The organism is Streptomyces sp. NPDC048424 (assembly GCF_040651555.1).
Taxonomy (GTDB): Bacteria; Actinomycetota; Actinomycetes; order Streptomycetales; family Streptomycetaceae; genus Streptomyces.
In genome coordinates this window covers 1-55,517 of the sequence record NZ_JBEZKE010000031.1, presented here as the reverse complement: position 1 = coordinate 55,517, position 55,517 = coordinate 1, and the positions used below count along the sequence as shown (strand labels likewise).

Sequence of the window (55,517 nt, the reverse complement as noted above, 5' to 3'; positions counted from 1 at the left end):
TGTCGATGATCCGCAGGCTTTCCATGCCGTTGACGGCCTCCATGCTCTCCATGCGGCCGAGCCTACTTGCTTGGAGTGCACTCCAGGGTTTTAGCGTGGAGCCATGAGCCAGAGCCTGATGCAGACGCGGTACACGATCAGCGAGGTCGAGGCCCGGACCGGTCTGACCCAGCACACCCTGCGCTGGTACGAGCGGATCGGCCTGATGCCGCACGTGGACCGCTCCCACTCGGGACAGCGGCGCTTCACCGACAAGGACCTGGACTGGCTGGCCTTCGTGGGCAAGCTGCGCGCCACGGGGATGTCGGTGGCGGACATGGTCCGGTACGCCGAACTGGTCCGCGAGGGCGGGCACACCGTCGGGGAGCGCCGCGAGCTGCTGGAGCGGACGCGGCACGAGGTGCGGGCACGCATCTCGGAACTCACGGACGCACTGGCCGTACTGGACTACAAGATCGGCATCTACTCGGGGAAGGCACAGCCATGACGGAAGCCACGAAGATCGACCAGGTCGAGCTCGGCAAGGGCGGCCCGCTGGTCGGCGTCCAGGGCCTCGGCTGCATGGGCATGAGCGAGTTCTACGGGTCCACGGACGAGGTCGCCGCCCGCGAGACCCTGGACGCGGCGCTGGCCGCCGGGGTCACCCTCTTCGACACCGCGGACGTGTACGGGCGGGGGAAGAACGAGGAGTTCCTCGCCCCGTTCGTGGCCGCGCACCGCGACGAGATCACCCTGGCGACGAAGTTCGCCATAGAGCGCACCGACGACCCCGCCTACCGGGGCGTGCGCAACGACCGCCCGTACCTGCGCCGGGCCGTCGAGGACAGCCTGCGCCGCCTCGGCACGGACGTCATCGACCTCTACTACATGCACCGGCGCGATCCCGCCGTGCCGTTCGCCGAGTCGGTCGGCGCCATGGCGGAGCTGGTGCGGGAGGGGAAGGTGCGCCACCTCGGGCTCAGCGAGGTCACCGGCGCCGAACTGCGCGAGGCGCACGCCGTGCACCCGATCACGGCCCTCCAGTCGGAGTGGTCGCTCTTCAGCCGGAGCGTGGAGCGCAGCGCGATGGGCGCCGCGGCGGAGCTGGGTGTGGCGCTGGTGCCGTACTCCCCGCTCGGCCGGGGCTTCCTGACCGGGTCCTTCGCGGACGCCACCGCGGAGCTGTCGCAGGACGACTTCCGCCGCCACCAGCCGCGGTTCAGCGGCGAGAACGCGAAGACGAACGCGGCGCTGCTGGCCCCGGTCCGGGAGATCGCCGAGGAGCTGGGGGCGACCCCGGCGCAGATCGCCCTGGCCTGGGTGCAGCAGCGGGCGACGGTGCACGGGCTGACCGTGGTCCCCATCCCGGGCACCCGCAAGCCGGGCCGGCTGCGCGAGAACACCGCCGCGACCCGGATCACGCTCACGCCGGCGCAGCTGGCCCGCCTGGAGCCCATCGCCACCCAGGTCGCGGGCGACCGCTACCCGGACATGAGCGCGACCTCGGAAGCCCGCGAGGGCTGACGGCTCAGCGGTGGCGGGCGCGCAGGACCGCGAAGGCGGCCCAGAGGGCGAGCGCGGCCAGGGCCAGGACCACCGCCGTTTCGATGGACTGGGTCGGCCAGTAGTGCGTGGCCGGGTGGTAATCGACGTACCACCCGGTCACGTTCAGGTCTTCGGGGCACACGTCGAGGCGGCCGGAGCGTGCGAAGCAGGTCCACTCGGGCAGGCGCCCGCCCGCGGCCGTGGTGAGTCCGGAGTCCATCATGAACGCGTCCCCCGGCGGCATCGGTACCCCGTGCCCGACCACCGACGTGGTGAGGGTGCGTACGGGCAGGAAGGACCACCGCAGTGCGCCCAGCAGCGCCATCACCAGGCCGGTGACGAGCCCGGTGACCGCCATGGCGGCGAGCGTGCGCGGTACGAGCTGGCCGACGAGGGCCCCGACGGCCACGCCCAGCAGGCAGTACGCGACGAGCACGGTGCCGAGCGCTTCGTACGGTCCCCGGTCCGCCCAGGCGAACTGGTGCGTGCCGTCGAGCGGGGCCCAGCCGATGCGGTAGACCCCGGCCAGCGCGGCCGAGCCGGCCACCGCGGCCACGGCGGCCACCGTGATCTTCGAGGCGAGCCAGGACCTCGGTGTCGTCGACTGGGTCAGGGCGAGGCGGTAGGTGCCGCTCTCCAGCTCGCGGGCGATCATCGGCCCGGCGACGAAGGCCCCCAGCAGCAGGGGCAGGAACAGCATCGCCGTGCCGGCGTACTCCATCCCCACCCGCAGCGGGCCGTCCGGGACGTTCCAGAGCAGGCCGGCCGGGTTGCCCGCCCACCAGCGCAGCGCGACGACGACGGCGAGGCTCACGGCGACGGCGGCGGGCAGCGCCCACAGGGCGCGCCGGTGCTGGCGGACCGTGACCCAGCGCGGGCCCTTCAGGGTCAGGACGCTCATGCTTCCACTCCTTCGGTGGCGAAGGGACGGATGGCGAGGTCCGGGGCGTCGGGAGAGCGCAGGTGGGCGAGCAGGACCTCCTCCAGGGACGGGTGGGCCGTCTGCCAGGTGTCCGTGTCGAGCGGACCGCGCGGCCTCGCGAGCGCCGTGAGCCGGCGGCCCACCGTGCGGGACTCGACGACGGTGTGCGCGGCGAGGTCGGTGAGGGCCGTGGCGGGCCCGGTGAGCAGGCGGTGGGCCGCGACGATCTCGTCCGCCGGGCCGGAGAGGCGGATCCGACCGCCGTCGACGAGCAGGAGGTGGTCGCAGGCGCCCTCCAGCTCGGTCAGGATGTGCGAGGACATCACGACGGAGGTGCCGTTCTCGGCGGCGTCGGCCATCAGCGTCCCCATGAGCCGGTGCCGGGCGAGCGGGTCGAGATCGGCCATCGGCTCGTCCAGCAGGAGCAGGCCGGGGCGCTTTCCGAGGGCGAGGGCCAGGGCGAGCCGGGTGCGCTGGCCGCCCGAGAGGGTGCGGACCCGGGCGGCGCGGTCGAGTCCGCCCTCCTCGACGATCCGCTCCGCGCACCGCGCGTCCCAGCGGGCGGGGTTGAGCTCGCGGCCCATGCGCAGGGTCTCGTCGACGGTCAGCTGCGGGTAGAGGGGTTTGTCCTGGCCCACGTAGGCCGTCTCCTCGCGCGGCGGCGCGGCGATGCTTCCCTCGGTCGGCCGCAGCAGTCCCGCCGCGAGCGCCAGCAGGGTGGACTTGCCCGCTCCGTTGTGGCCCACGAGCGCGCAGACCCGCCGGGCGGGTAACCGGAAGGAGCAGTCGCGCAGGGCCCACCCGCGCCGCCGTCCGTAGCGCACGCCGAGCCCCGAGGCCTCGATCACCGGATCGTCCGTCACGCGTCTTCCCCCTTGAAGTGTTGGTCCAGTACGGATGTGAAGAGCGCGGCCACGTCGTCCCGTTCCAGCCCGGCGGCGTGCGCGCGCCGCGCCCAGTCGGCCAGTTCCTCCCGCAGCGGGGAGTCGGCCGGTGCGCTGCCCAGGGACCTCCGCACGAAGGTGCCCATGCCCCGCCGGGCCTCCACGAGGCCCTCGCGCTCCAGCTCCCGGTAGGCCTTGAGCACCGTGTTCGGGTTGATGGCCGTCGCCTCGACGACCTCGCGCGCGGTGGGCAGCTTGTCGCCCGGTTCGAGCAGCCCCAGGCGGAGGGCCTGCTTCGTCTGGTGGACGATCTGCAGGTAGGTGGCCATGCCGCTGCGCCGGTCGATGCGGTACTCCAGCACGTGCAGCACCCTTTCACTAGTCAAGTAGTGAAAGGGTGCTGCACGCGGCGGACCATGTCAACGTCCGCCGCTGACCGGCGTGTTGGAGCAGCCGGTCGCCCGGACGGGCCCCGGGGGCATTTCCCCCGACCTAGGCCCGGAAGCGGTCCAGCAGGGCCACGTACTCGGCGTCCGTGAGGAGTCCGGCGCTGTGCAGTTCGTCCAGGTGCCGCAGGCGGTCGCCGCCGGTGCGCGCCGCCGGGACGGAGCTCACGGCGGCGACCCGGGCGCGGCCGCGCACCGCGGCCAGGACGGCGGCCGCGAACGGCAGCGACTCGTGGACCGCCCCGTAGCCCACGCCGAAGACGGCCGCCGCCAGGTCGTGGTCCGGGCGCGGATCGGAGGGCGTGTCCCGTACGAGGAGCCGCAGGTGGCCGCCCGGGCCCTCCGGGGAGCACCACTCGACGCCGGTGAGCGAGGCCAGCGGGACGTGCTGGTCGCCCGCCTTCCACTTGGTGCTGGTGGCGCCGGTGCGGGACCAGTGGAAGGTGACCGCCGAGCCGTCGAAGCCCACCCGGGCGTCGAACGCCTTCAGCTGGACCGGCGGCGGCGGTACGTCGACCAGGAAGTGGTCGGCCGGCTCGCCGGCGTCCGGCCCCAGCCGCGAGCGCAGGGCGTCCGCGAACGCGGCCGCCTGCGGCGCCCGGTCGCCCGGCAGCACCAGCCGGTACGGATCGCAGTTCTCCTTCAGCTGCCCGGCGGCGGCCTCCATCAGCGGATCCGCGCCCGGCCGCGGCACGGCGCGCAGCACCACCGTGTCCCGCTTCCCGGCGCTCACGGTCACCTCGGAGACCGCTTCGAGGGGGATCCGGCGCGAGCCGAGGGCGTGCAGGAGTCTCGGCAGTCTCGGCGTTCTGATCCCCCGTGCGAAGCGGATGAGCACCGAGTCCGAGTCGAACTCCCAGGCGGCATGATTTCCGGCCAGTACGTCACCCATGCGGCACATCGTAAAGGGCGGCGCCCCCGCGCGTCCCCCCTCGGTGCGGAGCCCGTTTTCCGCCCCTCTACGCGCGTCAGTCCGCGTCTGTCCCGGAAATTCCGCGCCGGCAGGCGTCGTCCCCGCTCGCGCAGACAACGGAACCGAACGCGCCGGTTCCGATCTTGGCGAAGTTCTCCACCGAGTCCGTTCCTGGCGCGAAATAGCCGGTGTGGCTCTTGGCCCGGGCCGAGGACAGCAGCCGCGCCCCGAACTCCGGGGACACCGGATCGGCGCCGTGGCCCACCCCGCCGACCTCCAGGTGCGGTACGTCCGCGATCCAGTCGCCCTCGTCACGCGTCGCCCAGACCCGCGCCGAGGTGTGCAGCCCCTCGACGTTCTCCACGCGCATCCCGGGGCTGCCCGCCACCACCACGTCCGTCACCCGCTCCGGCAGCTCGTGCGCGGCGACCCCGCACACCACCGATCCGTAGCTGTGACAGAACAGCGCCACGCCCGAGTTCCCGGGCAGGGAGGTGGTCAGCGCCTTCAGCCGGACCGCGCCGTCGACGGCCATGCGGCCCGTGGCGGCGTCCACGCCGACCCCGGCGGGCGCGGTGTAGCCGGCCCAGGCGATGACCGCCGTCCGGCCGCCCGGCGCGGCCGCGCGCTGGCTCTCGTACAAGGACTCGGCCATGCCGACGGGGGAGGTCAGGCGGCGCTGGGTGCGCTCGAAGGTGAGGGCGTCGGTGTCCACACCGGGCACGATCACCGAGACCCGGCGGGCCCGGTCGAGGTCACCGAAGACCTCGGCCACGCGGCCGCCGCCGCTGGGATCGAAGGTGAGGATCTGCCGGCCGGGGTCGGCGAGCGAGGCGAAGCGGTGGGAGCGGCGGCCGGCCTCCGCCCGGTCGGCCGGGGTCAGGGCCACGTCGCGGCTGCGGGCCTCCTCGACCCGGCGGGCCTGCTCCAGGCCGTGCTGGTTCGCCCGGTAGCGGGTGGCGGCGGGGGCCCCGTCGAGATTGCCCACGACGAAGGGGTAGCCGTCGGCGAGCCGGGCCCGCTGGGCCCCGTCCAGGCCCGCGAAGAAGCGGGCCACCGTCCGCACGGGGGCGTCGGCGGACGGCACCGGACGGCCGTCGATCCGCGCCTTGGCCCAGGCCTGGAGCGCGGCGGCCCGCAGCGGGGTGCCCCCCTCCGGCCGGTGCACGGCCGTCCAGCCGGTGGTCGCCAGCATGATGAAGACCACCGCCAGCGCGAGCAGGGCGCGCAGGGCGGCAGGGCGCGGGTCGGCGCCGGGAACGGGGGAGTGGGCGAGGCCGGACAGATTCACTGGGACCAGCGTAGGAGACCTCCACCGGCCGTGGCGCCCCGGGTGACAGGACTCACGGCCAAGCGTGGGACCCCTTACGGAACGCGGGTGATCCGCTACAACTCCCCGGAGTGTCCTGCCGATCAGGCCCCCGCCGCCTGCATGCGCCAGCTCGCGGCCAGGGACGGGCCGATGCGGTCGAGGTAGGTCTCCGTCAGCCGCCGGATCGCGTCCACGCTGGTGTCCTCGCCCTGCCCCCAGAGCCGCCCGGTGAGCCGCATCACGCCACAGAACGCGGCGACGGCCACCCGCGGCCGCGGATCGGCGTCCACGTCCAGGCCCTCGCGGGCGGCGATCAGCCGGGAGATCCGTTCCTCCAGCTCGGTGGAGCGCCGCAGGTGCACCGCCAGCAGGGCCGGGGTGCACTCGATCAGCCGGTAGCTGCGCATGTAGAGGTCGACGGGGACCACGTCGGCGAGGGCCTCCTCGACGGTGTCCCAGGCGGCGAGCACCGCGCCCCGCATGGCCTCGAGGGGGCCCTCGCCGGCCGGCCGGGCGTGCAGGGAGGCGACGAAGTGCGCCTCCGTCAGGTCCTGGACGGCGAAGACGACCTCTTCCTTGTTGGCGAAGTAGCGGAAGAAGGTGCGCTGGGACACGTCCACGGCGTCGGTGATCTCGTCGACGGTGGTCCGCTCGTACCCCTGGGAGAGGAAGAGCAGGAGCGCGGCGCGCAGCAGGGCGTCCCTGGTGCGGCGCTTCTTGCGCTCGCGCAGTCCGGGCACCGGCGCGGCCGGCGCCGACCGCTCGTCGATCGTCACTCCGGGGCTCCTTTCCGACGCCGAGTGGGCGGTCAGAGTACCTGTGACGGGCGGGGCGGCGGCCGTCACGTTAAGCCGTTTGCGAAGGGCCCGCCGAAGGGTCCGCCGGCCTCCCGGGCCCGGTGCGCGAGCGGCCGCGCATGACACGTTCGGGTCGGCCGCCGCCGGGGCGTCCGGCCCCGCCGGGGCGGGCGCGGGCCCGCGCCGACGGCTCCCGGAAGCGTCAACTCCGTACGTACGAAGGCCCCGCCGGACGGTTCCGGCGGGGCCGTCGCCTATCCGGGTGGACCCGCCCGCCGCCCCTTCCGCCCGCCCGTCACCGCAGGTCAGCGTGGTGTCACCGAGGCCCCGGAAACGGTCCGGGCGCCCGCCGTCCACAAGGAGTTGACCCGTCATGCGTACGTGTGGAACCACGCGCGTCACCACCGTCCTGGCCGCGACCGTCCTGGCCCTGACCGCCCTCATCCCGAGTACGGCCACCACGGCCCAGGCCGCGGGCCCGCCGGCCCTCGGGGCCTGCGCGACGGGCCAGCTGTGCCTGTGGGCGAAACCGGAGTTCAAGGGCACCAAGCGGACCCACGAGCTGAGCACCCTGGACGTCAACAGCTGCACCGCGCTGCCCGCCGGGACCAGCGCCCAGTCGCTCACCAACCGCACCGGGCGGCCGGTGACCACCTACCAGTCGGCGGAGTGCGCGGAGACCGGCGAGTTCCAGACCTACCCGGGCGACGGGGTCTGGCTGCCCCAGTCGCCCTACCAGGTGCGGGCGTTCAAGGTGTGGGAGAGGTAGCTTCCCGCTGCGCCGGGGCGTTCGGCCGGCCGGGTGCGGCCGTGGCTGCGCCCTCGGGTGCGGGTGCGGGTGCGGTCGCGGGCGCCTCCTCGGGTGCGGCCGCGTGCGCGGGCAGGGCCGTGGCCCCGCTCGTGGCCGCCGCGCCGCCCAGCCGGGCGACCTCGCCGCGCAGCGCCCGCACCTCCTCCCGCAGTTCCCGCAGGGCCGCCAGCTGCAGCCGCTCCGCCTGGTCGTCGCGCTCGAAACGGGAGATGAACCAGGCGGCGATGTTGGCGGTCACCACACCGAGCAGGGCGATCCCCGACAGCATCAGGCCCACGGCCAGGACCCGGCCGAGGCCGGTGGTGGGCGAGTGGTCCCCGTACCCGACCGTCGTCATCGTGGTGAAGGACCACCACACGGCGTCGCCCAGGTTCTTGATGTTGCCGTCGGGGGCGTCCCGCTCCACGCTCAGCACCGCGAGCGAGCCGAACATCAGCAGCCCCACGACCGCCCCGGCCACGTACGTCGTCAGCTGGATCTGCGGGGCCATCCGGGCCCGCCGGCCCACCAGCATCAACGTGGCGACCAGCCGCAGCAGCCGCAGCGGCTGCACGAGCGGCAGCACCACGGCGGCCAGGTCCAGCCAGTGGGTCCGGACGAAGTGCCGGCGGTCCCGCGAGAGCCCGAGCCTGACCACGTAGTCGAGGGCGAAGGCCCCCCACACCAGCCACTCCACGTGGGTGCAGGCCCGGTGCACGTCCGCGGTCGCGTCGGGGGCCACGATCGGCACGGCGTACGCCACGGCGAAGGCCAGGGCGAGCACGAGCAGCGGGGTCTGGCTCCGCCGCTCCCACACCTGCTGACGGGAGGGTTCCTTCATACGGAGCATCGTAAAGAACGCGTAAGGGGCGCTGGGACAGGTGTCCCGGCGCCCCTTACGCAAGAGTGACGGCCGTGACGGCTAGGCGTCCCCGCCCGCCGCGCCCGGGTCGGCCGCCGCCACGTCCAGCAGCTGGTAGCGGTCCACGGCCTGCTTCAGCACCGAACGGTCGACCTGACCGGTCTTCGCGAGCTCGGTGAGCGTCGCCAGGACCACCGACTGCGCGTCGATGTGGAAGAAGCGCCGGGCCGCACCGCGCGTGTCCGCGAAGCCGAAACCGTCCGCGCCCAGCGAGGTGTACGGGCCGGGCACCCACCGCGAGATCTGGTCCGGAACCGACCGCATCCAGTCCGAGACCGCCACGAACGGCCCCTCCGCACCCGCCAGCTTCCGCGTCACGTACGGAACGCGCTGCTCCTCCTCCGGGTGGAGCAGGTTGTGCTCCTCCACCTCGACGGCCTCGCGCCGCAGCTCGTTCCAGGAGGTCGCCGACCAGACGTCCGCCCGCACGTTCCACTCCGCGGCCAGGATCCGCTGCGCCTCCAGCGCCCACGGCACCGCCACGCCCGAGGCCATGAGCTGCGCCCCGACGATGCCGGAGGTGCCCCGGGACACCCGGTGGATGCCCTTGAGGATGCCGTCCACGTCGACGTCCGCCGGCTCGGCCGGGTGCTGGATCGGCTCGTTGTAGACGGTCAGGTAGTAGAAGACGTCCTCCGCCTCCGGCCCGTACATGCGCCGCAGACCGTCCTTGACGATGTGCGCGATCTCGTAGCCGTAGGCCGGGTCGTACGCCACGCAGCCCGGGTTCGTCGAGGCCAGCAGCTGGGAGTGGCCGTCGGCGTGCTGGAGGCCCTCACCCGTCAGGGTGGTCCGCCCGGCGGTCGCGCCGAGGACGAAACCGCGCGCCAGCTGGTCGGCCATCTGCCAGAACTGGTCACCCGTGCGCTGGAAACCGAACATCGAGTAGAAGACGTAGACCGGGATCAGCGGCTCGCCGTGCGTCGCGTAGGCCGAACCCGCGGCGATCAGCGAGGCCGTGCAGCCCGCCTCCGAGATGCCGTCGTGCAGCATCTGCCCGGTCGGCGACTCCTTGTACGCGAGCAGCAGGTCGCGGTCGACCGCCTCGTACTGCTGGCCCAGCGGGTTGTAGATCTTGGCGCTCGGGAAGAAGGCGTCCATGCCGAAGGTGCGGTACTCGTCGGGCGCGATCAGCACGAACCGCTTGCCGATCTCCTTGTCCCGCATCAGGTCCTTCAGGATGCGGACGAAGGCCATCGTGGTCGCGATCGACTGCTGGCCCGAGCCCTTCCTGGCGGCCGCGTACGTCGCGTCGCCCGGCAGCTGCAGCGGCTTGGCGCGCACCACACGGGTCGGCACGTAGCCACCCAGCGAGCTGCGCTGGTCGTGCATGTACTGGATCTCGGGAGAGTTGCGTCCCGGGTGGTAGTACGGCGGCGCCCCGCCCTCCAGCTGCTGGTCGGTGATCGGGATGCGCAGGCGGTCGCGGAAGCGCTTGAGGTCGTCGACCGTCAGCTTCTTCATCTGGTGCGTCGCGTTGCGGCCCTCGAAGTTCGGACCGAGCGTCCAGCCCTTGACCGTCTGCGCCAGGATCACCGTCGGCTGGCCCTTGTGCGCCTTGGCCGCCGCGTACGCCGCGTACACCTTCTTGTGGTCGTGCCCGCCGCGGCCCAGGTGCTGGATCTGGTAGTCGGTCATGTTCTCGACCATCGCGCGCAGCCGCTGGTCACCACCGAAGAAGTGCTCGCGGATGTACGCGCCCGACTCCGTGGCGTACGTCTGGAACTGCCCGTCCGGCGTCGAGTTCATCTTGTTGACCAGGATGCCGTCGCGGTCCTGGGCCAGCAGCGGGTCCCAGGACCGGTCCCAGATCAGCTTGATGACGTTCCAGCCGGCCCCGCGGAACTGCGACTCCAGCTCCTGGATGATCTTGCCGTTGCCGCGCACCGGGCCGTCGAGCCGCTGCAGGTTGCAGTTGACCACGAAGGTCAGGTTGTCCAGGCCCTCGCGGGCGGCGATCGACAGCTGGCCGAGCGACTCCGGCTCGTCCATCTCACCGTCGCCGAGATACGCCCAAACGTGGGACTTGGAGGTGTCCGCGATCCCGCGCGCCTCCATGTACCGGTTCATCCGGGCCTGGTAGATCGCCCCGAGCGGGCCGAGGCCCATCGAGACGGTCGGGAACTCCCAGAAGTCCGGCATCAGCCGCGGGTGCGGGTAGCTGGACAGGCCGTACGGGGCCTTCGACTTCTCCTGGCGGAACGCGTCGAGCTGCTGCTCGGAGAGCCGGTCCAGGAGGTAGGCACGGGCGTAGATGCCGGGGGAGGCGTGCCCCTGGAAGAAGATCTGGTCGCCGCCGTCACCCTCGTCCTTGCCCCGGAAGAAGTGGTTGAAGCCCACGTCGTAGAGGGAGGCGGAGGAGGCGAAGGTGGCGATGTGACCGCCCACACCGATCCCGGGACGCTGGGCGCGCGAGACCATCACGGCCGCGTTCCACCGGGTGGCGTTGAGGACCTTGCGCTCGATCTCCTCGTTGCCGGGGAAGAACGGCTCGTCCTTGGTGGCGATCGTGTTGACGTAGTCCGTGCTGCGCATCTCGGGCACGGCCACGCGCTTCTCGCGGGCCCGCTCGATCAGCCGCAGCATCAGGTAGCGGGCGCGCTCACGGCCCCGCTCGTCGACCGCTGCGTCCAGGGAGTCGAGCCACTCCTGCGTCTCCTCCGGATCGAAGTCCGGGACCTGACTCGGCAGGCCGCCAATGATGATCGGATTGCGATCGGATGCGGAAGCCACGCTGTTCCTTCGCTGTCGGGGGAGTCGTGCTGAAGCCGTATCTGGGGGGCACCGCCTCCCATGCTCTTACGCTCGACCGAAATCGTCATCTTTACCACCGGGTAATGGCCGGAAGATCGGTGGCGGGTCCGGACAAACCGCGATCTTACGCCCGAGCCGGGCACGCGCTTCGTGCGGCCGTTCGTCGCTCAAACAGGTAGGAAAGCAGTCGAGGGTCGCCGATGATGTCGAATGAGCTGGAATGGTGTGTGATGAATCACCAGAGGTGCACACGGGAAGGCTGAAAGTTGCGGCGAGACGGCCGCAATCGTCACCGTTTCGACGGTCTCGGCGGCCGGGTACTTGCGCGATCCGCCGCGCCCGTGTGGACTACGCCCAATGCTGCGCGTACGCGCGCCGCCGAGAGACATTCACCGAACATGAGCAGGAGGCACCCCGTGAGCGCGACCGCGGACCACGCGGAGAACCTGGCCGCCCGGCTGGGTTTCCAGTCCGAACAGGTGGTCCAGGAGATCGGCTACGACGACGACGTCGATCAGGATTTCCGTGATGCCGTCGAGCAGTTCGTCGAGGAGTTCGTCGACGAGGACTACGACGACGTCGCCGACGCGGTGCTGCTGTGGTTCCGGGAGGACGACGGCGATCTGACGGACACCTTGGTCGATGCCACCGAGCTCGTCGAGGACGACGCCCTGATCCTGCTGGTCACCCCGAAGACCGGCAAGCCCGGCTTCGTCGAGGCCAGCGACATCAGCGAGGCGGCCGAGACCGCGGGCCTCTCGCTGGCCAAGGGTCTCCCCATCGGCAAGGAGTGGACGGCGACCAAGCTGGCCACGCCCAAGGTGGCCAAGTCCAAGCGCTGAGCCGCGCCCCGCAGCCAAGCGGACACGCACCCTGCCGACCGGAATCCCTTCTGGTCGGCAGGGTGCGTGCGTTCCGGGGGCCCGGTCCCCCTAGGGTGGACCCACCCGAACAGCCCAATGCAGGGATGCGGGAACGAAGGGATGCGAGAGATGGCGATCGAGGTCGGCGACAAGGCCCCGGACTTCGAGCTCAAGGACAACCACGGCGCCACCGTGCGGCTCTCCGACTTCCGCGGGGAGAAGGCCGTGGTGCTGCTCTTCTACCCGTTCGCCTTCACCGGCGTCTGCACCGGCGAGCTCTGCGAGCTGCGCGACCAGCTGCCGCGCTTCCAGAACGACGACGTCCAGCTCCTCGCCGTCTCCAACGACTCCGTGCCGACCCTGCGGGTCTTCGGGGAGCAGGAGGGCCTGGAGTACCCGCTGCTGTCGGACTTCTGGCCGCACGGGGAGACCTCCCGCGCGTACGGCGTCTTCGACGAGGCGAAGGGCTGCGCGGTCCGCGGCACCTTCGTCATCGACAAGGACGGCGTGGTGCGCTGGAGCGTGGTCAACGGACTGCCCGACGCGCGTGACCTGAACGAGTACATCAAGGCGCTCGACAGCCTCTGAGCGGGTCCGCCAGGACCGTATGCGCAGTTCCCTGCGAAAACCGCTTACGGGCGGGAACCCGTCACTAGGATCGAAACGTTGATCCGGTAGCAACCGCAAGACGGGGCACCGCCCCACACAGAACCCAATGGAGGACCCGTGGGAGTCAGCCTCAGCAAGGGCGGCAACGTCTCGCTGACCAAGGCCGCGCCTAACCTGACGGCGGTCATCGTCGGTCTGGGCTGGGATGCTCGCACCACCACCGGTGTCGACTTCGACCTCGACGCCAGCGCGATCCTGACCAGCGACCAGGGCAAGGTCACCAGCGACGCGAACTTCGTCTTCTTCAACAACCTGAAGAGCCCCGACGGCTCGGTGGAGCACACCGGTGACAACACCACCGGTGAGGGCGAGGGCGACGACGAGGCGATCAAGGTCAACCTCGCCGGCGTCCCGGCCGACGTGGCCAAGATCGTCTTCCCGGTCTCGATCTACGAGGCCGAGAGCCGCCAGCAGAGCTTCGGCCAGGTCCGCAACGCGTACATCCGCGTCGTGAACCAGGCCGACAACACCGAGCTCGCCCGCTACGACCTCTCCGAGGACGCCTCGACCGAGACCGCCATGGTCTTCGGCGAGCTCTACCGCAACGGCGCGGAGTGGAAGTTCCGTGCCATCGGCCAGGGCTACGCCTCCGGCCTGCGCGGCATCGCGCAGGACTTCGGCGTCAACGTCTGAGCCCGAGCAGTTCGTCCGTCCGGCGCCGTGCACTGTGTGTACGGCGCCGGACGCGGTTCACCGCACCACCGCTTCACCGCCGCACCGCACCACGGCCGCATCGCTTCACCGCCGTTTCACCGCAGCACCGCTTGACCGCCGCATCGCACGGCCGCTTCGCCACACCGGCACACCGCCACACCGTCGTCCGGGGAGGACCACAACATGGGCGTCACACTCGCCAAGGGGGGCAATGTCTCCCTGTCCAAGGCCGCACCGAACCTCACCAGGGTGCTGATCGGTCTCGGATGGGACGCGCGCTCGACCACGGGAGCCGACTTCGACCTCGACGCCAGCGCGCTGCTGTGCAACAGCGGCCGGGTGCTGGGGGACGAGTACTTCGTCTTCTACAACAACCTGAAGAGCCCCGACGGCTCCGTCGAACACACGGGCGACAATCTCACCGGCGAGGGTGAAGGCGACGACGAGTCGATCCTCATCGACCTCACCAAGGTGCCGGCCCAGGTGGACAAGATCGTCTTCCCGGTCTCCATCCACGAGGCGGACAGCCGCCGACAGAGCTTCGGCCAGGTCAGCAATGCCTTCATCCGCGTGGTGAACCAGGCCGACGGACAGGAACTGGCCCGCTACGACCTCTCCGAGGACGCCTCCAGCGAGACCGCGATGATCTTCGGCGAGGTCTACCGGTACGGGGGCGAATGGAAGTTCCGTGCGGTGGGGCAGGGGTACGCGTCGGGGCTCAGGGGCATCGCTCTAGACTTCGGGGTCAACGTTTCGTAAAGCCGTACAAGACGATGGGGTGCCAGTGGTTCTCAAAACCTTCGGCTGGTCGTTCGCAATCACTGCGCTCGGTCTGGTCGCAGCGGTGTTCTACGGGGGGTGGCAAGCCTTCGGGATCGTGGCGATCCTGTCGGTCCTCGAGATCTCGCTGTCTTTCGACAACGCGGTGGTCAACGCCGGAATCCTGAAGAAGATGAATGCCTTCTGGCAGAAGATCTTCCTCACCATCGGCGTACTCATCGCGGTCTTCGGTATGCGACTGGTCTTCCCCGTTGTGATCGTCGCGATCAGCGCCAAGATCGGGCCCATCGAGGCCGTGGACCTGGCGCTCAACGACAAGGAGATGTACGAGCAGCTGGTCACGGACGCTCACCCGTCCATCGCCGCCTTCGGCGGCATGTTCCTCCTGATGATCTTCCTCGACTTCATCTTCGAGGACCGTGACATCAAGTGGCTCGCCTGGCTGGAGCGCCCGCTCGCGAAGCTCGGCAAGATCGACATGCTGTCCGCCTGCATCGCGCTGATCGTCCTGGTCGTCGCCGCGATGACCGTCGGTGCCAACGCCCACCAGCACGGCGGCGTCCACGTGGACAAGGCGCAGACCGTCCTGATCTCCGGCATCCTCGGCCTGATCACCTACATGATCGTCGGCGGTCTCTCCGGCTACTTCGAGAACAAACTCGAGGAAGAGGAGGAGGCCGAGCACGAGGCGGAGGAAGAGGCCAAGAAGGCCGGCAAGCCCGTCACGGCCGTCGCCATGGCCGGCAAGGCCGCCTTCTTCATGTTCCTCTACCTCGAAGTCCTCGACGCCTCCTTCTCCTTCGACGGGGTCATCGGCGCCTTCGCCATCACCAACGACATCGTGCTCATGGCCCTCGGCCTCGGCATCGGTGCCATGTACGTCCGTTCGCTGACGGTCTACCTGGTCCGCCAGGGCACCCTCGACGACTACGTCTACCTGGAGCACGGCGCGCACTACGCCATCGGCGCCCTCGCCGTGATCCTGCTCGTCACCATCCAGTACGAGATCAACGAGATCATCACCGGTCTCGTCGGCGTGCTGCTCATCGGATGGTCCTTCTGGTCCTCGGTGCGCCGCAACAAGCGCCTGGAACTGGAGGGTTCCACCGCCGAGGCATGACCGCGGCGGTAATGCGGAACGCTCAACTGCGGGGCGGTCCACCGGGTCCACGGACCCGGAGGGCCGCCCCGCTTCCGCACGCTCCACACGGATCAGGGATCAGGGGACCAGGGGATCAGGGGGGTAAGGGGATGGGCTTCTTCGACGGCATCCTGGGCAGCCGCGCCGTGCAGTTCCAGTCGGGCAGCGCCTCGTCGAACGCGATCGAGCTGACCAAGCGGCATTCGACGGTGTCGCTCACCAAGCAGGGGGCCGTCCACGGCAACCTGCGCGTCAATCTGTCCTGGCGCATGCGCACCTCGGACATCGGCGGCCGCTCCGGCCAGAGCGGCCAGCTCTTCCGGCACCCGTTCAAGCTGTTCAAGCCGGACATGGTGCAGGCGCACACCCAGGGCATGGTCAACGTCGACCTCGACATGGGCTGCCTGTACGAGCTGACCGACGGCACCCGCGGCGCCGTACAGCCGCTGGGGAACCTGCTGGGCGACCTCAACGACCCGCCGTACGTCAAGCTCAGCGGGGACGACCGGTTCGGTTCGGCCTCCGGGGAGACCCTGTACGTCAATCTCGACCACGCCGACGAGATCAAGCGGCTGCTGGTCTTCGTCTACATCTACGACCAGACACCGGCCTTCGACCGGACGCACGCCATGGTGACGCTCTTTCCCGTGACGGGGCCGCGGATCGAGATCCCGCTGGACGAGCGGCAGCCGCAGGCCCGCTCCTGTGCGGTGGTCTCCCTGGAGAAGGTCAAGGGCGAGCTGGTCGTGCGGCGCGAGGTGAAGTTCGTGTACGGGTTCCAGGCCGAGCTGGACCGGCTGTACGGCTGGGGGCTCCAGTGGGGGCGGGGCTACAAGAGCACCAAGAGCTGACCGGAACCCCCTGCGGCGTCAGCGGCGGATGAACTGCGGGCCCTGCACCGGCAGCCGGAAGGACGGATCGCCGCCCGGACCCGGCACCGGCGCCGGGGACACCGGCTGCGGGTACCCGTAGGCGGGCTGGGCGGCCGGCGGGGCCTGGGTGAGCGGGGCCGGCGGGGCCATCGCCGTCGTCTGCTCGGAGGTGGGTCCCGCCGTCGGGCTCGCGGCGGGCTCGGCGGCGTTCTCGTCGACCGAGATCCCGTGGTCGGTGGCCAGGCCCACCAACCCGTCGGAGTAGCCCTCGCCCAGCGCGCGGAACTTCCACCCCTCGCCCCGGCGGTACAGCTCCCCGCAGATCAGCGCCGTCTCGGCGCCGGTCTCGGGCCGTACGTCGAAGTAGGCCAGCGGTTCGGAGCCGCCGGTCGCGGTGGCGTCGTAGAGGAGGATCCGCAGGTCGTGGACCCGTTCGAAGGGGACGTCCTCGGCGGAGGCGACCACCAGGATCCGGTCCACCGCCGGCGTCACCGTCCGCAGGTCCGCCTGGACGGCGTCGGTGATCGCGTCGCCGAGCTGCTTCTTGCCCAGCCGCCACACGGCCCCCGAGGGGTGGCGGGGCTGGTTGTAGAAGACGAAGTCCTCATCCGAACGCACCCGGCCGTCCGGGCCCACGAGCAGCGCGGAGGCGTCCACGTCCGGCACCTCGGGGCCGCTGGTCCAGCGCAGCACCGCCCGGACCGCCACGGCGGCCACCGGGATGTTCGAGCCCTTCTGCATCGCGTGCGTCATGCACGTCATCCTGCCCTCCCGGGGTGGAGCGGGACAATGCGGCCCCCCGTAGGGCCTTGTCTCGAACGCGAGAGCTGGGCATGGTGCAAGAGGGTTACCTGAACTTCATGTGCTTGAGGAACTCTTGACTCATGTTCGTACGTACTATTACCGGCCATGCCAGTTGGGCCGCCGAGGCAGTACGGGGGAAGCACATGCGTCACTTTGGGCACATATCGCCCACCGTCCGTAAGGACCTCTTCCACCAGGAACCGGCGGAATTCACCGGAGCCTCACCCTCCCGCGTCCTCGCCGCCGCGCTCGGAGCCACGCTCTACAGCCCGGCCACCCGCCCCGCACTGGCCGCGGACATCCGCAAGCAGGCCGGCCGCGGAGTCGTCTCCATGGTCCTCTGCCTGGAGGATTCCATCAGCGACACCGATGTCTCCGATGCCGAGGAAAACCTCGTCCGGCAGTTCGCCGAGCTCGACGCCGACGAAGCGGAGCTCCCGCTCCTCTTCATTCGCGTCCGCACGCCCGAGCAGATACCCGACCTGGTGCGCCGCCTGGGCGGCTCCGTACGGCGCCTGGCCGGATTCGTACTCCCCAAGTTCGACGAGAGCCGGGGCATCGCCTTCCTCGAAGCCGTCGCCCAGGCGGAGGCGGCCGGCGGACTGCCCCGCCTGTATGCCATGCCCGTCCTGGAGACCCCGGACCTCCTGCACCTGGAAACCCGCGTCGAAGCCCTCGCCGGCATCTCCCGCACGGTCAACAGCCACCGCGAGCGGGTCCTGGCGCTGCGGCTCGGCGTGACCGACTTCTGCTCCGCCTACGGCCTGCGCCGCACCCCCGACATGACCGCCTACGACGTCCAGATCGTCGCCGGCGTGATCGCGGACGTCGTGAACGTCCTCAGCCGCGCCGACGGCACCGGCTTCACCGTCACCGGCCCCGTCTGGGAGTACTTCCGCAGCCAGCAGCGCCTCTTCAAGCCCCAGCTGCGCCGCAGCCCCTTCCTGGAGGAGGGCGTGGAGGAACTGCGCACCGCCCTCATCGAACACGACCTGGACGGGCTGCTGCGCGAGATCGAACTCGACAGGGCCAACGGACTGCTCGGCAAGACCTGCATCCACCCCGCCCACGTCACCCCCGTGCACGCGCTGTCCGTGGTCTCGCACGAGGAGTTCTGCGACGCCCAGGACATCCTGCGCCCGGAGCGCGGCGGCGGCGGAGTCATGCGTTCCACCTACACGAACAAGATGAACGAGGTGAAGCCCCACCGGGCCTGGGCCGAGCGCACCATGCTGCGCGCCGAGGTCTTCGGCGTGGCGAAGGAGGAGGTCGGCTTCGTCGACCTCCTCACGGCCGGGCTCCAGGTGTGAGCAGGCCCTTGGCGAGGGACGCGCGGCCGCCGGCGGACGCGCGGACGACGAGGAAAGGCAAGACGATAGAAGCAGTGTGGTCAGGTACCTGGGTCGCGGAGCGGCTGGGCGTCAGCCTGGAGGACTCCGAAGGCGGTCCGCGGCTGACGGAGCTGCTCGGACTGGCCCTGCGCCGCAACCCCAAGCGGGCGCACCTGCTGGTCTCGCAGGTGCTGGGCAAGCACGTCCCGCAGTCCCCGCGGACGGTGTACGCCGCCGGGTACGGGCTCGGCGAACGCGTCCGGGCCCTGCTCGGCGAGGACGGGGCCGCCGCGGCCGTGGTCCTCGGCTACGCCGAGACCGCCACCGGGCTCGGCCACTGCGTGGCCGACGGCCTGGGCGGCGCCCCCTACCTGCACTCCACCCGCCGGCCCGTACCGGGCGTCGAGCCCGCGGGCGGCTTCGAGGAGGCGCACTCGCACGCCACCTCGCACCTGCTGCTGCCCGAGGATCCGCAGCTGCTCGCGGGCAGCGGTCCCCTCGTCCTCGTCGACGACGAGTTCTCCACCGGCAACACGGTCCTGAACACCATCCGCGACCTGCACGCCCGCCATCCCCGCCGGCACTACGTGGTCGTCGCCCTCGTCGACATGCGCTCCCCGGCCGACCGCGACAGGCTCACCGCCTTCGCCGCCGAGCTGGGCGCGCGGGTGGACCTCATCGCCCTCGCCTCGGGCACCGTCTCCCTCCCGGACGACGTCCTGACCAAGGGCCAGGCCCTGGTCGAGGAGTACGAGGCACACATCCAGCCCGCAGCCGGGCCAATTCAGCCCCTCCGGCGTTTGAGGAGCGGGGTCCGGGGCGAGGACGTCCCGGCAGCCGGGCAAATCCAGCCCCTCCGGCGTTTGAGGAGCGGGGTCCGGGGCGGAGCCCCGGCAGACGGCCCGCAGCCGGTCACCCGCGTCGAGCTGAACTGGCCCTCCGGGGTCCCCGACGGCGGCCGCCACGGCTTCACCCCCGCCCACCGCACCCGCCTGGAAGCGGCCCTGCCGGAACTCGCCGACCGGCTCAAGGCCACGCTCGGCACCGCACCCGGCACCGCCGCGCCCGGCACGGAACCCGGCACCGCACCCGCCCGCATCCTCGTCCTCGGCAACGAAGAGCTGATGTACGCGCCCCTGCGCCTCGCCAAGGCCCTGGAGGAGGCGGGCGCGGCCCGCGAGGTCCGCTTCTCCACCACCACCCGCTCGCCGGTGCTCGCCGTGGACGACCCCGGCTACGCCATCCGCACCCGGCTGGTCTTCCCGGCCCACGACGCTCCCGCCGACGGCCCCGGCGACCGCTACGCCTACAACGTCGCCGGCGCCGGCTTCGACGCCGTCATCGCCGTCGTCGACTCGGCCGGCGACACCCCCGAACTCCACGCCGGGCTGCTCGCGGCCCTCGCCCCGCACACCGGCCGCGTCGTGCTGGCCGTCGTCCCGTCGTACGTACCCGACCCGCCAGAAACAACCCACCGGCAGGAGCCGATCATGCCCGAGCCCCTGCGCGGCCCCGCCTTCTCCTCGTACGCCCCCGAGGACGTCGGCTGGCTGCTCCAGGACTTCTCCGACGTCGAGCTGGAGGCCCCGACCGAGGAGCGCGAGGAGGCCATCCAGGCCGGCGGCGCCCACTACGCCGAATCCCTGCCCGTCGAGTACCAGCCGTCCCCCCAGTACCAGGAGCTCTACCAGAGCGCCCTCACGGCCTCCGCCGCCCGCATCGCCCGCGCCGTCGGCACCGTCACCGAGACCGTCCTCGCCGAGCGCTCCCCCTCCCCGGTCCTGGTCTCCCTGGCCCGCGCCGGCACCCCCGTGGGCGTCCTGATGCGCCGCTGGGCCCAGACCCGGCACGGCCTCGACCTGCCGCACTACGCCGTCTCCATCGTGCGCGGCCGCGGCATCGACGCCAACGCCCTGCGCTGGCTCGCCGCCCACCACGACCCCGCCGACATCGTCTTCGTCGACGGCTGGACGGGCAAGGGCGCCATCACCCGCGAGCTGCGCGACGCCCTCGCCGAGTTCGAGGGCTTCAACCCGGAGATCGTCGTCCTCGCCGACCCGGGCTCGTGCGTGGACACGTACGGCACCCGCGAGGACTTCCTGATCCCCTCCGCCTGTCTCAATTCCACCGTCTCCGGTCTCATATCGCGTACGGTTCTGAGGTCCGACCTGGTCGGTCCCGCGGACTTCCACGGCGCGAAGTACTACCGCGAGCTCGCCGGAGCCGACGTCTCCGTCGCCTTCGTCGACACCGTCGCCGCCCACTTCGACGAGGTGGCCGACGCCGTCGACGCAGAGGTCAAGGAGCTGCTCGCGGCCGACCGCACCCCCACCTGGGAGGGCTGGGCGGCGGTCGAGCGGATCAGCGAGGAGTACGGCATCCACGACGTGAACCTCGTCAAACCCGGCGTCGGCGAGACCACCCGCGTGCTCCTGCGCCGGGTGCCGTGGAAGATCCTGGCGCAGCGCGGCGCCGGGCCCGACCTGGACCACGTACGGCTGCTCGCCGAGCAGCGCGGGGTCCCGGTGGAAGAGGTCGACGGGCTGCCCTACACGTGCGTAGGACTCATCCACCCCCGATTCACGCGCGGCGCCACCGGCGCCGACGGAAAGGCTGTGGCCTCGAAGTGACTGTCCTCGTAGCCAGTGATCTCGACCGTACGCTCATCTACTCGACGGCCGCCCTCGGCCTGACCATGCCCGACCCGGTGGCCCCGCGGCTGCTGTGCGTCGAGGTCCACGAGAGCAAGCCGCTGTCCTACATGACGGAGACGGCGGCGGGACTGCTGACGGAGCTGACGGCCGACCCTTCGGTGGTCTTCGTCCCGACGACGACGCGCACCCGCAAGCAGTACCAGCGCATCCGCTTCCCCGGCCGCCCGGCCGCCTACGCGATCTGCGCCAACGGCGGACAGCTGCTCGTCGACGGAGTGCCGGACCGCGACTGGCGCCGACAGGTCGCGGCGCGCCTCGCGCGCGAGTGCGCCCCGCTGGAGGAGGTCCACCAGCACCTGCTGGCCACGGCCGACCCGGCGTGGCTGCGCAAGACGCGGGTGGCGGAGGACCTCTTCGCGTACCTCGTCGTCGAGCGGGCCCTGGTCCCCGACGAATGGCTCAAGTCCCTCACGGAGTGGTCCGAGAGCCGCGGCTGGACGGTCTCGCTCCAGGGCCGGAAGATCTACGCCGTCCCGCGCCCGCTCACGAAGAGCGCCGCGATGCACGAGGTCGCCCGCCGCACGGGAGCCACCACGACCCTCGCCGCCGGCGACTCGCTGCTCGACGCGGACCTGCTGCTGGCGGCGGACGCGGCCTGGCGCCCCGGCCACGGCGAACTGGCCGACGCGGCCTGGACGGCGCCGTCGGTGACGGCCCTGACCACGGCGGGCGTCCTGGCCGGTGAGGAAATACTCCGCGCGTTCACCCGTGAGGCGGGCCGGCTCGGCAGACTGGGCGCATGACCAAGGGCAACAGCACAAAGATCACGGACGAGCTCTACCGGTACGTGCTCGGCCACAACCCCCCGCTGGACGCCGTCCAGCGGGGGCTGGTGGCGACGACCTACGCGAAGTTCCCCGACGTCGCCGGCATGCAGTCGGCGGAGGAGCAGGGGCCGCTGCTGGCCTTCCTGGTCCGGCTGACGGGCGCCCGCCACATCGTCGAGGTCGGCACCTTCACGGGCTTCTCGGCCCTGTCGATGGCCCAGGCACTGCCCGCCGACGGCCGCCTCATCGCCTGCGACGTCTCCGAGGAGTGGACGGCGTACGGCAGGGAGGCCTGGGAGGAGGCGGGCGTCGCGGACCGCATCGAGCTGCGGATCGCACCCGCACTGCAGACCCTGCGGGCCATGCCGACCGAACCCCACATCGACATGGCCTACGTGGACGCGGACAAGCAGAGCCAGATCGACTACTGGGAGGAGCTGGTGCCGCGGCTGCGCCCGGGCGGCCTGATCGTCACGGACAACACGCTCTACCACGGCACGGTCCTCGACGAGTCGGCCACCGGCGCGGCCGCGGGCGTCCGCGCCTACAACGAGCACGTCGCGGCCGACCCGCGCATGGAGTCCGTCCTGCTCGCGATCTCGGACGGCCTCACCCTCTCGCGCAAGCGCTGAGGCTCCCGTCCTGTGCGGGCTGCGGGCTCAGCCGCAGCCGCCGCCACCGCAGCAGCCTCCGCCGCCCGCCGCCCGGGCGGGCGCGGGGGCACTGCTCGTCCCGCCGACGGCGACGGCCGACAGCAGCTTGACGGTGTCGGCGTGCCCGGCCGGGCAGTCGGCGGGCGCGGAGGACTCCGCCATGGGCCGGCTGACCTCAAAGGTGTCGTCGCAGGTCCGGCAGCGGTATTCGTATCGAGGCATGCGCACAGGCTAAGCGCGCCCGGCGCCCGGGCGCTACGTACGGCGCGGCTGGGCACCGCGCCGCCGCGGCCGCTACGGCCACGGCTACGGCTACGGCACGGGCACGGCTACGGCACGGGCACGGCTACGGCACGGCTACGGGCAGCGGCCGTGCACCACGGGGGTCCGCCCCCGCCCCTGAACGTGCCGCGCCCGGTCCTCCCGCGCCGCCTGCTCGGGGTGGCGGGCACGCCAGTACGGATTGTCGTGCGGCAGCGCGCTGCCCACCCGCCCGTACATCCCGAACCACATCAGCATCACGCCGACGACGAAGCTGAACAGCACGTTCTGGATCCGGAAGGCCAGGAAGTTCAGCCCCGTGTCCAGCAGCGCCAGATTCACGAACCCGCTCGCGATGAACAGCACGCCCAGCACGATGTTCACGGTCGAGGCGAAGGTGCCGCCCACCACCATCCCGAAGAACAGCAGAGCACCGATGCAGATCGACAGGACGCTCAGCGCCCCGTTGGTGTTCAGCGCGAGCACCGTGTCCCCGCCGGTGTCGAAGAACCCGATCTGATCGACCAGCCCCAGGATCCCGAACACCACGAGGAGCAGCCCCGTCAGCCCCGCACCGACCCGGTACACCTGGCTCAGCTTGTGGTCCGTGGGCAGATGATCGTCGAGCCGCGCGTTGACCGGATGCAGCGCGCGCCCCATGCGCCGGGACACCGTCTCGGCGAAGCGCGGCGGAGCGGGGGCATCAGGGTCGGGCTCGTGGGCGACGTAGGGCGCGTAGTTCTCATGCGGCTCGGTGCACCCGTACGCCGCGTGAGCCACGTACGGCCCCGGCTCCTCGGTCACCGTCGCAGGAGGCTTGTGAAAGGTGCGGGCAGCCATGGTGCCCTCCTCTGGTCCATTCCGGCACCTCCCAGCATCCGTCGCCGAACGCCACGAAACAAACGGGACCGGCTCCGGCAGCCCGGACCCGGGGCCTATCCCTGCCCGCGCTCGGCCCGGATCCCGCTCACCACCCGGTTCACGGCGGCCCGAACGTCCTCCATCTCGTGGAGGAACGCCCAGTAGTCGGGATGCCGGCCCTCCAGCCCCTCCACCGCCCGGCCGACCCGCGCCACCGCAGCGTCCAGCGGCCCCGCATGCCGGGGATCCGGCACACTGCGGCCCGCCATCGCCAGCCGCTGCGCGTCCCGGATCGCGAACCGCGTCCGATCCACCTCCGCCTGCGGATCCCGCGCCACCGCCTCCAACCGCGTCAACCGGTCCTGCGCCGCCGACACCGCCTCGTCCGTCGCGTCCAGCGAGCCGCGGACCGCCTCGATCAGTGCTCCCACGTCCGCCCAGCGCTGCTCGTCCCGCGCCCGGCCGGCCTCCTTCAGCCGGTCCTCCGCCTCCGCGACGTCCCGTACCGCCTGATCCGGCACGTGCTGCAGGTCCTGCCAGCACGCGGCACTGAACCGCCGTCGCAACTCGCTCAGCACCGGATCCACCCGGTCCGCCCGGTTGCGCAGGGCCTGCGCCCGCGTCCGCAGGCTCACCAGCCGCCGGTCGATCTCCGCCGCCCGCTCCGGCAGCCGCGCCACCTCGGCCCGTATCGCCTCCGCGTCACGCAGGATCCGGTCCGCGCGCTGCACCGTCTCCTGCACCCCGTGCTGCGCCGCGCCCTGGTTCAGCTTGGTCAGCTCCGGGCCGAGCGCCGCCAGCCGCGCCGCCAGATCATCGGCCCGCATGCCCTTGGCCCGTACGGCGTCCAGCGCCTCGCTCGCCCCGATCAGCGCGGCCCGCGCCCGCTCCCGGGCCGGCGCGACCCGCGCGAGCTGCGTCTCGGCCTTGTCCAGCAGCGGCTGCAACCCCTGAGCGAACCGGTCCAGCTCGCCCTTGACCCGTACCAGCTCGTCGCGCGCCCGCGTCAGCTCCTCCCGGGCCCGCGTCGCCACGGAACCCTCCAGCTCGGGCCGGTCCAGGTCGTGCGCGTCGACCGCCTCGATGTAGACATGGCTGACCTGGTCGATCCGCTGCCCGAGCGCGGCGAAGCCCTCGGTCGCCTGCCGCGCGGCGGGCGACCCGTCCGCCGCGGCGATCGTCTCGATCGAGATCCGCAGATCCCGCTGTGCCGTATCCAGCTCGTAGAACGCGGCGGCGGCGGCATCCTTCGCCGCCTGCGCATCCGCCCGCCGACTCTCGTCCCGCCCACCGAACCACCGCCGGGATGCCGTCGTCACAATCCCTCTCCCGTACCGCGTCCGCCATGCCCCGATCCATTCTCCCCCACGGCAACGGGTTTGCGTGGGGGGCGTGCACGCCATGTAGGCTGTCCACTCATCCACGGGTGCGTAGCTCAGGGGTAGAGCGCTGCTCTTACAAAGCAGATGTCGGCGGTTCGAAACCGTCCGCGCCCACCAGCAAAAAGGCCCCCGACCACTCACGGTCGGGGGCCTTTCGCATCCCCTGCAGAGTCGACTTCCGTGCCGCGTGCGGTGCAGTCGAACCGTCCCACCGCAGGGCGACGAGTTCCCCTCGCCGAACCATCCAGGTCGTTCGTACAGTGGCGGGCTCCACCGGGACGCCTGAAACCGCGCCCGCTCCACGAAGGTGTGCGTCGACGGCGGACGGGACGGGAGGCAGGGCTGTGGTGGGTACAAGTAGGGGCCAGGCGGCCGATGACGGCTCGCGCCCACGGCTGCTCCACCAACCTCGAAGCCCTGAATCCGCCAGGCTTCGCCAGGTTCGCCACGGCCCCACATCTTGATTCGCCAGGCCGCGCCATGCCGCGCCCACTGGTTCGCTTCTCCCCGGCAACCCCATCCTGAAAGGGAAAGAGCCCGTCAGCTCCGCTGTGGCTGGAGACCAAGCGCGGTGCTGACGGGCACACGACGTTCGCAAAGGAACATCCATATGAGTGTGACCCAACCCCAGCGGCGCCTGTCAAGCTTCCCGAAGGGTTCTTGGACTCTGGTGGTCATCATCCTGGTGGTGATCTGCCGAGTCCCTGCCGATGTGTTGGTGCCGGCGCTGCCTGCTCTGGGCGGCTTCGTCGTGGTGCTCCAGGGTGCGCAGAGCTTGCGCGGCGGGCAGCGGGCAAGCGCAAGGGCGTAACACCCGCAGGAAGAACGTGGGCGCCCGCCCCGACCCTCGTGGGGCCGCGGGAGGGCGCTCAGCGGCCAGGTCAGCCGGGCGTTCAGACGCGGCAACCGTCACATTGCATGCGTGGCCGGGAGCGCTGCCGACTGGGCCGGGACGGGGTGTCAAACGGCTGGCCGTTTCCTGCGCATCACCGTCGCCATGCTGGTGGGGGCCTGAATACGGTGATGGCATGGCGACGATCCTGCGGCACCCTCGACCTGGATTCGCGTGGGATTGGTGGGCCGTAGACGCCGGGGGATTCCTCGTGCAGTTCTGCGACGGGCCCGCGCCCGAGCACCTGCTGGCGCATGTGGACCGTGTCGACGCCGCATCCGCTTGGGCGGAGGAACACCTACCCACGTGGTTCACCTGTGGTCCTCTGCCGCTCCATGCCTTCGGCTGTAACGGTGAGTTGCCGACCTACACCCGACAGGGTGTCCCGGACTCCCCATTGCGGCTGTCCGACGCTCCGGCATTGATCGCGGCCGTTGCGGCTTTGGTCGAACTGAACTGGGCAGTGGGGGACATCTGGACGATCTACCTCGATGAGGGATGGGTGTAGGCAGTTCCACCGTCTGGTCACCTCGCTGACCAGACGAAGATGGCGGCGACATGGGGCCAGGCCGGTGGGTATCTGTCAGCGCAGCGCCCTCATCTGTTCGGGGTAGCGTTTCTGTCCGCCGGAACTCCTGGAGCAGTCGGCGGACGATCCCCACGACCCGGTCCGCAATACCGTGGCCACCCACTCCCGTTCGCCACGGTTCGAAGTCGCGCAGCTCGTCGATGGCCCCTGGCCGGTGATCGCCGAAGCTGCCCGCGCCCTGTCAGTCGGCTAGAAGAGGCCAGTGCGCATGTGGTGCGTGAGGTTCTGGAGGATCTCGCGCAACCACGGGCTGCGGACGGTCGGTAGCCGGACCAGGGTGTGCCGGAATACCTCCGGGTCGGCCCGGAACAGGTGGCGGGGGCGCGGCGCGGGCGCGTCGAAGTCGTCGCGGACGGCGCCGACAGGTAGGGCGCCCGATGCGGGGAGGGGCAGGTCCGGCCTGGGGAAGGCCAGCCACAGCCACACCCCGAACGGCAGCGGCACCAGGTACGGCGCTGGGCCGGCCGGGGTCCAGATCTTCCCCGTCTGAGGATGGGACGGCACAAGGAGGATGGAGACGTCTCCGCTGTGAGTTGGCAGGCTCGGTCCGGCCAGGACGGCGCGACGCACCTGCGGACCCGCGGGCAACAGGGCGTCGAGCGCTCGTTGGAAGACCTGCCCGACCAAGCCTCCCGGGACGGTGACTGGTTGGCCCTCCGAAGCCGCCAGCAGGTGGGCGAGCGCCCGGCCGGCCGCTGCCTCCCACTGAGGGCTCCATGACCACAAGTAGTTTGACCAGTGGCCCGCGGCCATCCGCGACCTCCATGTGGCGATCGGCTCCAACGGGGGCGTGCCCTTGCCTTCCGCCATGAGCTCAGACCAGGAAAGCGGCGCGGCACCATCGCCGTCGACGGGAATGCGGCGTACGGCGTTCGGGGAGAGCCACATCGCCTGCCAGCGCGAGCAGTCGTCGATCCGGCTCGCCACGGGCAGGGCACACTCCACGCAGGCCACGTTGGGGCCGTCGGCACCGTCGAGGCCGCAGCAGCTGCCTCCGAGATTTTCCGGGATCAGCACCGTGCCGCGAGTGTCGCCTGGCGCGATGACAACCGCGCCAGGCGCACCGTCGGAAAGGGCGTACACCGGCGCGTAGACACCGCGGGCGGCCGCCTCATCCGGATGGATCTCCTCCCACGTCCGCCACGGCGGCCCCCAGGGCTCCGGGTCCACGGCGAACGTGCCCGGCTCCATGAGCACCGGGAGCTGGAGCCCGTTCCCGTACCTCTGGTGAGCGTGGGCCGGCAGCGCCACCTGGGACAGCGGGATGGTCAGTCTGGAGCCACAGCCGACACACACAAAAACGAACAAATATCCTCCGTAAGAGAAAACAGGGGGCATCGTCGCAGCTCAGCAGCGGACCGGCCAACGTGTTTTTCGTCCGCTGCGGGAGACCGTGCAACACCACGGTGTGTGGTGTCGGGCGTCAAGTCACGGGTTCTCCTGTCACGGGATTTCGGGGCGTGACGGGATGCGATCGCCGGGGGCTAATGGCGATACGGCTCGGGTAGAGCCGGTGGCCCGTGTGCGCCGTCCGGAACAGCCTTGACGATGCGATGTGCGGGACACGTATCCCACTCCCCAGGCAAGAAAGGACGTGGCAGCATGTTTCCCGCTCCCGCCCATCCCCTGTGTGTCGAAGCGACGTTGGATCCCCGGCTGACCCGATGGAAGTGGCTGGTGAAATGGTTCCTCGCCATTCCGCACTACATCTATCTGTTCTTCCTGCAGATCGCGTTCGTGCTGCTGAGCATCGTCGCGTTCTTCAGCATCCTCATCACCGGCAGCTACCCCCGGCGTCTCTTCGATTTCAATGTCGGCGTCATACGTTGGAGTACGCGCGTCAACTACTACGCCTCATCGGTGATGGGTACCGATGAGTACCCGCCGTTCACCCTCAAAGACGTGCCCGACTACCCGATCCGTGTCGACATCGCCTATCCCGAGAAGCTCTCCCGCGGACTGGTCCTGGTCAAGTGGCTGCTGGTCTTCCCGCAGCTGCTGGTGATCACGCTCTTGCTCACCAGCAGCTGGAAGGCGTACCGGTACCTCGACGACTACAGTCCGTTCTCCTCCGGTCTCATCGGCCTGCTCACCCTGGTCGCGGTGGTGATCCTGCTGTGCACCGGGAGCTATCCGAGGGGGCTCTTCGACTTCCTGATGGGCCTGCTGCGCTGGACGCTGCGCGTGCTCGTCTACGTGTACCTGATGACCGACAAGTACCCGCCGTTCCGGCTGGACATGGGCGGAAGCGAGCCCGTGGCAGGAGTCGTGGAGCCGGCCGGCAGCGGATAGCGTTCTTCGACGCCTGTGCAGAGCCCCCACCGTTCGCGGTGGGGGCTCTCGTCGTGTGTCTGCCGTGCAAGGACTCTTCCTGCCTCGGGAGCCGAGCGTGCGCTCGCTGCTGTTTCGGGGCGCCGAGTGTGCGCTCTTCGCGGCTGGTCGATGGCTGCTCATCCTTGTTGCTGCCCGAGCCGACGAGCCGTGAGTGCTGGAGGTCCTCGTTGACCGAATGGAAGCAGGGGAAATGCGGGTGGCCCATCGAGGGCGGAAAGCGCTGCGCGAACCTCACCTTGAAGGGCACATCGCGGTGCTGGCGACACCAAGGGAAATGGACCAGGCGAGGTCGGCGGGAGGAGGAGAGGGGCAGGAAGCCGGGCAAGAAGTGGGTTGGGCCGGCGGCGGCGTGACATCCACGTGCTCCACGTGCTCCACGTGCTCCATGGCCTTCTCGGCCTTCTCGGCCTTCTCTTCTTCGGCATGCGCCTTCGCCTTTGGCGTCAGCAGTGGTGACGGTGGCTGCTGTGCACGTTGTGCAGGGGCGCGGATGTCGGCGGTTCGAAAGGGGCCGAGCTCATCACGTGGAAAGGCCCCCGACCGTGAACGGTCGGGGGCCTTGCGTGCGATCTCAATGCTCGGCGGGGCTCGGGTTCCGGTAGGGAACCCGAGCGGCCGCCGTATCCGGGGAAGCCGGGACCAGTGCTCGCCCTCGGCCGGTCACCTGCCCGTGTCGGCGGTGGGAGGCGTGTCCGTGGCGGGCGGGGTCTCGCCACCGTGGTCCGGCGGGGTCTCCATGTCCGTGGCGGGCGGAGTGTCGGTGCCCGGGGCGGGCGGGGTCTCCGTGCCCGGTGCCGGCGGGGTTTCCGTGCCGGGGGCGGGCGGGGTCTCCGTACCCGGGGCAGGAGGGGTTTCCGTGCCCGGTGCCGGCGGAGTCTCGGTGCCCGGTGCCGGCGGGGTCTCCGTACCCGGGGCAGGAGGGGTTTCCGTACCCGGTGCCGGCGGGGTTTCCGTACCCGGTGCCGGCGGGGTTTCCGTGCCGGGGGCCTTCGGGGTTTCCGTGCCGGGGGCCGGCGGGGTGCCCGGGGCCGGGTGGGGTTCCGGGGCCGGGTTGGGCTCGGGCTTGTGCTCGCAGTACACCTTGTTCTTGAAGTACTTGCAGCCCGGCATGTTCTCCACGTCGCGGGGCCTGTTGCCCTTGCCCTTGCTCTTGTTCTTCTTCTTCCCACGTTTGTTGTTCTTGCCCTTGCCGCCGTGGTCACCCTTGCCGTGGTCGAAATGACTGGCCGAGGCGCTGGTCACCTCGGTCGTGTGCGACGCAGGGGCAGCGAATGCGCTGGTGGGCAGCAGTGCGCCTCCTCCGACGAGCGCGGCCGAAAGGGCGAGCATGGTGAAACGGTGCTTCCGAGAAGTGCGGATCATAAGAATTCTCCTTCTGTGAGAAAGGTCGAGCGGGGAGATTCCAGTAAGCCCGCTGCGCACGGGGTGCGTCATGTCACCGAATTTCGGGACTTGACATGCCTCCATCGGCCCCTCGCGACCTCTACGTGGCAAGATCGGGAGCCGGCTGAGGGAGGGGGCGCGACGCCATGGATCCCGTGAGGCAAGCGCGCATCACGGACACGGCTGCGGCCGCGCGGCCCGTGTGGGAGCAGGGGCATGACGGGAGCGCGCTCCAGCAGTACCTGAAGGATCGCGGCTGTCACGGCGTAGAGGCGGTCCTGGTGACCATGGAAGTGGTCGGGTGCGGTCTCTCGGAAGCGCAGGGGCTGTACTTCGGCGCTCCGTGCCGGGACGCCGACCGCGAGTTCCACAACCGCGCCCTCGACCTTCTGGAGCAGACCGACACGCCGACCTGAGCAGGCGCCGGGAGCGCGGCGCGCCCGCACGGGCCCGTACGTGCGAAGACCCCCGGCCGGTCAGGTCGGGGGTCTTACGTTCGAGCGGTTTCAGGCGTTGGGGCGCTTGCCGTGATTGGCCTTCTTCTTCTTGCGGGCCCGACGCTTGTTGCCTCGTTTGGCCATGGTGCGAGTCTCCCTCAATTGGTGACTTTTCATGACTTCGTCAGTCTAGATTCGCCCCCGAACCTCCGCATCAGCTCTGCTCCATCCGGGGTCGAGCGGCCCCGACAGCGGGATAGTGGAGGTATGTGCCGTTCCATTAAGACCCTGCGCCCGCCCGCCATCCCCGAGAAGGCCACCGAGGAGGAGATCCGGGCCGCCGCCCTGCAGTACGTACGGAAGGTGTCCGGCTTCCGGGTGCCGGCCGCGCACAACCGCGAGGTGTTCGAGGCGGCCGTGGACGCCGTCGCCGAGGCCACCGCGGCGCTGCTCGACGGTGTGCACGTGCGGGGACAGGCCGCCGCCCCGGCGTGACCCGGACCCGGCCGTGCCTGCCTTCCCGGCCTACGCCGTCTACGCGGCCCCGGTCCCCGCGGCGCGGCGACGCAGCACCCAGATCCCGGCGCCGAGCGCGCCCGCGGCGAGCGCGCCGCCGACGGCGACCTGCCCCGGGCTCATCGAGCCGATGCTGCCGCCCGTACCGCCGCGGGCCGCACCCGAGGCGACCTGCAGCGAGACGGTGACGCGCTCGCCACCGGGGCCGCCGCACTCGAAGATGACGCGGTGCGTGCCCGGGTTGGCGTCGCGGAAGACGGTGGCGCTGCCGTAGAGGTTGGTGGCGTTCAGATTGCCGGGGGTCAGCCGGACCTCGCTGAACGCGGTCGAGGTGGCCCGGCCGGTCCTGGTCCCGCAGCCGTCGACATTGAGGGCGACCCGGCCGCCCGGGGCGACGGTGGTGGGGGAGACGCCGGCGGAGGGAGCGGCGTACGCGAACGTGGCGGGAGCGGCGGCGGCGATGAGGGTCGCGGCCGCGATGGCCATCAGGCGTCGGGATGTGACGGGTGACGTGGCAGGCGGCTTGGCGGGCGGCTTGGCGAGCGGCTTGGCGGGCATGGAGAGAACTCCTCGGCTCCTCGAAACGGCGCGGCCAGGGCACGGATGTGACGCGGATTCGGTTGCGCGCCGTGCTGTGGACGCTAGGAGCCCGGGCCGGGGGCGGCGATCGGGGCCGGGTGAACGGGTGAGCCACTGCTCCGCCCGGGGGAGCCGACAGACGTCCCTACGCCGCGGGAGCCGCCGTCGTGGGCGGGCGGCGGACGAGGAAGGCCGCCAAGGCGCCCGCGGCGAAGAGGGCGACGACCGAGAGCGCGGTGCCGAGCCACTGCGTGCCCAGCCACTGGGTGCCGAAGTAGCCGAGGGCGACGCTGTAGCCCGCCCAGGCCATGCCCGCCAGGACCGACCAGGGCAGGAACTCCGCCACCTTGCGCTGCGTCTTGCCCGCGCCCAGGGACACCACGGAACGCCCGGCCGGGGCGAACCGCGCGATCACCACCAAGGCGCCGCCGCCGCGTGCCAGGGCCGTGCCGAGGCGCTCGTGGGCCCGCGTCAGCCGGCGGGAGCGGGCGATGGCCCGGTCCAGGCGGGCTCCGCCGCGCCGGCCCAGCCGGAACGCGGCCATGTCACCGAGCACCGAGGCCGTCGTCGCGATGACCAGCAGCAGCAGGATGTCCGGGACCTGCGCGGGCACCGGCACCGGCACCGGTCCCGCCGCACCGGCGGCCGCCGCGGCCGCCGCAGCGGTGATCACCAGCACCCCGCTCGGCAGCACCGGAAGGAAGACGTCGAGCACGACGGACACCGCCACCAGGGCGTAGATCCATGGGCTCGCGGTCAGCGACCCCAGCGTCTCAAGCAAAACGGGACTCCCCAGTCCGGTTGACGTGCTGCGGCATGAAGCGCCGCGACGTCGCGGGGGAGCGGCAGGAGCGGCTTGACAGCCATACAGCGTACGCCCGGCCCCCGTGCCCCGGGAGCCCGGGGCGGTAGCCACACCGCCGCCGCGTCAACTCCGCCACCCTCGCCGTCCGCTGCCCGAGCAGCCCCCACCGCCCTGGGCCCGCAGGCGCCCGCGATCCGCCACCTCCGACGCCCCGGGCCCACCGGGTGCCCCAACCTTCCGGGTCCCCCCAATCCTCCGGGTGCCCGCACCCCTCCCCGTGCCCCCAATCCTCCCCGTGCCCGCAACCCTCCTGGTCCCCTACTCCGCCGCCGTGAGGTCCCGGTCCAAGACCGTCACCAGCCGGGCCCCCTCGCGCTTCTTCCGCGCCTGGTCCAGCCGCAGCCGCGCCGACCGCCCCGACAGCGCCAGCGTCATCAGCTGGTTCCCGAACCACGGCCCACCCGTACGCCGCCAGTTCAGTGGCGGCCGCCCCGTCCGCCCGTGCAGCGAGAAGCCGCGCCCCAGCCACCGGCCCGTCCGCGACCAGCCCAGCCGGAACCCCCACTTCACCGCTGTATGGATCGAATTGTGAACCGGCGAACACGTCAGCTGGAACACCCGCGCGGTACTCGGTATTCGGGGCTCGGCCACATACGCGTGATGCACGTCGCCCGAGAGCACGCACACCGTCGCCGGGGCCCGCGGCCCCGTGCCCACCTCCTCGATCAGATCGGTCAGCGCCGCGAACGAGGCCGGGAACGCCGCCCAGTGCTCCAGATCGCTGCGCCGCCGCAGATCCTCCCCGATACGCGCCCACCGCGGCCCCCGCTCCCCACGACACAGCGCGGCATTCCACGTCTCGGCATCGTGGATCAGCGGAGGCATCAGCCAGGGCAGCGAGGACCCGATCAGCAGATGGTCATAACCCCCGTGCCCGGCGAGGGCGTTCTCCCGGAGCCACTGCTGCTCCGCCGGATCGAGCATCGCCCGCCCGTCCTCGGCCAGCACCCGCGCGGCCCGGGTGTCCACCATCAGCAGCCGGGTCCGGCCGAAGTCGCGCCGGTAGCTCCAGCGCACCGAGGCCGGATCGGCGTCCGCCGCGGACGCGAAGGCCCGTAGCGCCTCCGTACCGTCGGGGGTGTCCCGGACCGCCGCGTACAACTCGTCCGCCGCGAGCTCGGCCGGCGAGAGGTTCCCCAGGTGCTGGTGCACCCAGTACGACATCAGCCCGCTGAGCACGCGCTCCCGCCACCACGGCGTCGCCCGCATCTCCGCCAGCCACGCCGCGCTCGTGTTCCAGTCGTCGATCACGTCGTGGTCGTCGAATATGTGCAGGCTCGGCACGGTCGACAGCAGCCAGCGGATCTCCGGATCGAGCCACGACTCGTAGTAGAGCCGCGTGTACTCCTCGTAGTCCGCGACCTGGGCACCCGGTGCCTCCCGCAGATCCCGCCGGGCCGCGAGCCACTGCCGCGTCTCCTTGGACAGCGCGTCGGCGTACACCTGGTCGCCGAGCAGCAGCAGGACGTCCGGGCGCACCGCCTCCGGGTCCACTGCCAGCCGCGCCGCGAGGGTGTCGAGGGCGTCCGCGCCGTGCGGTCCGTGCCGGCCGGCGGGCGGCGCGGCCTGCCGGCAGGAGCCGAAGGTGACGCGCAGCCCGGGCGCGGGCCGGCCCGGTCCCGCCACGGCGGGAGTAGTGATCGTGCTCGGCGGGAAGCCGCTGTCGGGCAGCGGCCAGACCGGCCGGTCGTCGAGCAGCACCTCATACGCCGTGGTCGCGCCCGGGGTCAGACCGGTCACCGGCACCAGCGCGTAGTGGTGACCGGCTATCTGGAAGGTGCGCGCACTGCCGCCCGCCCCGTCGGCGCACCGCACCTCGGCCGTGCACGGGCGGTCCGCCTCGACCCATATCGTGGCCGATCCGCCCGTGTCCCAGTCGACGTGGCGCAGCAGTGGCCCCAGACGCAGTCCGGCCATGCAACTCCCCCTCCTCCGTAGCCCCTTCGATCACGGTACGACGGGGAGGGGGAGCCACGCCTCCCCCTGGCGGGGGAAAGATCGGTGGACTGGCGTCAGCAGCCGTTGAGGATGTTGACCAGGGCGGTCTTCTCACCCGAGTCCATGCTCAGGCCCCAGTACTGCTTCACCTGGACCCACATCCGTGCGTACGTACAACGGTAGGCCGTCCGCGGCGGCAGCCACTTGCCGGGGTCGAGGTCTCCCTTGGCCTGGTTGACGTTGTCGGTGACCGCGATGAGCTGCGGGCGGGTGCGGTCGTTGGCGAACTGCCCGCGCGTGCTGGTGGTCCAGGAACTGGCGCCGGAACGCCAGGCCTCGGCGAGCGGTACGACGTGGTCGATGTCGAGGTCGGAGGCGGCGGTCCAGGTGGCTCCGTCGTACTCGGAGTACCAGCTTCCGCTCACCGCGGCGCAGGCCGAGTCCTGGACGACGTTCACGCCGTCCCGCTTGAGGACGGTCTCGCGGGTGTTGCAGCTGCCGGAGACGGTGCTCCAGTGCGGGAAGAGGTCGCGGCTGTAGCCGCTGGTGGACCCCTCGGCCTTCGGCGTGACCGTGGCCAGGTAGGCGCGGGCGGCCGAGGCGCTGATGGGGGTGGGCGGGGCGGCCTGGGCGGTCGGGGCGTTGAGGAGGGAGGTGAGCGCGGCGAGGGCGGCCGCTGACGCGAGCACGCCAATGCGACGCGCGTAGACGTTGGGTATGAGTGCCATGAGGGGCTCCCTAGTGCGGGGGGTGTGGCCGTGCGGCCCCGGCGGGGCGTGGCCATGCTGGCGGCGCCGGGTTTCGAGGGGATGGGCGCCAGGTGACAGCGTGGCGACATGAGCACGTCACATCAAGTCGGGCAAGGGGCCTGATTTAAATGGAAGTTGAGATTCCGCCCCGGTGGGGGTGGTGGCGGGGCTGGTGGGGGGAGATAAGGCGGGCCGGGGTGGGGCGGGGTGGGGCAGCGTGGGGCGGGGTGGGGCAGGGTGGGACCAAAGGCCTATTCCGGCCGGCTGCGGGCGTCGCGTACTCTGTACGGACCAGAAGGGGAGTAGCTCTTCGCCGGACCGTCGACATACTGCTGGGTCACCCCAGCCGGCGCCCGGAGGCAGGCCACGTACAGCGGCCGGCCAGCGAGACCTTCGGCCGCAGTGTCCTGTCCACGCGTGGGCGCGTTTCGTACGCGCATACGCACACCAGGGCGCCGCCGAGCCGAAGCGACCCCTGACACACCCCAGGTCTCTCGGTACCGATGGCGTCCTGCCCGACCGATTGAGGTTCCACCCCCGTGTTCAGCTTCAGCATCACGGCGATCGCCTTCGGCGTCGTCTTCCTTGCCGAACTCCCCGACAAGACGGCCCTCGCCGGCCTGATGCTCGGCACGCGCTACCGCGCCTCCTACGTCTTCGCGGGCGTCGCCGCCGCCTTCGCCGTACACGTCGCCCTCGCGATCGCCGCCGGCAGCGTGCTCACCCTGCTCCCGCACCGCCTCGTCCAGGCCGTCGTCGGCATCCTCTTCCTCCTGGGCGCGGCCATGCTGCTCCTGAAGAAGGACGACGGGGAGGAGGAGGTCAAGCCGCCCGCCGACCAGTCCTTCTGGAAGGTCTCGGGGGCCGGCTTCATGCTGATCCTGGTGGCGGAATTCGGTGACCTGACCCAGATCATGACCGCGAACCTCGCCGCGCGGTACGACGACCCCGTGTCCGTCGGCATCGGCGCCGTACTGGCCCTGTGGGCGGTCGCGGGCATCGGCATCCTGGGCGGACGCACCCTGATGAAGTACGTGCCGCTGCGGCTCATCACCAAGATCGCGGCCGCGGTGATGGCGGCGCTGGCCGTCTTCTCGCTGTACGAGGCGATCGCGGGCTGACGGGGCCTGGCGGGGCCGGCGGGGGCTGGCGGGGGGCGACGGGCAGGGCGTAGGTGAGGGTGGGCGGGTTGTAGTGGCGGGGATATCCCGTTGCGGGAAGTGCGTGTGCAGGTCACGCTCGTGCGCGTGACCGACACCACCGGCCCCACGGGCCCCTCCGGCCGACCCGCGCCCCAGGCCGTACCCGTTCCCTCCTCGGATCGCCGGTTCGGCTGGTCCAACATGTTCGTCCACCCCGACGAGGACACCCGGACCGACGGAGGGTTCCAGGGCGAACGGGCCGTGCTCGCCGGCTACCTGCGCGATCAGCGGCTGACGCTGGAGCTCAAGTGCACGGGCCTCGACGCGGAGGCCCTCGCGCGCCGCTCGGTGGAACCGTCCAACCTGTCCCTGCTGGGTCTCGTACGCCACCTCGCGGGGGTCGAGCAGTACTGGTTCCGGCAGGTCATGGCGGGCCAGGACGTACGCCGCCACTACCGCTCGGAAGCCGAACCCGCGGGCGAGTTCACCGGCGCGGTGGCCGACCCGGCGGTGGTCGCGGACGCGTGGGCGACCTGGCGAGCGGAAGTCGCCTTCGCGGAACGACTCGTCGCGCAGGCCCCCAGCCTGGACGTCACGGGCGTCACGGGCGTCACGGGCGTCGCGGGCGACGAGCCGATGGAACTCCGCGAGGTTCTGGTCCACATGATCGAGGAATACGCCCGCCACAACGGCCACGCGGACTTCCTGCGGGAACGCATCGACGGGCGAGTGGGGCAGTAGCGCGGGGCTTCGGGGGGCTTCGGGGAGCGGGGTCTCGGCGGGGCGGAATCAGGGAGGGCGTGGGGGTTTCCCGTCAGTCTCATCGTCTTCCGTGGCGGGACGGCCCCTCAAGGGCGCTCCTTCGTCGCGTCGCTACGCGATGGCCTACGGCCACCCTTGACCGACCGCCCCGCCACGGAAAATCGAAGACAGCCGGGAAACCCCCAAAAGAACGGGCCGGGCGAACGGAGAGGGACGGCCACGTCGGCGCCTTCCGGGCGAATCGGGGCACGCATCAAATCGCTACGCGCTCCCCGTAGTCTCAGCGTCTACCAGCAGTCCTGGGCTGGACATAAGCCGCCACAGATCGCTACGCGCTTCGCATCTCTCAGCGTCCGCCGACCGTCTGGGGTCGGACATAGGCCGCCATCGATCGCCACGCGCTTCGCTGGTCCCGGCGTCTGCCAGCCGTCTGGGTTGCGCGATCTGAGCTTGATCGGGTGGGCGACGTCATGTCGCTGAATGTCGTGGCTTGACAGCCGCCATGCGAGGGCCTTTTCGGCTGCCTACGTGCGCAGACCCGGGCGCACTTACGCAGCCGACCACGCCGTAGGCCTCGGTGGCGTACCGGTACTGCATCCCGCGATCGTGCCACGCCCCCACCGCCGGACCCCGCCGCCGACACCGGAGGCAGTGTTGAACGTGTTCAATACCTCTGACAGTATGGCTTCCGGTGAACCTGCCGGAGCAGCGGAGTCGGATCCGCCTGCCCTCGCGACGGGTCGCCACGAGACTGGAGGTGGGCACGACATGGGCCTGATCCTGCTACTCCTCGCCCTGATGGTCGCCCTCGCCGTCGCCCTTGTGGCCCTGGCCGTGATCCTCACGGCGAGCGCGGGCCTGGGCCTCGCGACCGCCGCGGTGAGCCGCAGGCTGCCGCTCTGGGCCAGGATCACTCTGCTGCTGACCCTTGCCGCCGCTCCGGCGGCGGCGCTGGTGAGCACCCTGGACGTCGCGGCCGTCTGGCAGCTGGCCGCGTGGGCGCTGCCGTTCCTCACGACGGTCGCCTCAGGAGCCGCCTGGCTCGCCTTCGAAGCCCACAGGCGCCGCGCGCCCGGGCCCCCGAAGCCGGCATGGCCGGTCCGCCACGCACCGGCCGCCGGTCGCTGAGCACGCACCACTCACCCGCGGTCGTACACGGGGTCCCTGACGCGCATCGTCGGGGACCCGGTTCAACGCAGACCGGCGCGCATGGCCCGGTACAAGTCCAGATGCTCTCGATACAGGTCGAGCGTGGCGCGGTCCCGCCCAGGCAGGTGACGACCAGCTTCGGGGAGGTCGTTCAGGAGATCGCGTCCGTGAGCGATGGCCGCCGGGTCGCCGTCGTCGGCGAGGTACACGGGGGTCTCGCTGCCGTCGGGGGCGACCACGTAATACGGGTAGCCGGCGTCGATGTCGTCGCGGATCTTCTGCCGCGTCTCGACCCAATCTTGTCGGGCGCCGTGTCGTGGCCGGGTGTAGCCGCTGTAGGCGAAGGTCAATCCGTTCTCGACGATGCGGTGAAGAACCTCGCGTCCGTCGCCCCACGGCCGGTCCTTCCCCGGCGGCTCTGACGACTGCTGAGGAGCATCCGTGACTACGGCGTTCCGCGGTACGGACGCATCCGCAGTGCCCATGGGCTGCTTGGGCTCGTCGATGCAGTTGCCGGTCGTGGAGGCATCTTCGCCGACAGGAGAAGCGGCTCCGAGGGCGGCCAGCAGCGCGTCGGCGGCGCTGCGTACAGGGTCGGCGCTGTCGCCATCGGCGAGGCTGGCGAGGCCGTGGAAGAAGATCTCGGTGCGGAGATGTTCGGCAAGGGACGTCGACGTCATCAAGGCGGTGGCCAACAACTCAGCCAGTACCGACCGTACCTGGTCCACGGATGCCATACGGGAACAGGCCTGACCATGGACCATAGACCACTGACCACGATCAGGCCGACATCATGAATTCAAGTTCAGTAACCAGACGGCGAACCGACGGATTCGATCCGACCCACTGGCGAGAATAAGATCACATCCCGACCTGAAAGGCGTCAGTTGACAATTATGTAATTCAGCCGTACCGACAGATCCTTGTCCCAATGGACCCCTGCTCGGACAATGATCCTGCCGTCGCGATGTGGCGCAACGTTGTGAACCTCCATTTTGGCATCGCCGATGAAGGGGACCCCGTCACTGTTGAGCTCACAGATCGAGACAGCGACCTGACTGAACGAATTGACCTGCGCCGTAGGGAGCCTGACCGTGAGGAAAAATTCTCCATGAAATCTGAAGTCCTCAAAGTGCCAAAAGGTGCTTGAAGGAACACCTGAGCGAACGACCTTGCCCGTTTTGTCGCTGCTCGCATTCAGCTCCTCCGGCATCGCGTAGTCCTGACGGTGCGCAACACTGATTTGGCGTTCGTTTCCTATAAAAGCCATGATTCTCTCATCTCTGGTCGGTGAAGCGTATAGAACGTGTTTGGGAAATGGAGGAGCGAAAGGCCTGCTCGCGCCCCACCTTCACCCACGGATCCATTACGTCGCACCACCAGCAATTGGGTCACGTCACGGAAGCTCGTACCTTGACAATCCTGCGAATGTGACCGGCTCTCTGAACGACGAAGTTCCGCCCGCCCCTCACGGGGTGACCCACTCGGTCACCGGCCGCACCCGCACCCTCGGACACGACCACGAAGACACCCTGGACAGCCACCACGAGTGCATGCGGCGGGACGCCTCTGTCCGCGCGAGGACGTCGCGGCGGTGGTCGTCCTCGCCGAGGACGGCGAGCATGTCGGCCAGCCGGCCCGCCGCAACGGCGGCCTGCTCCGGTGACACCACACGTCGCCGAACGTGACCCGCGCCGTTTGCGGCTGGTGACAGCGTTCTTACCGGCACCCCCAGTCCGCGTACGCGGTGTGCCGCACCCAACGCGAATGCGAGGACAGCTCCTACTTCTCGAGTACATCCATCGGGCGGCCGGCCTTCGCGCCACGGGTGGTGCGGTCGGCGTGTCACTCTGCCGTGAGCCTGACGGAATCAAGATCGGCTAGATGTCGCTAATGTCCGTTCGGATCCTCCCCGAGGGTCACTTCGGAATGGCCGTTGTCTGGTGCGAACGGCGGTGTCAGCCCGCGCGACTAGGGTTGCTGATCATCTACTCAAGGGGGGCTCAATCATGGGCATTCATCCGGACGTGGCCGTGTTGCTCGATCTGGTGCCGGCGGACTTGGCCGGTGGCGAGCGGATCGACTGGGATGCGGCCGAAGCTGCGTTGGGCATCAAGCTGCCGAGTGACTACAAGGGTCTACTGGACACTTACGGAGTGGGTGATCTCGGAGAGCTCGTCATTTTGCCGCCGCTCCCGAGTGACGTGCGCGGCTACGACGCGTGTCACATCGGAAGCATGACAGCCGGCCTGCGCGGGCTCTGGGATGACGACTCCGGTGTCCCGGGCGTGACGCTCGGTGCGGATGCGGTTCTGCCCTGGGGCTCAGGGATGAACGCCAACGAGATGGCCTGGCTCATGAACGACCCCGACCCGGACAAGTGGCCTGTCGTGGCCTGGCGTCGGCACCACTCGTGGGGCGAGGCGCCTTGGGCCTTGTTCGACTGCGGCATGGTCCAGTTCATCTCCCGCATGATGCTGGGCCAGTTCGACGCTTGCCCACTCGGCGATGAGTCCCTCTGGAAGCAGACGGGCGGCACCTTCGTCAGCTGGCGCGAGCAACATCGACGGCATCTGGCCGGGCTGGACCCGTACACCGGCGAGCCCGATCCCTACGCCCACATGTACCCCGTCACTGACGACTAGTCGGTTGCGTTCGGACCAACGGACCAGAGGAAGAGCGGTCCAGCCAGGTAGATGGTCGCCGTCCTCTTGTAGCGAGTCGAAGGGGGCACGGGCAATGGTGCAACGAGACCGATGATCGGATGGTCTGAAGGAAGGCGGCCCTACTATCCTCGCCATGGGCACCGTGATCACGACCGTCAGTCTGGCCTTCGTCGGATACCTGGTGACGTACCTCAATGGGCTGAGGCTCGCGCAGCGACAGGCCCGGCTCGCCCGAGTGAACCAGCAGTTGAGCGACTTCTACGGCCCGCTCTTCGCGCTCATGGAGTCCAACAGCCGCACCTATGAGGCGTTTTGCGAGAGGTATGCCCGCCCTGACGGGGTCCACCCCTTCGACCACGACGTTCCCCCCACCGAGGAGGAGCTCGTCGAGTGGCGCATCTGGGCCACGACTGTCTTCCTGCCCAACATCCAGAAGATGCGCGACGTGGTCGTCACCAAGGCCGACCTTCTCATCGAGGAGGAGGTGCCGCCCGTCCTGCTCGAACTGTGCGCCCATGTCTCCGGCTACGAGATCACCGCGGCGCGTTGGGCGAGTGGTGAGTTCCGCGAATACAAATCTGTCATCCAGTTCCCGGGGCCGGAGCTGAAGGAGTACACCACCACGCGCTTCGCGCGACTCAAGACGGAGCAGGCGGCCCTGCTCGGTCGGAAGTCCGACCGTCTCACATAGATGTCCAACTCTGCCTTCACGCAGTGACGTTCTCGTGATCGCAGTCGATCCCTTGGAGTGGCATGATCCTCCCCAAAGATCGCGACCCCCGCTTCATCACCATCCGCCGTGGGGGAACGCTTACGGACTCCGATCATCGGCTGCTGGCTTTGTGGGCTGCCGCGTGCGCGGAGCACGTTCTGCACCTTTTCGAGTCGGTGGAGCCCTCGGACCCACGGCCCCGCGAGGCGATCGAGCAGATTCGCGCTTGGGCGCGCGGCGAGATCAGGATGTCTCAGTCCCGAGCGGCGGGTGGCCATGCCATGGCTGCGGCAAGAGTGTTGAGCGGAGCCGCTCGGCACGCCGCATTCGCTGCCGGTCAGGCGGCGGTGGTGGCGCACGTCGCCGCACACGAACTCGGCGCTGCGGCCTACGCGATCAAGGCCGTGCGTGCGACGGCTCCCGGACAGGAGGGCGAGAGCGCCGGCAGGCTCGAATGCCGTTGGCAGCGCGAACAGCTCCCGGATGAAATCCGTGAACTGGTCCTGGACGACCAGCGGTTGCGAAACGAGATCTGCTGGTCGGTCTTCGACTGTTGATGGGCGTTCGCGAGGATGGGCGAGTCAGGTGCCATACCGGAGCCGGCCTGGTTGGTCGCGGCGAATGTCGTGGCTTGGCGTCGGTGCGGATCGCGCGGCCGAGGCTGGACACTGCCATGGGTTCGGTGCGGACTTCGCAGAGACTGCCTCCGCGACGCTGGAGCGCGGAGATTGTGCCGTCCAGTCCCCACCCGACCGATGCCTGTGCCGCGCATGCCGCACCGGCGAGTCCGCCTAGCCGGAGCGTGCCGCCATCGTGTCTGTTCCCGGCCCCAGACGGCTGGCAGACGCCGGGACCAGCGAAGCGCGTAGCGATCGATGGCGGCCTATGTCCGACCCCAGACGGTCGGCGGACGCTGAGAGATGCGAAGCGCGTAGCGATCTGTGGCGGCTTATGTCCAGCCCAGGACGGCAGGTAGACGCTGAGACGACGGGGAGCGCGTAGCGATTTGATGCGCACCGGGAGCCCCGCCCGGATATCTGTGAGGGGGCCGTCCCTCTCCGTTCGCCCGGCCCGTTCTTTTGGGGGTTTCCCGGCTGTCTTCGATTTTCCGTGGCGGGGCGGTCGGTCAAGGGTGGCCGTAGGCCATCGCGCAGCGACGCGACGAAGGAGCGCCCTTGAGGGACCGTCCCGCCACGGAAGACGATGAGACTGACGGGAAACCCCCACGCCCTCTCTGATTCCGCCCCACCGAGACCCCGCCCCCCGAAGCCACCCCCGAAGCCCGGCCTCAGGCCGTCGTGCCCACCGTGAGCTGGATCGAGCCGTCCGGGGTGCTCGTCACCGTGAGGGTCGTCAGGTCCGGGACGTGGGTCGTCGGGGCGTGGGCGGCTGCGCGGGGGCCCACGCCGATCACGCGCATGCCTGCCGCGCGGCCGGCGGCGATGCCTGCGGCCGAGTCCTCGAACACGATGCAGTCGGCCGGGTCCACGCCCAGCGCGGCGGCGCCCTTGAGGAAGCCCTCGGGGTCGGGCTTGCTGGCCTGGACGGACTCGGCCGTGACCCGTACCGCGGGCATCGGCAGGGCGGCGGCCGTCATCCGGGCCGTGGCCAGGGCGGCGTCCGCGGAGGTGACCAGAGCGTGCGGCAGGGCGGCGATCGACGCCATGAACGCGGGGGCCCCCGCGACCGGGACCACACCGTCGGTGTCGGCGGTCTCGCGGGCCAGCATCACGGCGTTCTCGGCGTGGTTGATCTCCATCGGGCGATCCGGCAGGAGGACGGCCATGGTGGCGTAGCCCTGGCGGCCGTGCACCACCTTCAGGGCTTCCTCTGGGTCCAGACCGTGGGACAGCGCCCAGTCGCGCCAGCACCGCTCGACCACCGCGTCAGAGTTGACGATCGTGCCGTCCATGTCCAGGAGCAGCGCCTTGGCGGTGAGGACGACGGGTGCGGTGGTGGTGCTGGCCGGCATCGGCGGGGCTCCAGACGGGGCGGGAAAAGAGAACAAGTGGTTCCGTCCACCGGTCAGGGAATGAGGACGGAACCACTTTGTTCCCACACGATACAAAACGAAGGGCCGTCCGCGCCACCAGCCGGGGTGTGACCCGTGTCCCTACGATGTGTCCCTGAGGTCCGGCCCCCGGTCCGGCCCCCGGTCTGTCCCCACGGTCCGTCCCCACGGTCCGTCCCCACGGTCCGTCCCCGCGACGTCGCTCCCGCCGGCGGCTATCCCTCCAGCGCCTTGCGGGTCACCGGACCGTAGAAGCCCCACTCCTGGTCGTCGATGCCGTGGGAGTACTGGAACATCGACAGCGCGTCCTCGACCCTCCCGTCGAACTTCCCGTGGAACTTGCCCCGGTACAGGCCCTGCGCCGACAGCAGACGCTGCAGCTTCTCCACCTCCGGACCGGAGTCGCCGTACCGCAGGATCGGGGCCTGCGAGGGCGGCGGGGCGGACGAGCGGCTCGCGCTGGGCGACGGGGTCGGGGACGGGGGCGCGGACGTACGGGACGCGCTCGGTGACGGGGACGGCGACGCCGACTTCGAGGCGCTCGGCGACGGGGAGGCCGAGGCGGACGGGCTGCCCGAGGCCTGGGTGTGGGACGGGGTCGTGGAGGGTGCGGCCGGGGCGGCGCTCACCGCGGGCGTCGGCGCCTTCGCGTCGAGCAGGGTGATCTCGTTCCCTGAGTCGCTCGGGAGCACCCAGACCGCCATGGCCGTCCCGCTGAGGGCGACCACCGCCACGGCCCCGACGAGCAGCGCCAGCGGGCGGCGTGAACCGGAGCCGTTCCGCTTCTCCGGGCCCCCGCCCCCGCCCCCACCCCCTCCCTTTCCCGCTCCCTCTCCGTCTCTGCCGTCGCCCGTGCCTCTGCCGCCGTTGGCTCTGCCGCCGTCGGCTCTGCCTCCGGATGTGTGGTCCGGGTCCGGGACGGCTCGGAGACGGGTGGTTTCGGCCTGGTGCGGGGCGTGGCCCGGGGGCCCGTCCTGCCACGGTCCCGTCGGAGGTGTGACGGGTATGCCGTACGCCGGGGTGTCGTCCTGCGCCGGTACCGGGCGCGGGTCCGGGGTCACCACGCCGGATATCGGCGGCGGGGAGACTTCGGGGTCCGGCTCGCCCGGGTCGGACAGCGTCACGTACGGACGGATGCGCAAGGGATTGAAACCCACACCCGGCGCACACCCGCAGCCGGCGCCGACAGCGCCGCAATCTGGACAGTGCTCACCGTTCACTGGACTCCCTCCCTGGCTGTTGCCTGCGATTATGCAGACCCTCCGGAGCGCTCCCAACCGGCCCGAGAGGCCATAACCGGACACACCGCTCAGGATGGAGATGTTGATCCGGCCTGAGGAGGAATCGATGGCTCAGGATGTGACCACGGATGCCGTGGGGCCCGGTCACGGCCCGCAGAAGTCCGGCCCCGCCTCCGAACACACCTCCCGCGAGGTCCTCGTCTCCATCAGCGCCCTGCTGCTGGGCCTGCTGATCGCCGCACTCGACCAGACCATCGTCTCCACGGCCCTGCCGACCATCGTCAGCGAACTCGGCGGCATGGCGCACCTCTCCTGGGTCGTCACCGCCTACATGCTCGCCTCCACCGCTGCCACCCCCCTGTGGGGGAAGCTCGGCGACCAGTACGGACGCAAGAAGCTCTTCCAGTACGCCATCATCATCTTCCTGATCGGGTCGGCGCTGTGCGGGCTCGCCCAGGACATGCCCCAGCTCATCGGCTTCCGCGCCCTCCAGGGCCTGGGCGGCGGCGGACTGATCGTGCTGTCGATGGCGATCGTCGGCGACATCGTCCCGCCCCGCGAACGCGGCAAGTACCAAGGCCTCTTCGGCGCCGTCTTCGGCGCGACCAGCGTGCTGGGCCCGCTGCTGGGCGGCCTCTTCGTGGACCACCTGTCCTGGCGCTGGGTCTTCTACATCAACCTCCCCATCGGTCTCGTCGCGCTCGTCGTCATCGCCGCCGTCCTGCACATCCCGGCACGCTCCTCCAAGCACACCATCGACTACATCGGCACCTTCCTCATCGCCTGCGTCGCCACCTGCCTCGTGCTCGTCGCCTCCCTCGGCGGCACCTGGGGCTGGGGCTCGGCCCGGATCATCGGCCTCGCCGTCCTCGGCGCCGCGCTGCTCGCCGTCTTCGTCTTCGTGGAACGCAAGGCCGCCGAACCCGTCCTCCCCCTGGGCCTGTTCCACATCCGCACCTTCACCCTCTGCTCGGCGATCAGCTTCGTCGTCGGCTTCGCGATGTTCGGCGCGATGGTCTACCTGCCGACCTTCCTCCAGGTCGTCCAGGGCGTCTCACCGACCATGTCGGGCGTCCACATGCTGCCGATGGTGCTCGGCATGCTGATCTCCTCCACCGCCTCCGGCCAGATCGTCAGCCGCACCGGCCGCTGGAAGGTCTTCCCGATCGCCGGCACCGGCGTCACCGCCATCGGCCTGCTCCTCCTGCACCAGCTGCACCGCACCAGCTCCACCTGGGAGATGAGCATCTACTTCTTCGTCTTCGGCGCCGGTCTCGGCCTGGTCATGCAGGTACTCGTCCTGGTCGTGCAGAACGCCGTCAGCTACGCCGACCTCGGCGTGGCCACCTCCGGTGCCACCTTCTTCCGCTCCATCGGCGCCTCCTTCGGCGTCGCGATCTTCGGCACGGTCTTCACCAACGGGCTCGAGAACAAGCTCGCCGCCTCCCTCGCCGGTGTCCAGCTGCCCGCCGGGGCCGGCGTCGCGCAGCTGGAGGCCGACCCGCGGGCCATCTCCGCGCTCCCGGCCGACATCCGTCCCCGCGTGCTCGACGCCTACGCCGAAGCCATCACCGACGTCTTCCTCTACGCCGTGCCGATCGTCCTGGTCGCCTTCGTGATCGCCTGCTTCCTGAAGGAGGACAAGCTCCGCACCTCGGTCACCGCACCCGATGTGACCGAGACCCTGGCCTCCAACCCGGTCCATCGCTCCTCCCGCGACGAGGTCGCCCGCGCGCTGTCGGTCCTCGGCACCCGTGAGGGCCGCCGCCACGTCTACGAGAAGATCACCGCGAAGGCGGGCTACGACCTGCTGCCCGCCGCTAGCTGGATGCTGCTGCGGATCAAGAAGTACGGCTCCACCGAGCCCGCGCTGCTCGCCGAGCGCACCAACGTGCCACTGAAGGCGGTCACGGACGCCGCCCGCCAGGTCGAGGAGCGCGGGCTCGCCACCCGGGACGGGCTGGCGCTGATCCTGACCGACAAGGGGCGCGAGACCGCCGAGAGGCTCGCCGAGGCCCGGCAGGAGTCCCTCGCCGAACTCCTCGGCGACTGGTGGGGCCCGGACCGCCCGACCGACCTGATCAAGCTGGTCGAGGAGATCAACACGGAGCTGTGCGGATCCGATGCCGAGGAGCCCTACGACGCCGCGCCGCGACGGGACCACGCCGCGCACTAGGCCCGTGCGGGGTCAGACCAGAAGCCGGACCAGAAGCCAGACCAGGAGGTCAGGCCAGGCGCTTCTCGAACCAGTGCTCCGCGTAGGGGCCCGAGTTGTACGCGGGTATCTCCGCGTACCCGTGACGCGCGTACAAGGCGCGTGCCTCGACGAGATCCGACCGGGTGTCCAGCCGGACCCGTTCCGCGCCCAGCGCACGGCCCTGCGCCTCCAGCGCCTCGAGCAGCGCCGCCCCGCCGCCGGTACCGCGGGCGCGCGGGTCGACGTACACCTTGGTGAGTTCGGCGGTGGCGGGGTCGAGCAGGCGCAGACCGCCGCACGAGAGGGGCTCGCCGCCGTGCCGGCCCACGACGAACTGGCCCGTCGGCGGGAGCAGCCCGTCGTCGGGGAAGTCCAGCAGCCCCTGGTCGATCTCGGCTTCGGTGACCTGCCGTTTCCAATACCGGCCGGCGACCTCGGCGTAGTACGCGCGGCGCAGGAGGGTGGCGTCGGGGGAGGTGACGGGTTCGGGGGCGACGGTCCACGATGCGGAGGCCGTCGCCGCGGTGCGCTGGTGACTGTGTGTGTTGATCGTGTTCATGGAGTCATTGTGGAGTCCGTGGCGGAACTCCCGCGTGGAATATCCACAATGCCGGGCCGATGATAGGAAAAGGACATTTCGCGCGTACCCGGAGGGTGTGAAACGCCATGGCAGAGCATCCCGACTGTGCCTTGATCCGCCGCGGCTACGAGGCCTTCGGCAAGGGCGACATGGAGACGTTGGGCACGTTGCTGACGGCCGACGTCATCCACCACGTGCCCGGCGGCCATCGCCTGTCCGGGCACCACAAGGGCCGCGAGCACGTCCTCGACTTCTACCGCCGGCTCGGCGAGGAGACGAAGGGCACCTTCCAGGTCCACCTGGAATCGGTGCTGGCGGACGGGCGGGGGCACGTGATGAGTTTCCACACGGCGCGCGGTGACCGCGGCGACCGCGGGATCGAGATCCGCCAAGGGCTCTTCTTCACGATCGTCGGCCACAAGATCACCGACATCGACCAGTGCACCGCGGACATCGACGAGGAAGACGTCTTCTGGGGCTGACGCGGCAGACGCCTTCCGAAACCGACGCACCCGACGCACCCGACGCACGTCCGTCAGGGGTGCGGGGGTGCGGGGCCCGAGCCCCGCACCCCCGACGGGTCAGGCCTTCTTCGGCGCCGCCTGCTGCACGACCTCGAACGACCACACCGTCGACGCCGAAGCCGCCGGCTTCGGCCGCTCGCCGCCGCCCTCGCCGCCCTCGGAGCCCGCGCCGCCGCCCGCGCCGCCACCCTGGTGAGCGGCCTTCATCGGCCCCTCCATCCACGCCTGGAAGTCCTCCTCCGAACGCCAGCGCGTGTAGACGAGGTACTGGTCGGTGCCCTCCACCGGGCGCAGCAGCTCGAACCATTCGAACCCGTCCGAACCCTCCACCGACCCGGCCCGAGAGGCGAAGCGCCGCTCCAGAACTTCCCGCTGCTCGGCGGGGACCGTCAGTGCGTTGATCTTCACGATGCTCATGGGAGCCATCCTAGGTATCCCGCGGGAGATATCGTCGTGCGGGTAATGGAGCGCGGCAGCCAGGCAAAGTCAGGGTTGCGGTCAACAGGGCGGGAGGCCGGCGAGGCGTGGCTAACGCGGCAGAGCACAGCGGTGCGAACGGACATGCCGGGGTCATAGGCGATAGCGGCAGGCTCGGGGCGGCACGCCTCCTCCTGTGGGCGCTTGCGGGCGCCCTCGCCGTCAGACAGGCGGCCGCGGTGCTGCGGGTGCCACCCGGCGAGTGGCTCAGCGGCCTGCACCTTCCGGCGGCCCTCCCCGGCTCGCTCTACGACTCCGGTCAGTTCGCCGGCACCCCCTTCGCCGGGCTGGTCCTGAAGCCGCTCGTCGGTTTCGCCGCCCCCTCCCTGGAGGTGGCCTGGACCTGCGTGACGCTGCTGTGCGTCGCCGCGATCGGGCTCGTCGCCGCGCGCGGCCTGCCCGACCCGGTGCCGCGGCGCACCGCGCTGCTCGCCGCGCCCGTGCTGACCGCGCTGATGATGGTCTCGCTGCCCGTCCGCGAGGCCGCCTCGCCGGGCCAGACCGCCGTCCTGCCGGTGCTGCTGGTGCTCCTGGCGGTCTTCCGCGTGCCCGGAGACCGGCCCGCGGGCTTCCTCGTGGGCCTCGCGGCCGCGCTCCAGCCGGCGCTGCTGCTGTTCGCCCCGCTGCTGTGGCTGTCCGGGCGCCGCCCCGCGGCCCGCACCGCCGCCGTGACCTTCGCCGGAGCCACCGCGCTGTCCTGGGCGGCCATGCCGCGCGACTCCTGGACGTACTGGGCCGAGCACCTGGCCGGCACCGGCCTCGGCGGCGTCCCCGACAGCCTCGCCAACCAGTCGCTGCACGGGGCGCTGCTGCGCCTCGGCCTGAGCGGTCCCGCCGAGATCCTGCTCTACGCGGCCCTCGCGGGCGCCGTCGTCTGGTTCGGCCTGCGCCGCGCGGTCCGCTACGCCCGCGACGGCCAGCTGCTGCTCGCCGTCGCCGTCACCGGCTGCGTGGCCGTCGCCGTGGCCCCGACCGGCTGGCGCCACCAGCTGCTGTGGGTGCTGCTCGCCGTCGCCGGCAAGGTGGGGCGGCGCGCCGCGGACCGGCCCGTGTGGCCGGTGGCCGTGGTCCTCGCCATGACCCTGCCGAGCTCCGTGCTGCTGCCGAACCTGGCCGCGCTGGCCCCCGTACGGGACAACGTGCTGCTGCTCGCCGCGCTCGCCGCGGCCTGCGCGGTGCCGTTCCTGCCGCGCTCGTCGCCGTACTGGCGCGAGCCCGTACCGACCGCCTACGGGCAGCCGGCCGCCGCCCGCTGGCAGCGGGTGCCGCTGCTGCCGTTCTGGCGGCGCGTGCTGTCCCGCCCGAACCTGCTGCTGGAACTCCTGCTGATACGGGTCGGGTACTCGCTCTACTCGCACATCCGGGCCGCCGCGCCCACCAGCCGCACCCTCGCCGAGGGCAACGGCAGCCAGATCCACGGCATCGAGCAGGCGCTCGGCATCGACATCGAGCACGCCGTGAACCACGCCGTCGTGAACACGCCCTGGCTGGAGGCGTTCTTCAACTTCTACTACACCTCCTTCCACTTCGTGGTGCCGCTGACGATCCTGGCGGTCCTGTACTGGCGGCGCCCCGGCGACTACCGCTGGGCCCGCGCCTCCCTGGGTCTGGCCACGGTCCTCGCGCTCGTCGGCTTCTGGCTGTACCCGCTCGCGCCGCCGCGCCTGATGCCCGGCCTCGACTTCATCGACACCGTGCACGGGCCGCAGGACCTGGCCAACCCCTCGTACGGGGCCATGACCGCGATCTCCAACCAGTACGCGGCGATGCCCTCGCTGCACTTCGGCTGGTCGCTGTGGTGCGGGATCGTGATCGTCGTGCTGGCGCCGAAGGGCTGGCAGAAGCTCCTCGGGGCGCTGCACCCGCTGATCACGGTGTGCGCGATCGTCGCCACCGCCAACCACTGGGTGCTGGACGCGGTGGGCGGCGCGGTCGTCGTGACCGCCGGGTTCGGGCTCGTGTACGTGCTGTCCGGGCCGCGGAGGCTGCAGGTGAGCCTTCCGGGGCAGCGCCGGAGCGACGAGGAGCAGCCGGTGGGGGCCGGGGCGCGGAGCTCGTAGGCGCCGCCTTCGGGGGCGCGACGGTCAGGGTGTCGGCGGGACGGTCAGGGTGCCGGCGGGATGTTCTGGTTGAGGCGGAAGAGGTTGCCGGGGTCGTAGCGTCGTTTCAGCTCGCGCAGGCGCCGGTACTTCTGCTCTCCGTACGCCTGCTCGACGCGCTCCTCGCCCTCGTCCATCAGGAAGTTCGAGTAGACGCCGGTGTGGTGGGGGGCGAGGGCCGACCACAGGCCGCGCGCCCACGTCCGCTCGGCCTCGAAGCCGTCGGCGCCCTCGGTCGTCCCGTTGATGTTGAACGTGTGCCCGGCGCCGCGCCCGCCGAAGGCCGTCTCGTCCTCCCCGACGCGGGCGATGGCCCCGCCGAGCTGGAAGATCGGGAACGCGGTGAGCGGCGAGACGATCCGGGCCGCGTGCTCGGCCGTACGGTCGATGACCTCGTCGGTGAGCCGGTCGACGTCGCAGGACTTGAAGTAGTACCAGCGGCCGTGCGGGAACGACGGGTCGAACATCGCCTGGTGCTCGGTGAACGGCTTCGGCGCGCACAGGTCCAGAACGGGTGCGGTGCCGGTGGCGGACTCGCGCAGCGGCCGCAGCACCTCCTGCCCCTCCTCGACGGGCCCCGCGTAGCAGCAGACCACCATCACGACGGGCTTCCCCCGCAGCTCGGCCGGTACGTAGTCGACGGCGGGCGCCTTGCGGTGGACGACCGCCGTGGTCAGCTCGTCCGGTACGTCGGTGATCCACTCGCGGTAGAAGCGCAGCAGCCGCGCCGACTCGGCCATCGGCCAGACGACGGGCCCGGCCAGCACCACCGGCCCCAGCGGATTGAGGCGGAACTCGAACTCGGTGACGATCCCGAAGTTCCCGCCGCCACCGCGCACCCCCCAGAAGAGATCGGGGTTCTCGTCCCCGCTCGCCTTCAGGAACGTTCCGTCGGCGGTCACCAGGTCCACGGAGAGCAGCTGGTCGATGGTGAGCCCGTACTTGCGCATCAGCCAGCCGATCCCGCCGCCGAGCGTGAGCCCGGCCAGGCCGGTGTGCGTGACGATCCCGGCCGGGACGGCCAGGCCGAACGCCTGCGTCTCGCGGTCCAGCTCGCCGAGCAGCACCCCCGCCTGCGCCCTGACCGTACGGGCCTCGGGGTCCACGCGGATCCCGCGCATCGGGGAGAGGTCGATGACGATGCCGTCGTCGCACACCGACTGGCCGGGGAAGCTGTGGCCGCCGGAGCGTACGGCGAGGGGGAGGCCGGAGGCGGCCGCGAAGCGGACGGCGTCGATGACGTCGGCGACGCCCGTGCAGTAGGCGATGAGGGCGGGGGAGCGGTCGACGGAGCCGTTCCAGATCCGACGGTCCTCGTCGTAGGAGGGGTCTCCGGGCCGCACCTGCCGGCCCCGGAAGGACTGGCTGAGCATGGCCATGTGTCCAGTCTGGCACCGGGGGACCGGCCTTGCCCGTGCGTCGGGCCCGGCTTGTTGCGGGCCGAAGGGGCGCCGGGGCACACGTGGCCCCGGCGCCCCTTCGGCTGGATCGCCGCTGTCTGTCAGGATCGCCCGGTTCGGGCCGGCCCGCCACTTGGGCGGGCGGGGGTCTGTGCCGCCTGTGCCCCGGCCGGGCTCAGAGATCGGGGCTCCGCCCCGGACCCCGCGCCTCAAACGCCGGCGGGGCTGGATTGGTGCGGCCGCGCTGGATTAGCCGGCGGGGCTGGATCTGGGGCGGCTGGGCGTCCAGGGGGCGGCAGGGGCCGGGGCGTGGGTGGAGGGGGCCCCTGCCGTCCTGGGCCGGGTCAGCCGTGGGTGACCCGGAGTTCCTTGATGCCGTTGAGCCAGGCCGCGCGCAGGCGGCGCGGGTCCTCGCCCGTCAGGCGGAGGTCCGGCAGGGCGTCGGCCAGTGCGTTGAAGATCAGGTCGATCTCCATCACGGCCAGGGACTTGCCGAGGCAGAAGTGCGGGCCGCCGCCGCCGAAGCCCAGGTGGGGGTTCGGGTCGCGGGTGATGTCGAAGGCGTCCGGGTTCTCGAAGACCTCGGGGTCGTGGTTGGCGGAGGAGTAGAACATCCCCACCCGGTCGCCCGCCTTGATCTTCTGCCCGCCGAGTTCGGTGTCCTGCGCGGCCGTGCGCTGGAAGGACACCACCGGGGTGGCCCAGCGCACGATCTCCTCGGCGGCGGTGGACGGCCGGGTCGCCTTGTAGAGCTCCCACTGGTCGGGGTGGGTGAGGAAGGCGTGCATGCCGTGACTGATGGCGTTGCGCGTGGTCTCGTTGCCCGCGACCGCGAGGAGCAGGACGAAGAAGCCGAACTCGTCCGAGCCGAGGTTGCCCTGCCCCTCCGCCGCGACGAGCTGGGTGACGATGTCCTTGGCCGGGCACTCCTTGCGCTGGGCGGAGAGGTTCATCGCGTAGCCGATGAGCTCCATCGCCGCGTTCGCGCCGACCTCCTCGGTGATCGCGTACTCCGGGTCGTCGTACGCGATCATCTTGTTCGACCAGTCGAAGATCTTGGCGCGGTCCTTCTGCGGTACGCCGATCAGTTCGGCGATGGCCTGCAGCGGGAGCTCGCACGCCACCTGGGTGACGAAGTCGAAGCTGCCGTCGGCGGAAACGGCCAGGGCCTCCTCGACGATCTTCCGGGCGCGGTCCCGGAGCGCGTCCTCCAGTCCGCGGATGGCCCGCGGGGTGAAGCCGCGCTGCACGATCTGGCGTACGCGGGTGTGTTCCGGCGGATCCATGTTCAGCATGATCAGTCGCTGGGCATCTATCGCATCACGCTGGATGTGCTCGTTGAAGCGGATGATCGCCGTGTTGGTGGTGGAGGAGAAGAGCTCCGGGTGCGTGGAGACGTACTTGACGTCCGCGTGCCGGGTCACGACCCAGTAGCCCTCGTCGTCGAAGCCGGTGACGCCCCGCCGCTGCGGGCACCACCACACGGGTGCGGTCTGCCGCAGCTGCGCGAACTCGGGGAGGGGGACCCGGCTTTGGAGCAGGTCGGGGTCGGTGGCGTCGAAGCCTTCGGGCAGCGCGGGACAGGACATCGGGGCAACTCCAAAGTCTGACGGCCCATCAGAAGTTGGCTTGAAGGTAGTAACGAGTTCTAGAAGTGACAAGGGTCGCGGCGCCAACTGTTGCGTGTGGAATCCGTGCAGGGCACGTGCAAGACCCTTGCGTGCCGGGGCCCCAGGTCATAAGACTGCGGGGAGAACTAGAACGCGTACTAGTTCGGGGCGGGGCGCCGGGACGGCCCGCCGCGCTGGCGCTGTGCAGGAGAGGACGAGCTCATGGCCGCGGAACCCGTCATCGTCGAAGCCGTACGCACCCCCATCGGCAAGCGCGGGGGCGCGCTCGCCAACCTCCATCCCGCCTACCTGCTCGGCGAGACCTACCGGGAGCTGCTGGCCCGTACCGGAATCCAGCCCGACTGCGTCGAGCAGATCGTCGGCGGCACCGTCACCCACGCCGGCGAGCAGTCGATGAACCCCGCCCGCAACGCCTGGCTCGCCATGGGCCTGCCGTACGAGACCGCCGCGACGACGGTGGACTGTCAGTGCGGCAGCTCGCAGCAGGCCAACCACATGGTCGCCAACATGATCTCCGGCGGTGTCATGGACATCGGCATCGCCTGCGGCGTCGAGGCCATGAGCCGGGTGCCGCTGGGCTCCGGCTCCAAGCACGGCCCCGGCAAGCCCTTCCCGGACGAGTGGAACGTCGACCTCCCGAACCAGTTCGAGGCCGCCGAACGCATCGCCCGCCACCGGGGCCTCGGCCGCGAGGACGTGGACCGGCTCGGCGTGCTCTCCCAGGAGCGCGCCGGGGTCGCCTGGGCCGAGGAGCGGTTCAAGCGCGAGACCTTCGCCGTGCAGGTGCCGACGACGGAGGAGGAGCAGGCCGCCGGGCAGGGCATGTGGCGCCTGGTCGACCGCGACGAGGGCCTGCGGGACACCAGCATGGAGGCGCTGGCCCGGCTCAAGCCGGTCATGCCCACCGCCGTGCACACCGCCGGGAACTCCTCGCAGATATCCGACGGGGCCGCCGCCGTGATGTGGGCCTCCCGCAAGATGGCCCGCGCGCTCAAGCTCAAGCCGCGCGCCCGGATCGTCGCGCAGACCCTCGTCGGCGCCGACCCCCACTACCACCTCGACGGACCGATCGACGCGACCCGGGCCGTGCTCGGCAAGGCCGGCATGTCCCTCAAGGACATCGACCTCGTCGAGATCAACGAGGCCTTCGCCTCCGTCGTCCTCAGCTGGGCCCAGGTCTTCGACCAGGACCTGGAAAAGGTCAACGTCAACGGCGGGGCCATCGCCCTCGGCCACCCCGTCGGCGCCACCGGCGCCCGGCTGATCACCACGGCCCTGCACGAGCTGGAGCGCCGGGACAAGGAATTCGCGCTGATCACCATGTGCGCGGGCGGCGCGCTGGCGACCGGCACGATCATCCAGCGCCTGTGACCGTCTGCGAAGCCTGAGCGCAGGCGCCTTCGAACCCCGTGGGATGGGATGCAGAAGGCCCCGGTAGCCGGACCTGGGGAGGCCGGCCACCGGGGCCTTCGTATGTCTGCTGTGTGCCTGTGTGCCTGTGTGCCTGTGTGCCTGTGTGCCTGTGTGCCGGCGGGTTTAGTACCAGTGGTTGGCGGACCAGAAGTTCCAGGCGCCGACGGGGCTGCCGTAGCGCTCGTTCATGTAGTCCAGGCCCCACTTGATCTGGG

General features: G+C 70.7%; 54 protein-coding genes, 1 tRNA gene and 1 pseudogene (1 of these 56 running past the window's edge). 28 read left to right on the top strand and 28 right to left on the bottom strand.

All coding sequences use genetic code 11. The features are described from left to right. Positions 1–25, bottom strand: partial view of a serine hydrolase domain-containing protein gene (locus AB0D29_RS31500; RefSeq protein ID WP_362858942.1) — the 5' portion only. The gene continues 794 nt to the left of window position 1, outside the view; 25 of the gene's 819 nt are visible here — the first part of the coding sequence; the start codon lies at positions 23–25; its stop codon lies beyond the left edge, outside the window. A 78-nt stretch (positions 26–103) separates the two neighbouring features. On the opposite strand from AB0D29_RS31500, the gene AB0D29_RS31495 reads away from it, so the two are divergent. Continuing rightward, the gene (locus AB0D29_RS31495) at positions 104–487 is read left to right on the top strand and encodes a MerR family transcriptional regulator (RefSeq protein WP_362858896.1); all 384 of its coding nucleotides are present in this window, start codon (positions 104–106) and stop codon (positions 485–487) included. Further along, positions 484–1,503: an aldo/keto reductase gene (locus tag AB0D29_RS31490; protein ID WP_362858895.1), complete on the top strand. Its 1,020-nt coding sequence runs from the start codon at positions 484–486 to the stop codon at positions 1,501–1,503. Before AB0D29_RS31495 ends, AB0D29_RS31490 begins: the two co-directional genes overlap by 4 nt. A 4-nt stretch (positions 1,504–1,507) precedes the next feature. Here AB0D29_RS31490 and AB0D29_RS31485 read toward each other — a convergent pair whose 3' ends face one another. The 6 genes from AB0D29_RS31485 to AB0D29_RS31460 form a co-directional block, all read right to left on the bottom strand. Next, positions 1,508–2,425 (bottom strand): ABC transporter permease, encoded by a 918-nt coding sequence (locus AB0D29_RS31485; RefSeq protein ID WP_362858893.1) that lies wholly within the window; start codon positions 2,423–2,425, stop codon positions 1,508–1,510. Beyond that, complete coding sequence (locus AB0D29_RS31480; RefSeq protein WP_362858891.1) at positions 2,422–3,309, bottom strand: ABC transporter ATP-binding protein; 888 nt, start codon at positions 3,307–3,309, stop codon at positions 2,422–2,424. Before AB0D29_RS31480 ends, AB0D29_RS31485 begins: the two co-directional genes overlap by 4 nt. Beyond that, complete coding sequence (locus tag AB0D29_RS31475; protein ID WP_362806160.1) at positions 3,306–3,692, bottom strand: GntR family transcriptional regulator; 387 nt, start codon at positions 3,690–3,692, stop codon at positions 3,306–3,308. Before AB0D29_RS31475 ends, AB0D29_RS31480 begins: the two co-directional genes overlap by 4 nt. A gap of 130 nt (positions 3,693–3,822) precedes the next feature. Next, positions 3,823–4,668 carry a DUF4429 domain-containing protein gene (locus AB0D29_RS31470; RefSeq protein WP_362858890.1) on the bottom strand — a complete coding sequence of 282 codons (846 nt, stop codon included), beginning with the start codon at positions 4,666–4,668 and terminating at the stop codon, positions 3,823–3,825. Positions 4,669–4,744: 76 nt separating this feature from the next. Beyond that, entirely contained in the window at positions 4,745–5,884 is a 1,140-nt protein-coding gene (locus AB0D29_RS31465) for an alpha/beta hydrolase (protein ID WP_362858940.1), read from the bottom strand. A 218-nt stretch (positions 5,885–6,102) separates the two neighbouring features. Beyond that, on the bottom strand, positions 6,103–6,777 hold the full coding sequence (locus AB0D29_RS31460) for a TetR family transcriptional regulator (protein WP_362858888.1): 675 nt from the start codon (positions 6,775–6,777) through the stop codon (positions 6,103–6,105). A gap of 394 nt (positions 6,778–7,171) precedes the next feature. Between AB0D29_RS31460 and AB0D29_RS31455 the strand changes: the two genes are divergently transcribed. Beyond that, complete coding sequence (locus AB0D29_RS31455; protein WP_362806084.1) at positions 7,172–7,567, top strand: peptidase inhibitor family I36 protein; 396 nt, start codon at positions 7,172–7,174, stop codon at positions 7,565–7,567. Here the strand turns inward: AB0D29_RS31455 and AB0D29_RS31450 are convergent. Both AB0D29_RS31450 and aceE read right to left on the bottom strand, forming a co-directional pair. Beyond that, positions 7,548–8,429: a potassium channel family protein gene (locus AB0D29_RS31450; RefSeq protein WP_362858886.1), complete on the bottom strand. Its 882-nt coding sequence runs from the start codon at positions 8,427–8,429 to the stop codon at positions 7,548–7,550. The genes AB0D29_RS31455 and AB0D29_RS31450 overlap by 20 nt on opposite strands. An 81-nt stretch (positions 8,430–8,510) precedes the next feature. Next, positions 8,511–11,243, bottom strand: coding sequence for a pyruvate dehydrogenase (acetyl-transferring), homodimeric type (gene aceE, locus AB0D29_RS31445; RefSeq protein WP_362858884.1), 2,733 nt, complete (start codon positions 11,241–11,243; stop codon positions 8,511–8,513). Positions 11,244–11,680: 437 nt separating this feature from the next. On the opposite strand from aceE, the gene AB0D29_RS31440 reads away from it, so the two are divergent. From AB0D29_RS31440 to AB0D29_RS31415, 6 genes are all read left to right on the top strand, one after another. After that, positions 11,681–12,106 (top strand): DUF3052 domain-containing protein, encoded by a 426-nt coding sequence (locus AB0D29_RS31440; RefSeq protein WP_327262317.1) that lies wholly within the window; start codon positions 11,681–11,683, stop codon positions 12,104–12,106. Between the two features lie 150 nt (positions 12,107–12,256). After that, positions 12,257–12,715 carry a peroxiredoxin gene (locus AB0D29_RS31435; protein ID WP_351587012.1) on the top strand — a complete coding sequence of 153 codons (459 nt, stop codon included), beginning with the start codon at positions 12,257–12,259 and terminating at the stop codon, positions 12,713–12,715. 138 nt (positions 12,716–12,853) lie between these two features. Beyond that, a complete protein-coding gene (locus tag AB0D29_RS31430) occupies positions 12,854–13,429 on the top strand; it encodes a TerD family protein (protein WP_030009302.1) in 576 nt (191 codons plus the stop codon). A gap of 204 nt (positions 13,430–13,633) precedes the next feature. Further along, the gene (locus tag AB0D29_RS31425; protein WP_030711350.1) at positions 13,634–14,209 is read left to right on the top strand and encodes a TerD family protein; all 576 of its coding nucleotides are present in this window, start codon (positions 13,634–13,636) and stop codon (positions 14,207–14,209) included. 25 nt (positions 14,210–14,234) lie between these two features. After that, entirely contained in the window at positions 14,235–15,350 is a 1,116-nt protein-coding gene (locus AB0D29_RS31420) for a DUF475 domain-containing protein (protein WP_362858882.1), read from the top strand. A 131-nt stretch (positions 15,351–15,481) separates the two neighbouring features. Beyond that, a complete protein-coding gene (locus tag AB0D29_RS31415; protein WP_362858881.1) occupies positions 15,482–16,222 on the top strand; it encodes a Tellurium resistance in 741 nt (246 codons plus the stop codon). Positions 16,223–16,240: 18 nt separating this feature from the next. Here AB0D29_RS31415 and AB0D29_RS31410 read toward each other — a convergent pair whose 3' ends face one another. Continuing rightward, complete coding sequence (locus AB0D29_RS31410) at positions 16,241–16,996, bottom strand: TerD family protein (RefSeq protein ID WP_362858879.1); 756 nt, start codon at positions 16,994–16,996, stop codon at positions 16,241–16,243. Between the two features lie 194 nt (positions 16,997–17,190). On the opposite strand from AB0D29_RS31410, the gene AB0D29_RS31405 reads away from it, so the two are divergent. The 4 genes from AB0D29_RS31405 to AB0D29_RS31390 all read left to right on the top strand — a co-directional run bounded on the left by AB0D29_RS31405 (position 17,191) and on the right by AB0D29_RS31390 (position 22,491). Then, on the top strand, positions 17,191–18,357 hold the full coding sequence (locus AB0D29_RS31405; RefSeq protein WP_362858877.1) for an HpcH/HpaI aldolase/citrate lyase family protein: 1,167 nt from the start codon (positions 17,191–17,193) through the stop codon (positions 18,355–18,357). 65 nt (positions 18,358–18,422) lie between these two features. Next, positions 18,423–21,008, top strand: a complete 2,586-nt coding sequence (locus AB0D29_RS31400) for a phosphoribosyltransferase (protein WP_362858938.1) — start codon at positions 18,423–18,425, stop codon at positions 21,006–21,008. After that, positions 21,005–21,835 carry an HAD family hydrolase gene (locus AB0D29_RS31395; RefSeq protein WP_362858876.1) on the top strand — a complete coding sequence of 277 codons (831 nt, stop codon included), beginning with the start codon at positions 21,005–21,007 and terminating at the stop codon, positions 21,833–21,835. Before AB0D29_RS31400 ends, AB0D29_RS31395 begins: the two co-directional genes overlap by 4 nt. Then, entirely contained in the window at positions 21,832–22,491 is a 660-nt protein-coding gene (locus AB0D29_RS31390) for a class I SAM-dependent methyltransferase (RefSeq protein ID WP_362858875.1), read from the top strand. Before AB0D29_RS31395 ends, AB0D29_RS31390 begins: the two co-directional genes overlap by 4 nt. A 27-nt stretch (positions 22,492–22,518) precedes the next feature. Here the strand turns inward: AB0D29_RS31390 and AB0D29_RS31385 are convergent, their stop codons facing one another. The 3 genes from AB0D29_RS31385 to AB0D29_RS31375 all read right to left on the bottom strand — a co-directional run bounded on the left by AB0D29_RS31385 (position 22,519) and on the right by AB0D29_RS31375 (position 24,953). After that, on the bottom strand, positions 22,519–22,734 hold the full coding sequence (locus AB0D29_RS31385; protein WP_362806105.1) for a zinc ribbon domain-containing protein: 216 nt from the start codon (positions 22,732–22,734) through the stop codon (positions 22,519–22,521). Between the two features lie 135 nt (positions 22,735–22,869). Next, on the bottom strand, positions 22,870–23,433 hold the full coding sequence (locus tag AB0D29_RS31380; RefSeq protein ID WP_362858937.1) for a DUF4383 domain-containing protein: 564 nt from the start codon (positions 23,431–23,433) through the stop codon (positions 22,870–22,872). A gap of 275 nt (positions 23,434–23,708) precedes the next feature. Next, positions 23,709–24,953: a hypothetical protein gene (locus tag AB0D29_RS31375; RefSeq protein WP_362858874.1), complete on the bottom strand. Its 1,245-nt coding sequence runs from the start codon at positions 24,951–24,953 to the stop codon at positions 23,709–23,711. A gap of 105 nt (positions 24,954–25,058) precedes the next feature. On the opposite strand from AB0D29_RS31375, the gene AB0D29_RS31370 reads away from it, so the two are divergent. Next, a tRNA-Val gene (locus AB0D29_RS31370) sits at positions 25,059–25,133 on the top strand. Positions 25,134–26,044: 911 nt separating this feature from the next. Beyond that, a complete protein-coding gene (locus AB0D29_RS31365; protein ID WP_362858872.1) occupies positions 26,045–26,416 on the top strand; it encodes a hypothetical protein in 372 nt (123 codons plus the stop codon). A 270-nt stretch (positions 26,417–26,686) separates the two neighbouring features. Here AB0D29_RS31365 and AB0D29_RS31360 read toward each other — a convergent pair whose 3' ends face one another. Continuing rightward, positions 26,687–27,805, bottom strand: a complete 1,119-nt coding sequence (locus tag AB0D29_RS31360) for a hypothetical protein (protein ID WP_362858936.1) — start codon at positions 27,803–27,805, stop codon at positions 26,687–26,689. A 369-nt stretch (positions 27,806–28,174) separates the two neighbouring features. Between AB0D29_RS31360 and AB0D29_RS31355 the strand changes: the two genes are divergently transcribed. Continuing rightward, complete coding sequence (locus tag AB0D29_RS31355; protein ID WP_362858870.1) at positions 28,175–28,789, top strand: DUF4389 domain-containing protein; 615 nt, start codon at positions 28,175–28,177, stop codon at positions 28,787–28,789. Positions 28,790–29,491: 702 nt separating this feature from the next. Here the strand turns inward: AB0D29_RS31355 and AB0D29_RS31350 are convergent. Further along, the gene (locus AB0D29_RS31350) at positions 29,492–30,193 is read right to left on the bottom strand and encodes a hypothetical protein (protein WP_362858869.1); all 702 of its coding nucleotides are present in this window, start codon (positions 30,191–30,193) and stop codon (positions 29,492–29,494) included. Positions 30,194–30,369: 176 nt separating this feature from the next. On the opposite strand from AB0D29_RS31350, the gene AB0D29_RS31345 reads away from it, so the two are divergent. Then, positions 30,370–30,630, top strand: a complete 261-nt coding sequence (locus AB0D29_RS31345) for a hypothetical protein (RefSeq protein ID WP_362858868.1) — start codon at positions 30,370–30,372, stop codon at positions 30,628–30,630. A 288-nt stretch (positions 30,631–30,918) separates the two neighbouring features. Beyond that, complete coding sequence (locus AB0D29_RS31340) at positions 30,919–31,146, top strand: DUF2277 domain-containing protein (RefSeq protein ID WP_189736681.1); 228 nt, start codon at positions 30,919–30,921, stop codon at positions 31,144–31,146. Between the two features lie 39 nt (positions 31,147–31,185). On the opposite strand, the gene AB0D29_RS31335 is transcribed toward AB0D29_RS31340, so the two are convergent. The 4 genes from AB0D29_RS31335 to AB0D29_RS31320 all read right to left on the bottom strand — a co-directional run bounded on the left by AB0D29_RS31335 (position 31,186) and on the right by AB0D29_RS31320 (position 35,268). Beyond that, entirely contained in the window at positions 31,186–31,725 is a 540-nt protein-coding gene (locus tag AB0D29_RS31335; RefSeq protein ID WP_362858866.1) for a hypothetical protein, read from the bottom strand. Positions 31,726–31,891: 166 nt separating this feature from the next. Beyond that, a complete protein-coding gene (locus AB0D29_RS31330; protein WP_362858864.1) occupies positions 31,892–32,527 on the bottom strand; it encodes a VTT domain-containing protein in 636 nt (211 codons plus the stop codon). 342 nt (positions 32,528–32,869) lie between these two features. Beyond that, positions 32,870–34,528: an alkaline phosphatase D family protein gene (locus AB0D29_RS31325; RefSeq protein WP_362858862.1), complete on the bottom strand. Its 1,659-nt coding sequence runs from the start codon at positions 34,526–34,528 to the stop codon at positions 32,870–32,872. Between the two features lie 95 nt (positions 34,529–34,623). After that, positions 34,624–35,268 carry an HNH endonuclease family protein gene (locus tag AB0D29_RS31320; protein WP_362858934.1) on the bottom strand — a complete coding sequence of 215 codons (645 nt, stop codon included), beginning with the start codon at positions 35,266–35,268 and terminating at the stop codon, positions 34,624–34,626. Between the two features lie 569 nt (positions 35,269–35,837). Between AB0D29_RS31320 and AB0D29_RS31315 the strand changes: the two genes are divergently transcribed. The 3 genes from AB0D29_RS31315 (at position 35,838) to AB0D29_RS31305 (ending at position 38,330) form a co-directional block, all read left to right on the top strand. Next, a complete protein-coding gene (locus AB0D29_RS31315; protein ID WP_030711384.1) occupies positions 35,838–36,419 on the top strand; it encodes a TMEM165/GDT1 family protein in 582 nt (193 codons plus the stop codon). A 222-nt stretch (positions 36,420–36,641) separates the two neighbouring features. Beyond that, positions 36,642–37,181, top strand: coding sequence for a DinB family protein (locus AB0D29_RS31310; RefSeq protein WP_362858933.1), 540 nt, complete (start codon positions 36,642–36,644; stop codon positions 37,179–37,181). A gap of 789 nt (positions 37,182–37,970) precedes the next feature. Next, the gene (locus AB0D29_RS31305; protein ID WP_362858861.1) at positions 37,971–38,330 is read left to right on the top strand and encodes a hypothetical protein; all 360 of its coding nucleotides are present in this window, start codon (positions 37,971–37,973) and stop codon (positions 38,328–38,330) included. Between the two features lie 62 nt (positions 38,331–38,392). Here AB0D29_RS31305 and AB0D29_RS31300 read toward each other — a convergent pair whose 3' ends face one another. Together AB0D29_RS31300 and AB0D29_RS31295 are read right to left on the bottom strand one after the other, a co-directional pair. Further along, positions 38,393–39,079, bottom strand: a complete 687-nt coding sequence (locus AB0D29_RS31300) for a hypothetical protein (protein ID WP_362858859.1) — start codon at positions 39,077–39,079, stop codon at positions 38,393–38,395. Positions 39,080–39,234: 155 nt separating this feature from the next. Then, positions 39,235–39,621, bottom strand: coding sequence for a hypothetical protein (locus AB0D29_RS31295; RefSeq protein WP_362858858.1), 387 nt, complete (start codon positions 39,619–39,621; stop codon positions 39,235–39,237). 739 nt (positions 39,622–40,360) lie between these two features. Between AB0D29_RS31295 and AB0D29_RS31290 the strand changes: the two genes are divergently transcribed. The 3 genes from AB0D29_RS31290 to AB0D29_RS31280 all read left to right on the top strand — a co-directional run bounded on the left by AB0D29_RS31290 (position 40,361) and on the right by AB0D29_RS31280 (position 42,286). Beyond that, positions 40,361–40,996: a hypothetical protein gene (locus AB0D29_RS31290; RefSeq protein WP_362858857.1), complete on the top strand. Its 636-nt coding sequence runs from the start codon at positions 40,361–40,363 to the stop codon at positions 40,994–40,996. 154 nt (positions 40,997–41,150) lie between these two features. Then, positions 41,151–41,708, top strand: a complete 558-nt coding sequence (locus tag AB0D29_RS31285) for a hypothetical protein (protein ID WP_362858855.1) — start codon at positions 41,151–41,153, stop codon at positions 41,706–41,708. Between the two features lie 62 nt (positions 41,709–41,770). Beyond that, complete coding sequence (locus AB0D29_RS31280) at positions 41,771–42,286, top strand: putative immunity protein (protein WP_362858854.1); 516 nt, start codon at positions 41,771–41,773, stop codon at positions 42,284–42,286. Positions 42,287–43,017: 731 nt separating this feature from the next. Here AB0D29_RS31280 and AB0D29_RS31275 read toward each other — a convergent pair. Both AB0D29_RS31275 and AB0D29_RS31270 read right to left on the bottom strand, forming a co-directional pair. After that, positions 43,018–43,701 (bottom strand): HAD-IA family hydrolase, encoded by a 684-nt coding sequence (locus tag AB0D29_RS31275; protein WP_362858852.1) that lies wholly within the window; start codon positions 43,699–43,701, stop codon positions 43,018–43,020. Between the two features lie 254 nt (positions 43,702–43,955). After that, complete coding sequence (locus AB0D29_RS31270; RefSeq protein WP_362858851.1) at positions 43,956–44,474, bottom strand: peptidoglycan-binding domain-containing protein; 519 nt, start codon at positions 44,472–44,474, stop codon at positions 43,956–43,958. A gap of 613 nt (positions 44,475–45,087) precedes the next feature. Here AB0D29_RS31270 and AB0D29_RS31265 point away from each other — a divergent pair. Beyond that, positions 45,088–47,157 (top strand): MFS transporter, encoded by a 2,070-nt coding sequence (locus AB0D29_RS31265; protein ID WP_362858850.1) that lies wholly within the window; start codon positions 45,088–45,090, stop codon positions 47,155–47,157. 49 nt (positions 47,158–47,206) lie between these two features. Here the strand turns inward: AB0D29_RS31265 and AB0D29_RS31260 are convergent, their stop codons facing one another. Further along, positions 47,207–47,737 carry a GNAT family N-acetyltransferase gene (locus AB0D29_RS31260; protein ID WP_362858849.1) on the bottom strand — a complete coding sequence of 177 codons (531 nt, stop codon included), beginning with the start codon at positions 47,735–47,737 and terminating at the stop codon, positions 47,207–47,209. A 107-nt stretch (positions 47,738–47,844) separates the two neighbouring features. Here AB0D29_RS31260 and AB0D29_RS31255 point away from each other — a divergent pair, with 107 nt between their 5' ends. After that, complete coding sequence (locus AB0D29_RS31255) at positions 47,845–48,240, top strand: nuclear transport factor 2 family protein (RefSeq protein WP_362858848.1); 396 nt, start codon at positions 47,845–47,847, stop codon at positions 48,238–48,240. 99 nt (positions 48,241–48,339) lie between these two features. Here the strand turns inward: AB0D29_RS31255 and AB0D29_RS31250 are convergent, their stop codons facing one another. Then, positions 48,340–48,699 (bottom strand): antibiotic biosynthesis monooxygenase, encoded by a 360-nt coding sequence (locus tag AB0D29_RS31250; RefSeq protein WP_362858846.1) that lies wholly within the window; start codon positions 48,697–48,699, stop codon positions 48,340–48,342. A gap of 107 nt (positions 48,700–48,806) precedes the next feature. On the opposite strand from AB0D29_RS31250, the gene AB0D29_RS31245 reads away from it, so the two are divergent. Beyond that, positions 48,807–50,819: a bifunctional glycosyltransferase 87/phosphatase PAP2 family protein gene (locus AB0D29_RS31245; protein ID WP_362858845.1), complete on the top strand. Its 2,013-nt coding sequence runs from the start codon at positions 48,807–48,809 to the stop codon at positions 50,817–50,819. A gap of 44 nt (positions 50,820–50,863) precedes the next feature. On the opposite strand, the gene AB0D29_RS31240 is transcribed toward AB0D29_RS31245, so the two are convergent. Then, on the bottom strand, positions 50,864–52,237 hold the full coding sequence (locus AB0D29_RS31240; RefSeq protein ID WP_362858844.1) for an FAD-binding oxidoreductase: 1,374 nt from the start codon (positions 52,235–52,237) through the stop codon (positions 50,864–50,866). A gap of 365 nt (positions 52,238–52,602) precedes the next feature. Next, complete coding sequence (locus AB0D29_RS31235) at positions 52,603–53,847, bottom strand: cytochrome P450 (RefSeq protein WP_362858843.1); 1,245 nt, start codon at positions 53,845–53,847, stop codon at positions 52,603–52,605. Positions 53,848–54,090: 243 nt separating this feature from the next. Here AB0D29_RS31235 and AB0D29_RS31230 point away from each other — a divergent pair, with 243 nt between their 5' ends. Then, entirely contained in the window at positions 54,091–55,260 is a 1,170-nt protein-coding gene (locus AB0D29_RS31230; RefSeq protein ID WP_362858842.1) for a steroid 3-ketoacyl-CoA thiolase, read from the top strand. 165 nt (positions 55,261–55,425) lie between these two features. Here the strand turns inward: AB0D29_RS31230 and AB0D29_RS31225 are convergent. Then, positions 55,426–55,517, bottom strand: a pseudogene (locus AB0D29_RS31225) (lytic transglycosylase domain-containing protein); the annotation flags it as partial.

Coding starts and splice junctions, on each gene's coding strand:
- AB0D29_RS31495 (WP_362858896.1), top strand. CDS start 104: ATGAGCCAGAGCCTGATGCAGACGCGGTACACGATCAGCGAGGTCGAG.
- AB0D29_RS31490 (WP_362858895.1), top strand. CDS start 484: ATGACGGAAGCCACGAAGATCGACCAGGTCGAGCTCGGCAAGGGCGGC.
- AB0D29_RS31485 (WP_362858893.1), bottom strand. CDS start 2,425: ATGAGCGTCCTGACCCTGAAGGGCCCGCGCTGGGTCACGGTCCGCCAG.
- AB0D29_RS31470 (WP_362858890.1), bottom strand. CDS start 4,668: ATGGGTGACGTACTGGCCGGAAATCATGCCGCCTGGGAGTTCGACTCG.
- AB0D29_RS31465 (WP_362858940.1), bottom strand. CDS start 5,884: ATGCTGGCGACCACCGGCTGGACGGCCGTGCACCGGCCGGAGGGGGGC.
- AB0D29_RS31455 (WP_362806084.1), top strand. CDS start 7,172: ATGCGTACGTGTGGAACCACGCGCGTCACCACCGTCCTGGCCGCGACC.
- AB0D29_RS31450 (WP_362858886.1), bottom strand. CDS start 8,429: ATGAAGGAACCCTCCCGTCAGCAGGTGTGGGAGCGGCGGAGCCAGACC.
- AB0D29_RS31435 (WP_351587012.1), top strand. CDS start 12,257: ATGGCGATCGAGGTCGGCGACAAGGCCCCGGACTTCGAGCTCAAGGAC.
- AB0D29_RS31425 (WP_030711350.1), top strand. CDS start 13,634: ATGGGCGTCACACTCGCCAAGGGGGGCAATGTCTCCCTGTCCAAGGCC.
- AB0D29_RS31415 (WP_362858881.1), top strand. CDS start 15,482: ATGGGCTTCTTCGACGGCATCCTGGGCAGCCGCGCCGTGCAGTTCCAG.
- AB0D29_RS31410 (WP_362858879.1), bottom strand. CDS start 16,996: ATGACGCACGCGATGCAGAAGGGCTCGAACATCCCGGTGGCCGCCGTG.
- AB0D29_RS31405 (WP_362858877.1), top strand. CDS start 17,191: ATGCGTCACTTTGGGCACATATCGCCCACCGTCCGTAAGGACCTCTTC.
- AB0D29_RS31390 (WP_362858875.1), top strand. CDS start 21,832: ATGACCAAGGGCAACAGCACAAAGATCACGGACGAGCTCTACCGGTAC.
- AB0D29_RS31385 (WP_362806105.1), bottom strand. CDS start 22,734: ATGCCTCGATACGAATACCGCTGCCGGACCTGCGACGACACCTTTGAG.
- AB0D29_RS31380 (WP_362858937.1), bottom strand. CDS start 23,433: ATGGGGCGCGCGCTGCATCCGGTCAACGCGCGGCTCGACGATCATCTG.
- AB0D29_RS31365 (WP_362858872.1), top strand. CDS start 26,045: ATGGCGACGATCCTGCGGCACCCTCGACCTGGATTCGCGTGGGATTGG.
- AB0D29_RS31350 (WP_362858869.1), bottom strand. CDS start 30,193: ATGATCCGCACTTCTCGGAAGCACCGTTTCACCATGCTCGCCCTTTCG.
- AB0D29_RS31340 (WP_189736681.1), top strand. CDS start 30,919: ATGTGCCGTTCCATTAAGACCCTGCGCCCGCCCGCCATCCCCGAGAAG.
- AB0D29_RS31335 (WP_362858866.1), bottom strand. CDS start 31,725: ATGCCCGCCAAGCCGCTCGCCAAGCCGCCCGCCAAGCCGCCTGCCACG.
- AB0D29_RS31325 (WP_362858862.1), bottom strand. CDS start 34,528: ATGGCCGGACTGCGTCTGGGGCCACTGCTGCGCCACGTCGACTGGGAC.
- AB0D29_RS31310 (WP_362858933.1), top strand. CDS start 36,642: ATGTTCGTCCACCCCGACGAGGACACCCGGACCGACGGAGGGTTCCAG.
- AB0D29_RS31305 (WP_362858861.1), top strand. CDS start 37,971: ATGGGCCTGATCCTGCTACTCCTCGCCCTGATGGTCGCCCTCGCCGTC.
- AB0D29_RS31295 (WP_362858858.1), bottom strand. CDS start 39,621: ATGGCTTTTATAGGAAACGAACGCCAAATCAGTGTTGCGCACCGTCAG.
- AB0D29_RS31290 (WP_362858857.1), top strand. CDS start 40,361: ATGGGCATTCATCCGGACGTGGCCGTGTTGCTCGATCTGGTGCCGGCG.
- AB0D29_RS31285 (WP_362858855.1), top strand. CDS start 41,151: ATGGGCACCGTGATCACGACCGTCAGTCTGGCCTTCGTCGGATACCTG.
- AB0D29_RS31280 (WP_362858854.1), top strand. CDS start 41,771: ATGATCCTCCCCAAAGATCGCGACCCCCGCTTCATCACCATCCGCCGT.
- AB0D29_RS31275 (WP_362858852.1), bottom strand. CDS start 43,701: ATGCCGGCCAGCACCACCACCGCACCCGTCGTCCTCACCGCCAAGGCG.
- AB0D29_RS31265 (WP_362858850.1), top strand. CDS start 45,088: ATGGCTCAGGATGTGACCACGGATGCCGTGGGGCCCGGTCACGGCCCG.
- AB0D29_RS31260 (WP_362858849.1), bottom strand. CDS start 47,737: ATGAACACGATCAACACACACAGTCACCAGCGCACCGCGGCGACGGCC.
- AB0D29_RS31255 (WP_362858848.1), top strand. CDS start 47,845: ATGGCAGAGCATCCCGACTGTGCCTTGATCCGCCGCGGCTACGAGGCC.
- AB0D29_RS31250 (WP_362858846.1), bottom strand. CDS start 48,699: ATGAGCATCGTGAAGATCAACGCACTGACGGTCCCCGCCGAGCAGCGG.
- AB0D29_RS31240 (WP_362858844.1), bottom strand. CDS start 52,237: ATGGCCATGCTCAGCCAGTCCTTCCGGGGCCGGCAGGTGCGGCCCGGA.
- AB0D29_RS31235 (WP_362858843.1), bottom strand. CDS start 53,847: ATGTCCTGTCCCGCGCTGCCCGAAGGCTTCGACGCCACCGACCCCGAC.
- AB0D29_RS31230 (WP_362858842.1), top strand. CDS start 54,091: ATGGCCGCGGAACCCGTCATCGTCGAAGCCGTACGCACCCCCATCGGC.